We start from the raw sequence: 54,803 nt of genomic DNA on the forward strand, positions 1-54,803 counted from the left end.
GCCAGGGCCCAGCTCCCCACCCGGCCGGCGCTCGCCGAGGGCCCCGGTGGGGGCGCCGGGGGCCGGACCCCCACCCGGCCGGTGCTCGGGGAAAGCCCCGTCAGGGGTCGGGTTCCGGGCGGCCCGGTGTTCGGTGGGGGTGGCCGGGGAGTTGCCGGTCATGGGTTCCTCCTGGTCTGCTCGCTCCTGTTGCGCCGGCTCAGGCGACCGCCGGTGCTGGGGCGAGCCGGTTCAGGACATCCAGGGCGAGATTGCGGGCGAGGGGCACCTTGTAGGCGTTGTCCCGCAGCGGCTCGGCGTGCGCGAGCTCCAGCGCCACGGCTCCCTCGAAGGCGGCGGGGGTCGCCGGGCCGCCCAGCAGTGCCAGCTCGGTGTGCCGGGCCCGCCAGGGCCGGTGGGCGAGCCCGCCGAAGGCGATCGCCGCGTGGTCGACGACACCGTCCGCGACCCGCAGCACGACGGCCACGGAGGCGAGGGCGAAGGCGTACGAGGCACGGTCGCGGGCCTTGCGGTACGCGGACGGCAGGCCGGCGGTGGCCGACGGCAGCAGTACCCCGATGATCAGCTCGCCCGGGCCGATCCAGGTGTCCCGCTCGGGATGCTCCCCCGGCAGCCGGTGGAACTCCGCTGCCGGAAGCCGCCGGATGCCCTCGGTGCCGTACAGCTCGACCTGTGCGTCCAGCACGGCGAGGGCGACGGCCATGTCGGACGGGTTGGTGGCGATGCAGTGCTCCGAGTGCCCGAGGACGGCATGGTCGCGGTGCACGCCCTGCCGGGCGCCGCAGCCGCTGCCGGGCACACGCTTGTTGCAGGGTTTGTCCAGGTCCTGGAAATAGGGGCAGCGGGTGCGCTGGAGCAGATTGCCGCCGGTGGTGGCGGCGTTGCGCAACTGCCCGGAGGCGCCCGAGAGAAGCGCCTGGGAAAGCACCGGGTAGCGGTCGCGGACGCGCGGATCGGCGGCCAGGTCGCTGTTGCGGACGGTGGCGCCGACGCGCAGGGAGCCGTCGGGCAACTCCTCGATGCCGGCCAGCGGCAGCCGGCCGACGTCGATGAGGACGGCGGGCCGCTCCACGCCGAGTTTCATCAGGTCGACCAGGTTGGTGCCGCCGGCCAGATAGCGGGCGCCGGGGTGGGTGGCGTACGCCTCGACGGCCTCCTCGACGCTGCCGGGCCTGAGGTATCCGAAGCCGTTCACCGGATCACGTCCTCCACTGCCTCGACGATGCGTGGGTAGGCGCCGCAGCGGCACAGGTTGCCGCTCAGGCGCTCGCGGATCTCGGGCCGGTCCAGCGGGACGGGCCGGCCGGAGGGGGCCGCGGGGTCGGTGACGTGGGAGGGGTGGCCGGCGGCGGCCTCGGCGAGCATGCCGACGGCGGAGCAGATCTGCCCCGGGGTGCAGTAGCCGCACTGGAAGGCGTCGCGGTCGAGGAAGGCCCGCTGCAGCGGGTGCGGCTCCTCGCCGTCCCCGCCGAGGCCCTCGACGGTGGTGATCTCGCTGCCGTCGAGGGCGACCGCGAGCAGCAGGCAGCTGTTGACGCGACGGCCGTCGGCCAGCACGGTGCAGGCACCGCACTGGCCGTGGTCGCAGCCCTTCTTCGCCCCGGTGAGACCGAGGTCTTCACGGAGCAGGTCCAGCAGGACACGCCGGTGGTCGACGTGCAGTGTGTGGGGCTTCCCGTTGACCCGGAGGGTGATCTCCGACTCGGGAGAGAGCTGGTTTTCGCTGGTCATGGCAGGGTTGGCCTTCCGGACGGGCCCTGGTGTCCGTCCAGTCCGCGTATCCACGCGACGGCGCCTCACACGTCCGGGAGGCCTCTGGAAGTGCTCCACGAACAGGCCGTACATCGACGCCGCTGCCGTGGTCGGCGCACCGGATCCACATGTGGTCGCCGATGACGTTCTTGCTGTTCACGAGGAGGCTGGTGACCTCGGCCAGGGTCTTCGAGCCGGTGGTGCCGGCGTCGAAGAACAGGTCCTCGATCTTGACGCCGTCGACGTCGGCGACGCTCATCGCGGTGATGCCGTTGTCCGGGACGAAGGTGGCGAGCCCGAGGCCGAGGCCGAGGCCGAGGCCGATTGGTTCCCGGGGGCGACGGCCGTCGGTCTGCGGCGTGGGCGAGCGAACACGGATTCTCCTGGTGGGGGGTGGCGGGATCAGCCGGTGTAGGCGGCGAAGACGCGGGTGTAGTCCCAGTCGGACTGGCTCACGCCGGAGCAGCTGTCGGCGGGGCCGCCGGTGCACGGCCGGTCGCGGTTGGCGGACCAGAAGGTGAGCCGGGCGAGGTGGTGCGCCTGGGCGTAGGCCAGGATGGTCCGGAAGTCGTTCACCGTGACGGTCTCGTTGTTGTCGGTGATGCCGTTCATGGACGAGATGCCCATGTCCCGGTAGGCCTGGTCGTCGCTGTAGTGATAGGCGTTCTTCAGCGCGTTCTTCAGGCCCTCGGCGGCCTGCGTGGTGAGGTTGCCCATGTTCTGTCCGGCGCCGCCGAAGTCGAACGGCATGATGGCCCAGGCGTCCACGGTCAGCCCGGAGGACGCGGCCCGGTCGATGAGGCTGGTGTCGGGCCCGCTCTGCCCGGTTCCCTGGGTGATGTACACCTTCAGCCCCGGGTTGTTCGCCTTCACGGTCTTCAGCGCGTCCACGGTCCGCTGCTGCACGGTCGCGCTGCTGTAGGCGTCGGCCTCGATGTCGATGTCGATCGCCTTCAGGCCGTAGGCGTTGATGACCTTCTGGTAGGCCGCCGCCAGTTCGCTCGCGCTGGAGCAGGAGCTCTCCAGCTTGTTGCCGCTGTAGCCGCCGAAGGAGGGGATCACGTCACCGCCGCCTGCCCGCACGGTGTTGATCGTCTGCTGGTCGACCCCGCCGGTCAGCGGACGGCTGCCGTCCCACTGCGGATTGCAGTAGCCGTTGCTGAGCACGAAGGCGAGGGTGAACCACTTCACGCCGGTGGCCTGGATGATGGTGGCCGGGTTGGGCGGGCTGCCCCAGCCGTTGTAGAGGTACGGTGCGACGGCCATGGGCGCGGACGGGGTGCCGTCGCCCCCGCTCGCGGGCGCGTTCCACTTCTGGTTGGCGCCGCCGCTGCAGCTCCAGATCTGTGTCCGGGTGCCGTTGGCGGAGTTGTCGTCGGTGACGTCGAGGCACTTGTTCGCCTGCGGGTTGACGATGTCGTGGGCGGCGGTGACGGTCCACTTCTGGTTCGCGCCGCCGGTACAGCTCCACAGCTGCACCTTGGCGCCGTCGGCGGTCGAATTGCCGGTCACGTCGAGGCACTTGCCGAGGGCACGGATGGTGCCGTCGGTGCCGACCGTCCACTGCTGGGCGTTGGTGCCGTTGCAGTCGTAGAGCTGGACGGGCGTGCCGTCGGCCGAGTTGGCCCCGGCGACGTCGAGACACTTGCCGGCGAGCCCGGTGATGGCACCGGTGGCGGCCTGGGCGGGGGAAGCGGTGAGCAGTCCGGCGGACAGCGCGAGGACACCGAGGGAGACTGCTGCGGGAAGAGGTCTGGCCATGGGAGGGAGCGGGCCTTTCACGTGGGGGGTGCGCGCCAACGCCGGTGAACAGAGAGGACGTTGGGGCGTGCGCAGGCTTTGTTTAAGGCGTGAAGCTAAAGGTCCGGACCAGTGCAGTCAAGTGGTACGGCAGCAACTCGCCACGCGCGCCGGGACGTCGGGCGCCGAACACCGCGGAACCTCCGCAAACCGCCCCCCTCACCCCCTCACCCCCGCACCCCCGCACCCCCGCACCCCCGCACCCCCGCACCCCCGCACCACAGCCCCCTACGCCAACTCAACCGCCTCGTCCAGCGCTTCCGTCGCCTCCGGCGGTGCGGTCAGGGCGTCCTCCCGTGCCGCGAACTGGGTTCTGTACAGCTCCGCGTACCGGCCCCCGACCGCCAGTAGCTCCTCGTGCGTGCCGCGTTCCACGATCCGGCCGGACTCCACGACCAGGATCTGGTCGGCGGCGCGGACCGTGGACAGGCGGTGGGCGATGACCACGGCGGTGCGGCCCTCCAGGGCCTCGGTGAGGGCTTCCTGGACGGCCGCCTCGGAGGTGTTGTCCAGGTGGGCGGTGGCCTCGTCCAGGATGACCACGCGCTGGCGGGCCAGCAGGAGGCGGGCGATGGTCATGCGCTGACGTTCGCCGCCGGAGAGGCGGTAGCCCCGCTCACCGACCACCGTGTCGAGGCCGTCGGGCAGGGACCGTACGACGTCGGCCAGGCGGGCGCGGCCGAGGGCGTCCCAGAGTTCGTCGTCCGTCGCCCCCGGGCGGGCCAGCCACAGGTTGGCGCGGACCGTGTCGTGGAAGAGGTGCCCGTCCTGCGTGACCATGCCGAGAGTGCCGCGCAGCGAGACGGCGGTCAGGTCGCGGACGTCGACCCCGCCGATGCGGACCGCGCCCGCGTCGACGTCGTACAGGCGCGGCAGCAGCTGGGCGATGGTGGACTTGCCGGCGCCGGAGGAGCCGACGAGGGCGACGGTCTGGCCGGGTTCGGCGCGGAAGGAGACGCCGTGCAGGACCTCGGAGCCGCCGCGGGTGTCGAGGGCGGCGACCTCCTCCAGGGAGGCGAGGGAGACCTGGTCGGCCGAGGGATACGAGAAGCGGACGTCGTCGAACTCGACGGCGACCGGGCCCTCGGGGACCTCGCGGGCGTCCGGCTTCTCCTCGATCAGCGGCTTCAGGTCCAGCACCTCGAAGACCCGCTCGAAGCTGACGAGCGCGCTCATCACCTCGACCCGGGCCCCGGCGAGGGCGGTAAGCGGGGCGTACAGGCGGGTCAGCAGCAGCGCGAGGGAGACGACCGCGCCCGCCTGCAGGGTGCCGTGCAGCGCGAACCAGCCGCCGAGGCCGTAAACGAGGGCCAGAGCGAGGGCAGAGACCAAAGTGAGGGAGGTGATGAAGACCGACTGGGCCGTGGCCGTGCGGACGCCGATGTCACGGACCCGGGTGGCGCGGGCCGCGAACTCCGCCGACTCCTCCTCGGGGCGGCCGAACAGCTTGACCAGGGTGGCACCCGGTGCGGAGAAGCGCTCGGTCATCCGGGTGCCCATGGCCGCGTTCAGCGCCGCCGCCTCGCGCTGCATGCGTGCCATCCGGGTGCCCATGCGGCGGGCCGGCAGCACGAACACCGGCAGCAGCGCCAGTGCGAGCAGGGTGATCTGCCAGGACAGGGTGAGCATCACCGCGAGGGTGAGCAGCAGGGTGACCAGGTTGCTGACCACGCCCGACAGGGTGTTGGCGAAGGCCCGCTGGGCGCCGATCACATCGTTGTTGAGACGGCTGACCAGCGCTCCCGTACGAGTCCGTGTGAAGAACGCGACGGGCATGCGCTGCACATGATCGAACACAGCCGTCCTCAGGTCGAGGATGAGTCCCTCCCCGAGCGTCGCCGACAGGCGCCGTCCGAGGACACCGAGCCCCGCCTCCGCCAAGGCGACGAGCGCGATGAGCAGGGAGAGCCGGATCACCGTGGCGGAGTCGTGCCCCGCCACGATCGCGTCGACGACGCGGCCGGCGAGCACCGGGGTGGCCACGGCGAGCAGGGCCGTGGCCACCCCGAGCAGTACGAACCGGACGATGCCCGCGCGGTGCGGGCGGGCGAAGGTGGCGATACGGCGCAGTGTGGCGCGGGCGAACGGACGGCGCTCGGCCTGTGCGCTCATGACACTGTGCAGCTGCATCCATGCGGTGGTCTCCATGCTCATGGGAACGAACGTAGAACCTCAAGCTTCGTTGAGGTCAATGTTCCTGCCTTTTCACCCGCTGTTGGGGCGGCGCGGAGAACCTCTGCTGTTGTGACTGCCGTCCCGCTTCCCCCACCCCCGGGGGGACGACTCCCCCGTCGCGTCCCCGTCCGCCAGGCGGTGTGCCTGGTGCCGCTCGCACTCGTCGCCGTGGTCTCCGTACGCAACCGCTCCCTGCTCGCCGAGGGCTTCGGCCAGCTGCGCACCGCCTCCTGGCCATGGCTGCTCGCGGCGGCCGGGGCCACCTGTCTGACCTGGGTGGCCGCCGCGTTCACCCGGCAGGGCGCGGTGGTGCAGCCGCTGCCGAAGGGGCGGCTGCTGGCCACCCAGTTCGCGGCGGCGTCGGCCAACCATCTGCTGCCCACCGGGCTGGGCGCGGGCGCGGTGAACCTGCGCTTCATGACCGTGTGCGGGGTGCCACTGGCCCGCTCCTCGGCCGCGCTCGCGCTGTATCTGCTGGCCGAGTCCGTGGGCCGGCTCGGTCTGCTGTCCGTGCTGCTGCTGGCCTTCCCGGACGCGCTGCGGCTCGGCCCCCTGCTGCCGGACGGCTCGGCCGTGCCGCTGCTGCTGGGCGCGGCCGGACTGCTGGTGGTCGCGGCGGCCGTCGTGCCCCTCGTACGACCGCTGCGCACCCGCGTGTACGGCTTCCTCCGCGACGCCCTCGGCGAGGCACGGTCGGTGCACACCCGGCCGGCCCGCGCCCTGGCCCTGTGGGGCGGCTCGCTGGCCTTCCCCGCGCTGCAGGCGGCCGGTCTCGCCGCGGTCGGCCAGGCGCTCCGGCTGCCGGTGCCGGTGGCGCACATGGCGCTCGCCTACCTCGCGGCGACCGTCGCGGTGGCGCTGGTACCGACACCGGGCGGCCTGGGTTCGGTCGAGGCGGCCCTGATCGTGGCCCTGGTCGCGGTGGGCGGACCGGCGGCGGTGGCCACGGCGGTGGTGCTGGCCTACCGCATCATCACCGTGTGGGTGCCGCTGCTGCCGGGGGCGCTGACCCTGGGGGCGCTGGTCCGGTTCAAGGTCATCTGAGGCAGAGTGGCCTTCCGACCAGAACAAGGAGGGCTTCCCATGCCGGTCCGCGTGGAGCGCACGGAGTACGTCACCACGGTCGTCCTCTCCCGGCCCGAGGGCCGTAACGCGGTGGACGGTCCCACCGCCGCGGAACTCGCCGACGCCTTCCGGGAGTTCGAGGCGGACGACGGTGCCCGGGTCGCGGTGCTGTGGGGTGAGGGCGGCACGTTCTGCGCGGGGGCGGACCTGAAGGCGATCGGCACCGAGCGCGGCAACCGGGTGGCCGAGGACGGCGACGGCCCGATGGGGCCGACCCGGATGCGGCTGTCGAAGCCGGTGATCGCGGCGGTGGCCGGGCACGCGGTCGCGGGCGGCCTCGAACTCGCCCTCTGGTGCGATCTGCGGGTCGCGGAGGAGGACGCCGTGTTCGGGGTGTTCTGCCGCCGCTGGGGCGTGCCGCTGATCGACGGCGGCACGGTACGGCTGCCCCGGCTGATCGGCACCGGCCGGGCCATGGACATGATCCTCACCGGCCGCCCGGTACCGGCCCGCGAGGCCTACGGGATGGGGCTCGTGAGCCGCGTGGTACCGACGGGACGCGCCCGCGCCGAGGCCGAGGCACTGGCCGCGGCGATCGCCCGCTTCCCGCAGTCCTGCCTGCGCAGCGACCGCGCGTCGGTCCTCGACCAGGAGGGGCTGGACGAGGAGACGGCATTGCGCGGCGAACTCCGGTACGGACTGGGCGTGCTGGCGCAGAGCGCGGAGGGCGCCGCCCGGTTCGCCGCCGGGTCCGGGCGGCACGGGTCGTTCACGGATCTTTGAGGGGCCGCGCAGGGCACGGGCGGTCGGCCCGCTCAGCCCACGCTCACCACTGTCTCGCCGCCCTTCGGGTCGACTCGCTCCGTCCAGCGTGCGGTGAGGGTCAGAGTGCGGTTCGGCAGCGCGGTCCAAAGGCCCGGCCGCTCCCCGTGCAGGAGGCGGCCGTCCTGGTGGACCTGAAGGACCGGGCGGGTCAGCTGGGCGCTGGTGCGCAGGAGGTAACGGGCGGGCGGGGCGGCGGGGGTGATGCGGTTCGGGGCGATCCAGCGCAGCGGAGCCTCGACGGCGAGCGGGACTCCCCGTTCCGGCCAGGGGGCGCCCGCGAGGAAGGCCAGGACGGCACCGGCCACCCGGGCGCCCTCGTCGGCCGCCGTGCCGGCGCGTTCGACGGCGTGCAGGACGTTCCCGGCGGCGAAGACGCCGGGGCGCGAGGTGTGCAGCGCGCCGTCGACGGCGGGGCCTCGGGTGCCGGGGTCCAGGGCCAGGGCGCCGCGGCGGGCGAGTTCGTGGTCGGGGACGAAGTCTCCGGTGAACACGACGGTGTCGCAGGCCAGTGCGGTGGTACGGCCGTCGCGATGGCGTACACGGACCCCGGACAGGCGGCCGTGGCCGAGGAGTTCGGTGACCGTGGTGTGCGTCAGCAGTGGAACGCGGTCGTACAGCCGGGCCGAGCCGGCGCGGGCCCGGCCGGTCTGGGCCCGCGGGTGTTCCGTGACCAGCGCGACGACCTCGGCCCCGGCCGCGCGCACGGTGGCGGCCGCGGCGTACGAGACCTCCTCGGCGCCGACGACGACCGCGCGGGTGCCGATGCACTGCCCGAACAGGTGGACCGCCTGCTGGAGTTCGCCGGTGGTGTAGACACCGGCAGGTCGGGTGCCGGGCACCAGCCGGGCGGTACGCGGGCGTTCCCGGGCGCCGGTGGCCAACACGACGGCCCGCGCCTCGATGATCTCGGGCCCACCGGGACCGACGGCCGTGAACACCGCGGCGGCACGGAATCCGACGGTGCTGACCACCGCACCTCCGGCGGGGCCGCCGGGGGCCTCGAGCATCCCGGCCGCGCCGCGGTCCCGAGCGCCCGGCCCCGGTTCGGATCCCCCGGCGACCGTGGAGTCCGCAGCGCCCAGCCCCGCGCCGCAGGCGCCTGCCGCCCCCGCGTCCGTGGCCTCCACGTTCGCCGACGGCCCGGCCGCCACCCAGTCCAGGACCGTCACCCCGGTCCGGATCACCGCGCCCGCCCGCACGGCGGCCTCTGTCAGCCGCCGGACGTATCCGGGCCCGGTCAGCGGACGCGTCCGCGTGCCGAAGCCGCCGTGTGCGCAGTGCCGTGGTACCCCGCCCGGCTCGGCCTCCCGCTCCAGGACCGCCACGCGCCCAGCCCCGGAGGCGGCCAGCCGTGCGGCGGCCGTGAGTCCGGCGGGGCCGGCACCGACGACGAGAACGTCGACACGGCGTACGTCCGTCATGGCCGCCCCCTCCCGAACGGCTTCCGGCGCCGCACCGGTTCCCCGCCGGCCGGCTTCTCTGCCCCCGACTCGCCCTCGGGACAGCCCCGTTCGAACAGCCCCCGCACCGCCGCCCCGCAGTAGAACCCCTGGCACCGGCCCGCGCGGGCGCGGGTACGGCGGCGCAGGCCCTCCAGGGTGTGGGGCGGGATCGTGCTCGCGAGGGCGTCCCGGATCTCGCCGCGGGAGACTCGCTCGCAGTGGCAGACGAGGGTGCCGTACTCGGGGTCGACGGCGATGAGTTCGGGGCGCTGATAGGGGCGCGGGTAGGCCTCGCCGAGGTTGGGCATGGTCACCGGCTCCGGTTCGCGCACCGGGCCGAGGTCGAGTCCGGTGTCGGCCAGCAGGCCGGTGACATGGGCGGCGATGGCCAGGGACGCGGTCAGTCCGGTGGAGCGGATGCCGCCGACGGTGACGTACGTCTGCTCGGGGTGGGCGGCGATGCGATAGTCCTCCTGCCCGGTGGCCGCGCGCAGTCCGGCGTAGACGGCGGTGACCTCCTCGTCCAGGAGGGCGGGCAGGATCCGCCGGCCCTTGGCCCGCAGCCCGTCCAGGCCGTCGGCGGTGGAGCCGGTGGCCCGCTTGTCGTCCAGGTCCTCGGCGGTGGGGCCGAGCAGCACGTTGCCGTAGACGGTCGGCGCGACCAGGACGCCCTTGCCGAGCGCGGTCGGCACGGGCAGCAGGATGTGCCGGACGAGCGGGCGGGCGAACTTGTCGTACACCAGGAGCTGGCCGCGGCGCGGGGTGACGGTGAAGTCCTCGCGACCGAGCAGCCGGTCGAGGGTGTCGGCGTGCAGTCCGGCGGCGTTCACCAGATAGCGGGCGCGCAGGGTGCCGCGGGAGGTGGTCAGCAGATGCCCCGCGTCCCGGCTCAGGTCGTGCACGGCGGTCTTCAGATGCAGATCCACTCCGGCGCGGACCGCCTGGGTGGCGTACGCCAGGGTCGTCGTCCAGGGGCAGATGATGCTCTCGCCGGGCACGTGCAGGGCGCCGAGCGCTCCGGGGCCGAGGTGGGGCTCGCGGGCGTACAGCTCCTCGGGGCCGAGCCGGCGCGTGTCGTGGTAGCCGTTGCGCTCGGCCTTGGCGGCCAGCCGGGGCAGGGCGGCGAGCTGCTCCTCGTCCCAGGCGACCAGCAGGGCGCCGACGCGTTCGACGGGGATGCCGGCCTCGGCCGCGTAGGCGCCGAGCCGGTGGTAGCCCTCGCGGACCAGCCGGGCCTCCAGGGTTCCGGGGGCCGCGTCGAAACCGGTGTGCAGGATCGCCGTGTTGGCCTTGGAGGTGCCCTGCCCGACGTCGTCCTGGGCCTCCACCAGGGCGACGCCCAGGCTCGGGTGGCGGGCGAGCTCTCGGGCGATGGCGCAGCCGACGACCCCGGCGCCGACGATCGCGACGTCGTACGTGCGTGCGGGCAGCGGGCCTTCCGTGGTGACGGTCATGAGCCGAGCAGGGCCGCGACGGCGGCCCGGAAGCCGGCGCGGCGTTCGGCGGCCTGGTCGGCGGTGATGCGGGGTTCGTACACGGCGGCGGGCTTCCAGTCGGGCAGGGCCTGTTCGACGCCCAGGGTACGGTCCGCGCCGAGCCGGGCGAGGGCGGCCGCACCGAGTGCGGTCGCGTCGGGCAGCGGCGAGACTTCGACCGGGCGTTGCAGCAGGTCGGCCTGGGTCTGCATGAGCAGGGCCGAGCGGGTCAGGCCGCCGTCGACGCGGAGCCTGTGCAGCGGGGCACCGAGGTCGGCGGCGGCCGCGTCGGCGAGTTCGGCGACCTGGGCGGCGATGCCCTCGCACAGGGCGCGCACCAGGTGGCCGGGTCCGGTGTCGAGGCCGAGGCCGGTGAGCGAGCCGCGCAGATCGCCGCGCCACCAGGGGGCGGCGAGTCCGGCGAGAGCGGGGACGAAGGTGACGCCGCCGCTGTCGGGGACGGCGCCGCCGACGGGGTCGAGGTCGGCGGCGCAGGAGATGACCCCGAGGTCGCGGAGCCAGCGGACGGCGGAGGCCGCGGTGTAGACCTGGCCGTCCAGGCAGTAGGCGGTGGTTCCGGCGAGCCGCCAGGCGACGCAGCTGACCAGTCCGGAGGTGCCGCGCCGGGGCCGGTCGCCGGTGTGCGCGAGCAGGAAGGCGCCGGTGCCGTAGGTGCACTTGGCGGAGCCGGGTGCGGTGACGCGTTGGGCGAGCAGGGCGGCCTGCTGGTCGACGATCAGCCCCGTGAGCGGGATCTCGCGGCCGAACGCCGTGGTGGTGCCGACCGGCCCGGCGGTGTCGGTCACCTCGGGCAGGCGCTCGCCCGCCAGGCCGTACATCTCCAGCGCCCTCGGTGACCACTGCGCGCGGTCCAGGTCGAGGAGCTGGGTACGGCCGGCGGTGGCGGCGTCGGTGGCGAAGGCACCGGTGAGGCGGTGGACCAGCCAGGCGTCGGAGGTGGTGACGACGCCCTCGCGAGTGAGGTGGCGGCGGATCCAGGCCATCTTGGGCGCGGCGAAGTACGGGTCGAGCGGCAGCCCCGTCAGCTGCCGCAACTCCTCGGCGTGCTCGGCGAGTTCGGTGCACACGGGCTCGGCGCGCCGGTCCTGCCACACCAGGGCGTCGGTGAGCGGGCGGCCGTCGGCCGGGTCCCAGGCGAGGACGGTCTCGCCCTGGTTGGCCAGGCCCAGCGCCACGACGTCCTCGCCGGCCTCGGCGAGCGCCCGCCGGCCGGCGTCGACCACGGAGTCGTACAGCTCGGCCGGGTCCACCTCGACCAGCCCGCCGGGCAGATACCGGGGGCGGACCTCGGCGAAGGCGGAACCCACGACGCCGCGTTCCGGACAGACCACCAGGGCCTTGGTGCCGGACGTGCCCTGGTCGACGGCGAGCACCGGGCCGGTCATCGCGCCTTACCCCACTCCGCACCGAAGATCACCGCGCCAGCCTGCCGCTGCGGCGAGGCGGCGTCAAGCACCCTCGGGTCTCCAACTGCCCTGAACAAGTGGTTGAGTTGGCAACAATGGCAAGGCGGAACGCGCGCCTCTATAGTGACCGCCGACCAGCGCCTCACCCCTCGATCACCGCCCACAGGAGGGCTGTTGCCACGCCACCCCGCCAGCTCGCCCGCGTGCCAGTGGCCCGGGGCAGACGGCTGATGGCCAGAGAAGGACCCCGTCCCTCCTACGACCCCGCCGGCCCCGACCACGCCCTGCGCGCCGCCCTCCAGGACCTGCGCACCGGCCGCTGGATGGCCATGCGCACGCTGCTCACGGACACCCCGCCCGGCCGGCAGTGGACCCAGCGCACCCAGGTCCTCGCGGCGGCCGCCGCCGGCACCGACGTGGTGCGCGCCTGGCTCACGGAGGAGCCGGACAGCGTCCACGCCGCGGTGATGCAGGCGCGGGTCGGGGTGGAACGGGCCCTGCGCGCCCGGCGCGAGAGGCACCGCCGCACCCACGAGTTGTGGATCGAGGCCTGGGACGCCGCCCAGTCCGCCACCGGGATCGCCCCGCGGGACCCGGTGCCCTGGGTGTGCCTGCTGGCGCTGGCCCAGCTGGATCCGGAGCAGCGCTGGGAGGAGCACCGGGCGCCCGCGCCCGAGCCGATGCTGCCGCCGGGCCCCTGGGGGCTGCTGGCCGAGGCCCACGAACGCGACCCGTACAACCGCGAGGCCCACCATCGGATGCTCCAGTTCCTGTACGCGCGCGGCGGCTCGGGCCGGATCGCGGAGGCCACCGGCTACGCCCAGTGGGCCGCCGCGCAGGCCCCGCCCGGCTCGGCGCTGCATCTGCTGCCGCTGTACGTCCGCGTCGAGCGCTACCGGCGCGACAGCGGGCACGACGCGGCGCTCGACCTGCACTGGGTGGCGGAGGACGCGGCCCGCGAGGCGCGGCGCGCCCTGCACTCCTGGTTCGAGCACACCCCTCGCGCCGATCGCTCGCTGCCCGACCTCAACCACCTCGCCCACGCCCTGTGGGGTTCGCTGCAATTCCCCGACGCGGCAAGGGTGTTCGACGCCATCGGCCCATACTTCACGCCGCCGCCCTGGATGTACCGCACACCCGACCGCGACCGTGCCGTGGAGGTCTTCGTCCAGGCCCGGGACCGTTGCCGGGCGGCCGCGGACGGCTCACGCACGTGAACGGCCCCTGTCCCCGCCCTTCTTGACCCGGAGGTCCCCCGCATGTCCCCCACCCCCGATCCCGCACCCTCCCCCGGCCTGCCCCAGCAGGACGAGGAGCAGCGGCTGCGTGAACTCGGCTACCGGCCCGTGCTGGCCCGCCGCATGGGCGGCTTCGGCAACTTCGCGATCAGCTTCTCGGTGATCTCGATCCTGTCCGGCTGCATGACCCTGTACGGCTTCGGCCTGAACACCGGCGGCCCCGCCGTGATGCTGTGGGGCTGGGCGGGCGTCGGTCTGTTCGTGCTGTGCGTCGGTCTCGCGCTCGCCGAGGTCACCAGCGCCTATCCGACGTCCGGCGCGCTGTACTACATGGCCGACCGGCTCGGCGGCCGGCGCTGGGGCTGGTACACCGGCTGGCTGAATCTGCTCGGTCTGCTCGGTGCGATCGCCGGCATCGACTACGGCGCCGCGCTGTTCACCGGCGCGTTCGCCAACCTGCAGTGGGGCTTCACGCCGACACCCGGCAGGACGATGCTGATCTTCTGCGCCATCCTGCTGCTGCACGCGGTGCTGAACCTGTTCGGTGTCCGTCTGGTCAGCCTGCTGAACTCGGTGAGCGTGTGGTGGCATCTGGCGGGCGTCGCGCTCATCGTGGGCGCGCTCGCGATCGTCCCCGGCCACCACCAGTCGGCGTCCTTCGTGTTCACGAAGTTCGTCAACGAGACCGGCTGGCACAATCCGATCTACGTGGCGGCGATCGGCCTGCTGCTCGCGCAGTACACCTTCTCCGGCTACGACGCCTCCGCGCACCTGTCGGAGGAGACCTCGCAGGCCTCGGTGTCCGCCGCGCGCGGCATCGTACGGTCCATCTGGGCGTCCTGGATCGCGGGCTTCGTGCTGCTCGCGGGTCTGACCTTCGCCATCCAGAACTACGACGCCACGCGCAACACCGCCACGGGTGTGCCGCCCGCGCAGATCCTGCTCGACGGCCTGGGCACGGGTGGCGCGAGCGCGCTGCTCCTGGTGGTGATCGTCGCCCAGCTGTTCTGCGGCAACGCCGAGGTCGCCGCGGCCAGCCGGATGGTGTTCGCGTTCAGCCGCGACGGCGCGCTGCCCGGTTCGCAGTTGTGGCGCAAGGTGAGCGGCCGCACCCAGACGCCGGTCGCCGCCGTGTGGCTGTCCGTCGTCGTGGCGGGTGTCCTCGCCCTGCCGTCCCTGTACTCGACGACGGCGTACAACGCGGTGACCGCCATCAATGTCATCGGCATCACCCCCGCCTACGCCATCCCGGTGCTGCTGCGGCTGCGCGCGGGCGACCGTTTCCGGCCGGGGCCGTGGCATCTGGGCCGCTGGAGCCGGCCGATCGGCTGGATCGCGGTGATCTGGGTGGCCTGTGTGACCGTGCTGTTCTGCCTGCCGCAGGCCTCGCCGGTCACCGTCGACACGATGAACTACGCGTCGGTGGCGCTCGCCGTCGTCCTGGTCCTCGCGACCGTCTGGTGGTACATCGCCCGCCGTTCGTACGGCACGCCCACCGCCGCCGCGTACGGCAGCGACCGCGACCAGGCCGAACTCGCGGAGGGCATCGTCTGAGCCACCCGCGCGGAGAGTGCCGGTCCAGGTACGAACTGGTGTTGCGGATACGGCAGGATGAGCGATCGCGCCGGTCGACGGGGTTCCCCGGCCGGCGCGATCGCACATCCCGCACATCGAGCAGGTGACTACGTGACGAGACTTCGCAACTCCGCAGCACGGGCGTGCCCCGGAGGTGTCCGGTGAACCGCGCGCTGACCCTGGACGACCTCGTCCTCGCCGGCATCTCCCTCGCGGCGGGCCTGTTGCTCGCCTTCATGTCCCGCACCCTGCTGCGCTGGCTCGCCAAACACGCCAAGCGGACCCGCTGGAGCGGCGACGACGTCATCGTGGACGCCCTGCGGTCGGTCGTGCCGTGGGCGGCGATCGCGAGCGGTGGGGCGGCGGCCGCGGCCGTGCTGCCGCTGACCCGGACCGTGCAGCACCACACCAACCAGGCCCTGGAGGTGTGGCTGATCTTCGTGGTGACCCTGTCCGCGGCCCGGGTGATCGCGGGTCTGGTCCGCACGGTCACCCAGTCCCGCTCGGGCGTGGCGGGCTCGGCGACCATCTTCGTCAACATCACCCGGGTCCTGGTCCTCGCCATCGGCTTCCTGGTGGTCCTGCAGACCCTCGGCATCTCCATCGCGCCCCTGCTGACCGCCCTGGGCGTCGGCGGTCTGGCGGTCGCCCTCGCCCTGCAGGACACCCTCGCCAACCTCTTCGCGGGCATCCACATCCTGGCCTCCAAGACGGTCCAGCCGGGCGACTACATCCGGCTAGGCAGCGGCGAGGAGGGGTACGTCGTCGACATCAACTGGCGTCAGACGACGGTCCGCCAGCTCTCCAACAATCTGGTGGTCATCCCCAACGGCCAGCTCGCCAAGGCCAACATGACCAACTACACGCATCCCGAGCAGCGGTTGACGGTGCTGGTGCAGGTCGGGGTGGGCTACGACGCCGACCTGGAGCACGTGGAGCGCGTGACGGCGGAGGTCGTCGCGGAGACCATGCGCGAGGTCGAGGGCGCCGTACCGGAACACGAGCCCGCGGTCCGGTTCCACACCTTCGGCGACTCCCGCATCGGCTTCACGGTGATCCTCGGCGTGGGCGAGTTCAGCGACCAGTACCGCATCAAGCACGAGTTCATCAAGCGCCTGCATCGCCGCTACCGCGCGGAGGGCATCAGCATCCCGGCCCCCACCCGGACGGTGGCGCTGCAGCAGGGCGCGGTGGTGATCCCGCAGCAGCGCAGCGGGGAGGAACTGGCACCGGGGCCCGGCCGGGGCGACTAGGCCGGGTCCAGGGTCCGCGGAATCGTTGGCAACGGCGAACCTTCGGCCTGCTGTGTTGCCGACGTGCGCAGCGGGGCGGCGCAGGGCTGTCGTCGTTTGATGCGCAATCGGCGGCTTCGTGGCGTAGATCATTCACAACGCCTGCCCAGCCCTCTCGCCCGGGCCCTGAAGAGATGCCGTCGAGACCATCCGCTCAGTGGCCGTGCCTGTGGCGGGGTTGAGGGGGTATGCGCTGTAAGGCGGCGGGGTCAGTGTGAGGCGGCTGGATGGACGAGGCGGCGGAAGGCGACGGCAGAGAGTCGCTGGTCGACAGGCCGGTATCGGTGGCTGCGGCGTTCGAGGGCAGTGAGGAGATCGCCGAGGCCCGTGACCTGGCCCGGTCGTTCCTCGTGAACCTGCAGGCCGTTCATGGGCTGCCGGTTTCCGGCCGGGCGATGGGCATGGTCCAGCTGGTGGTCAGCGAGCTGGTGACCAATGCCCGCAAGTACGCCCCTGGCCCCTGCCTGCTGACGCTGGAGATCGAGGAGGGAACCGTCGAGGTCAGTGTCTGGGACAGCAGCACGATGCGGCCGTCGGTGCTGGCAGCGGACCCTGACCGGATCGGTCAGCACGGTTTGGAGATCGTGATGGCGGTGTGCCGGAGCTTCGCCGTCCACCGTGAACCGGTGGGCAAGCGGATCACGGGGGCTGTCGTCCTCGCCGATGATCCCGGCGGAGACCTTGCCGGCCGCCAGGTGCTGTGAGTCGGTCCGCCGGATCCAGGGCTGTGCGTGCCTGACAGACAGGCTGGGGCGCCGGGTGGCGCAGATACCCCCGCTTCGCCGCACTGGCCACCAGGCTGGTCGTGATCGCCAATAGGCCTGCGACTGACCGTGAGTTGCTGATTCCGATTCGTGTGCATGACGGAGAGGCGGCAAGGAATGCGGCTGGGCCGGCTGTACTCCCCGAAGACGCGGTCGGCCCCCGGCTGCCCAGGCTGACTTGACGCTTGATCACATCATCTGCCGACCGGCCGCGGGCAGACGGCCTTCACAATCTCCAGCACCGTCCCGGTCAGGGCGGTCGGGTCATTGCGTCCAGGCGGACGACGACCATGGCAATGTCGTCGGTGGCGCCGCTGGCGAGGTCGAGGCGGGCGAGGAGGGCGTCGGCGAGGTGTTCCGCCCCGAACTCGGTGCAGGTGGCGAGCATGTCGGTCAGGCGGGTCAGGCCGGCGTCGATGTCCTCACCGCGGCGTTCGATCAGGCCGTCGGTGTAGAGGATGAGGGTGTCGCCGGGGGCGTAGGTCTTGTTGGCCTGGGGGCGGGGGACGTGTTCGGGGCGGGCGCCCAGCGGGGGGTCGGTGGCCTGGTCGAGGAGTTCGCAGGTGCCGTCGGGGTGCAGCAGGACGGGCGGGGGGTGGCCGGCGCTGCTGTAGATGAGCAGGTGGCTGTGGCAGTCGACGAGGACCTGGACGGCGGTGGCGGCCAGTGCTCCCTCGACCGAGCGGGCGTACAGGCCCAGGACCTCCAGTGCTTGGGCGGGGCCGTGCACGGTGCGGGTGGCGGCGCTCAGCGCGCTGCGCAGCCTGCCCATGACGGTGGCGGCCATCAGCCCGTGGCCCACCACGTCGCCGACCGCGACGGCGAAGCGGTCCGCGGGCAGGTCGACCGTGTCGTACCAGTCACCGCACACATTCAGCGCTCCGACGGCGGGCAGGTAGCGCACGGCGATGTCCGGGTGCCGGCCAAGGTCCGGAGTGTGGAGCATGGTTTCTTGCAGAGCGACGGCGATGCGCCGTTCACGGGCGTGCGCCTGTTGCAGTTCCTCATTGAGCTGTTGCAGCTGCCGGGCCCGGGCGTACAGCTCGGCTTCCATGGCCGCTTCCCGGCCAGGGCGGACCGACGGCAGGTGTGTCGTGCGGCGGGCGCGGACGACGTCGGTCATGTTCTCGGACCGGTGGAGGATCCAGGCGACCCTGCCGTCGGGGCCGAGGAGGGGCACGTTGATCGCGGTCCACCACCTCTCCTTGAACACCTCGGGGTTGCCGGCGACCGGAATGTCGTACCTCTGCAGCGCCATGTGATCCGTCCGGCCCGAGGACAGCACCCTGTGCAGTGAGGCTTTCAGCGTCTCCATCCCGTCGGCCTCAGGGTCGGCGGGGTTGTCCGGGAAGACGTCGAAGAGGTACTGCCCGACCAGCTCAGTCGGGCTACGTCCGGTCCCCTCGCAGAAGGCCGGGTTGGCAGCGGCGATCACCAGGTCCGTGCCCAGCATCAGGCACGGGCTCGGAAGGACGGCGAACACCGCCATGTAGTCGATCTCCGGTGCCGTCACACGTGTGCCCCAGCGAGTTGCTCCCTCTTCAATCTACGAAAGTCCCAGCCCCCGCGCCCCCCGAGCTCCTCATGGGCAAGCGGGGCTGGCGGCTGCGTACCCCCATCCGGTGCGCACCGTCTGGCTGTGTGGACTCCTGGCCCGGTGGTCTCGGCCCCGCGTGGGAGGCCACCGGCCGCCCCGGCAGCTCCCCTCCTATGGCGTGCACCCCTGCCCTGCGGGACCTCGCCGGTGGGCGAGTGACAGCGTCACGGGAAGAGGCTTGAGGGCCAGGCGGTGCGGGCGGTTGTGGGCGGAGCGGCTGCGCGGCGCACCGCAGCCGGCCACCAAGAGCGACACCGCCCTGCGTCTGGGAGTGCCGGCTGCGGAGGGTGTGCAGGCCGCCATCCGTGGACCCGGCCGCGCGATTTGGCGGGGTCGGCCGTAGCCTTCCGCCATGACTGAGACCCTGACGCCGACTCCCGACGATGCCTTCGAGATGCTGCTGGCAGGCAACCACCGGTTCGTGGCCGGCTCGCCCGAGCATCCCAACCAGGACGCCGCACGCCGCGCCGAGACCGCTCCGGCCCAGAATCCCTTCGCGGTGCTGTTCGGCTGCTCCGATTCGCGGCTGGCCGCCGAGATCATCTTCGACCAGGGGCTCGGGGATCTTTTCGTGGTCCGTAACGCCGGGCATGTCGTCGGTGCGGAGGCGTTGGGAAGTATCGAGTACGGCGTGAGTGTGCTGGACTGCCCGCTGGTCGTGGTGCTGGGCCATGACTCGTGCGGGGCCATCGCGGCTGCCCGCGCCGCCGCCGACGGCGGCCAGGTGCCCGCCGGCTTCGTCCGTGACGTCGTCGAGCGGGTGACCCCGAGTGTGCTGGCGGCCCGTGCCGCCGGACGCGAGCAGCCCGAGGAGATCCTGGCCGAGCACATAAGGCTCACCGTCGATCTGCTGATGGAACGCTCCCGCGTGCTGGCCGAGCGAGTGGCCGCCGGCCGACTTGCCGTGGTGGGTCTGTCCTACCGCTTGGCCGACGGCAGCGCGCTACTGGTCGCCTCCCACGGCCTGAGCAGGGCTGCTGCCCCCACACGGTGAAACCCGCGGCCGGCCACCCTGGGGTTCAGTGCTGCTGGGGGCCGGTGACCGAGGAGGGCCGGGGCCCTGCGGCGCGGCGGAGCCAGGTTGGCGATCGCCAGTCCCAGGCCCTCCTCCGTCGGCAAGGACGCGACGATGAGGTCGCACCCCTGCTGGTCGAGGTCGCGCAGGAACCCGTACAGGCTGCGCGCGTAGGCGGCCGTCGAACCCGGGAGAACCACCACGGCGTGCGCCTTCACCGCAGCATCGGCGAAGGCTGGGGGAAGGAAGACACCCACCTGGTGCCCGAGCTCCTGCGCGAGCTCCGCTTCGGCGATCACCTTCTCCGGCTCGACGAGGACGACTCGCGCGCGCGGCGCGTAGTGCGACGGATGCCGGCCCGGCACCGGGACACGGCTCGTCGAGGGGACCGCGAGCGGGTGCCCGAGCACCGCTTCGAGGGCCTCGAGTGTCACTCCGCCGGGCCGGAGGATGCTCGGGGTCTCGCCCGTGGCGTCGACGATGGTGGACGCGACGCCGACCTCGCAGGGGCCGCCGTCCAGCACGAAGTCGACCGCCTCGCCGAGCTCGGCACGGACGTCGTCCGCGGTGGTGGGGCTGACCTGGCCGAAGCGGTTGGGGGAGGGGGCCGTGACACCGCCGCCGAAGGCGGACAGCAGCGCGAGGGCGACGGGGTGGTCGGGCACGCGCACGGCCACCGTCTCCAAGCCACCCGCCGCTTCGAGGGATGATCAATATCGGCGCCACCTGGCACACCACAGGGCCCCGCCGCAACTCGCGGGATCCGGGCGCAGGTGACGGCTTGGCCATCCCCCCAGGTGCCGGGCGAGAACGGCTCAGTGCGGAAGCGCAGGGGGCCCTGCTGGCCCAGAACACCCCATGTCCGCATCGGGTCGTGTCGAGTTTTGATGCGGACCTCCTGGGGAGTCGGTGCGTGTGGTGTCCTATGGACCAGAGCATCGTGTGTATCTCCCGGCACTGCGCGCCGGCTGGCTCACCCAGACGTTCGTCCACTGGCCCTACTCTCCCGAGCAGGTACAGCGTCTGCTGCCGGACGGGCTGACGGTGGGCACCCGTGATCAGTGGGCGTGGGTGAGCCTCACGCCGTTCGTGATGGCCCGTGTGCGCCCGCCGGGTGTACCTGCTGCTCTGCCCTCCTTCGCGGAGACCAACCTGCGCACATATGTACGCGAACGGCGCGGCAGGGACGGCCTGTGGTTCCTGACCCTCGAGGTGAGTTCCCGGGTCATGCTGGCCGCCCGTGCGATCGGTGCGCCGTACCACCCCCGGCACCTGACGCTGTCGCGGGGCGGTGATGTAGTGACCTACGCCGGGGCGCGGGGGCGTGGCGGGCCGTCGTACCGCGTGGTGGTCCGTCCGGGCGAGCCGGTCCGGCCGAGCCCGCGGGATGTGTGGCTGATGTCGCGGTGGCGGGCCTTCACACGGGGCTGCGGCGTGCTCTGGCAGACGCCCGTCGAGCACGAGCCCTGGCCGCTGCGCGCGGCGCACCTGGAAGACATCCAAGAGACCCTCACCCGGGCGGCCGGGCTGCCGCCGCCCGCACAGGCGCCGCTGGCGCACTTCTCCGACGGCGTCCACAAGGTCCGCTTCGGGGTCTCGCGCCCGGTGCGGCCGACAGTGAGGAGACGGGGATGAACCCGGTGCTCGTGGCGCGGGCCCAGGGGCTGTTCAACCTGGTCGGGGGCGACTGGCCGCTGCTGCACCTGCGCAGCTTCGAGTGCGTCTTCGGACCCAAGTCCGAGGAATGGCTCCAGCGCACGACGGCCGGGCTGCTGGCCACGGCAGGCTGGAGCATGCTGTTCACCCCGGCCGGTGCGGGGCGCCGGGCCCGCCGTACGGGCCTCGGGGCGGCCGGGACCCTCCTGGCCGTCGACCTGGTGTACGTGCCCATCGGCCGGCTCCGTCCGACCTGTCTCCTGGACGCGGCGATGCAGGCCGGATGGCTCCTGGCATGGCGCCGGTGCGGCCGACTCGGGCCGCCCACGGGCGGATGAACCCGACCACCACCGAGGCACCCTGATGCGCCGATCCCCGCGGACTACCCGGTGGCGCTTCGACGGCTGGATCGCCGGGATCGGCACGGCGTCCGGCGCCCGCCTGATCCTCGGCCACTGGCCCCGCCTCCTCCTTCGGGCCGTTCAGCGACGTGATGCTCGAACGGACCGACGGCCACCGCCTGTTGCTGGCACCCACCCGGCAGACGGCGGACTTCATCGCCGGCACCTACGCCTTCGACGAGGTCCGCATCGAACCCGTACGCGTCCACGTCACCGGCGCCGACTGGACGGTCACCGCAGGCCCGCTCCTCGACCTCCGGTTCACAGGCGGCCGGCGCGGCCCCGTGGGGCTGCTCCTGCGGACGGTCCCCGATGTCCTGGCCGCCCGGCCCTTCTGGACGGTGGTGACGGACCCGCTCGCCCGCCTCCTCCTGGGCGTGCGCACCCGTGGCACGGCCGGCGCCGGCCGACGCGAGTGGTACGGCACCCGCGATCTGCGTCTGATCACCGCGGCCACCGTGATCCTCCAGGGCCGCCACCTCGGCGCCCTCACCGCGGTGGAACCGCCCGTACGGTTCGGCTTCGGCTCCACGCCCCGCCCGCCCTGCCTCGTACGCGTCACGACGACGGTGAGTACACCGCGCACACCCGAACCTCTTGCATCCCCGGCTACACGGCAGCCACCCGCACAAGAAGGAGGCTTCTGATGAACGCCCCACCACGGAGCTCACCTCGGCGCCACCCGCCCGCACGCGGCGCCGACATGAAGCTGCTCGGCATCTATCTGAACGACCACCTCGCCGGCGCCACCGCGGGCACCCAGCGGGCCGGCCACCTCGCACGTGTCACCCGTGGTTCCGCGCTCGGCCGCGCGCTCGGGCCTGTCGCCACCGACATCGCCCAGGACCGCACGGCGCTTGTCGGCATCATGCGGGACCTGGGTGTCCCCGTACACCGCTACAAGGTCTCCGCGGGCTGGGTCGCGGAAAAACTGGCACGGCTGAAGGGCAACGGCCGCCTGGTGCGACGCTCTCCGTTGAGCACCGTGCTGGAGCTGGAGGCGCTGCGGCTGGGGGTGGAGGGCAAGGCGGCCGGATGGCAGACCCTGCGCCGGCTCACCGGGACGGACGAACGCCTCGATCCAGCCCTGCTCGACAGGCTGCTGGAGCGAGCCCGACGACAGCAGGACACCGTGGAGGAATGGCGCATCCGCCAAGCCGAAGCGGCACTCCGCACAACGGCTGACTGAGTGACGGCGCACGGGCTGGCTCACGACACCTGACGGCGCTCAGCAGCACAGCCGCAGCGTCGGGAAGCCCGTGTCTTCCGCCGAACCCGGCAGCCAGACGATCACGCCTCCGCAGCGCGAACGGCTGTTCCGCAGCCGAATGAGGGCGGGGCGAGGGCGAGGACTTGTGCGGCTCTCCCCAGGTACGCCTGTCCGCGCGGTGTTGCGGTGAGCGGGCGGGTGCGTTCGATGATGGTGAAGCCGGCCATGCGCTCGATCCGCAGGAGGTGGTGTCTGATTCCTGGGCTGCGGTAGGGCTCAGCTTCAGCCCCGGCACCTCCGGGATGCGCAGTCCGCGGTGGTGGCGCCGGTGATGGATCCCAGTGATCCACTCGCGGATGATCGCCTCAAGCTCGTCGAGGAAGAAGAACGCCTCTTCCTCGACCTTCTCGCCCACGGCTGTGCACGTCCGAGCCCTTGTGGCCCGGCAGCGACTCGCGGATCCTGGCCGGGCCCGCACAGGCCGGCCCGCACGAGCCGGTGCCACTCCGTGCGGTACCGGTCGTGCGGGTCAGGACCCTGTTACGGGCTCTCGGCGGATTCCCTGCCCTGGACCACGCACAGGGCCCAGATGATGAACCCGGACAGCGCGATCATCACGACGGACCACACCGGGTAGTACGGCAGGGACAGGAAGTTGGCGATGATCACCAGCCCGGCGATGCCCACGCCGGCGACGCGTGCCCACATCGACGGTGTGAACAGGCCGAAGCTGACGATCACGGCGATCGCGCCCAGGACCAGATGGATCCAGCCCCAGCTGGTGAGGTTGAACTTGAAGACGTAGTTCGGTGTCGTCACGAAGACGTTGTCCTGGGCGATCGCCATGATGCCCCGGAACACGCCGAGCAGCCCGGCGAGCAGCAGCATGACGCCCGCGAAGGAGGTCAGGCCACCCGCCCACGCCTGCTTGGCGGTGCGGGTATGGGTATGGGCGCGGGGTGTCGTGGTCATAGGGGGCCTCGATTCGTTCGTGTCGTTCTCGTGGGCGCGGGTCAGCCCCCGGAGGAGGCGTGGAGGTTCTCGGAGCGCCGGGCCGGGCCGGTGTCGCTGAGGACCAGTTGCTTGGCCCTGCGGAACTCCTCGTCGGTGATGTCACCGCGGGAGCGCATCTCGGAGAGCTTGGCGAGTTCGTCGGCGCTGCTGGTGCCGGTCCCGCCCTGCGCGGTCTGGCGGACGTAGGACTCGAAGGCCTCCTGCTGGGCGCGCGCCTGCGCCACCTCCCGCTCCCCCATGCCCTTGCCGCGGGCGATCAGATAGACCAGGACGCCCAGGAAGGGCACCACGACCACGAAGAGCGTCCAGGCCGCCTTGGCCCAGCCGCTCATGCCGTCGTCACGGAAGACGTCGACGATGACCCGGAACAGCAGGACGAACCACATGATCCACAGGAAGAACACCAGCATGGACCAGAAGACACCCAGCACCGGATAGTCGTACGCGAGGTAGTTCTGCGCGCTCATGTCTTTCCTCCATCCAGGGCACCGGCTCGCGGGGGTTCGCCGGGCCGGTCTCCGCCGTTCTCACCATGCACACGCTCGCAGCGGCACGTCCTCACCCGAGGCGGGTGATCGTGCGCCCGGGTCAGTCCATCGGGCCGCGAACGCCCGGCAGCGCCCCGCTCCCGCGCACCGCCGCCCGCCACGCGAAGGCGACCGCCAGCTCGACCAGGCCCAGCAGCACCAGCCACAGACCGAGCAGCCGGGTCAGCGCCCGCGCCGACTCGGCGGGCAGCGCCAGCACCGCGATCCCGGCCACGATGCCGAGCAGCGCGGCGCCCAGGACGACACCCCGGTGCGGCAGGTCCCGGGCGGCGATCCCCGTGGAAAGGGTGAGCAGGCCGGACACCAGCCACACGAGCCCGACGACCAGCGCCAGCGCGGTGATGGTCTGCAGCGGATGGCGCAGGCAGAGCACGCCGGCCAGGACGTACAGCACCGCGACCAGCAGTCCGGGCAGCCGGTCTCCGTGGTTCTCCCGCGCGAACGCCGTCACGAACCGGATCGCGCCGCCGAGCAGCAGGTAGAGGCCGATGAGGACGGCGAGGACATGCAGTGTCTCGCCCGGCCAGACGAGGACCAGCACGCCCGCCGCGAACGTCACGATCGCCGACGCCAGGATCCAGGTCCAGGAACGGGCGATCACCGTCATGGCCTGTGCGGCGCCGGTGCCCGTCCCGCCGGGCGGATACGACAGCCCGGCCCGCGGTTCCTGTCCACGCGGTTCGGTCATGGCTCCTCCTCGCGCGCTCGGCGCGGGCCGCGCACCGACTGCCCGCGGGCGGCCCGCGGCCCCGGAGCCGACAGCATTCCCGCGGCGGCCGGTGCGCCGGATCACCCGCCGCGGGTGATCCCTCCGCGCGGACCGGGCGGTGGGGTGGAGCGGACGGGCCCACGGCCGGTGTTCCCCGGTCGCCGCGCGAGCCGGAAGCCCGCGGCGGGAGACAAACGCAGGACCAGGAGGGTGGATCATGACCGCACCGAGTGCCGACACCGTCGCCTCGTCTCCGGCCGACCGGGCGGCCTGGGGCAGGAGGGCGCGCAAGCGCGCGCCGCGCTCGGGCCACGGCGTGTTCGAGGCCGCGCCGGACCGTCCGGACGTGGTCGACGTCCTGGAGCGTCAGTCGGCCACTCGCGTACCGGAGCTGGTGCCGATCCGCTACGGCCGCATGCTCGAATCCCCCTTCCGCTTCTACCGTGGCGCGGCGGCGGTCATGGCGGCCGACCTGGGCCGGCTGCCCGGCACCGGGCTCCAGGTCCAGTTGTGCGGGGACGCCCATCTGCTGAACTTCGGGCTGCTGGCCTCGCCGGAGCGACATCTGGTGTTCGATATCAACGACTTCGACGAGACGTTCCCGGGCCCGTTCGAATGGGACGTCAAGCGGCTGGCGGCCAGTCTCGCCGTCGCGGCGCGGAACAACGGCTTCCCGGAGAGTGAACAGGACGACGCGGTGCGCGCCTGCGTGCGGGCCTACCGGGAACGGATGAGGGAGTTCGCCGGCATGCGCACCCTGGACATCTGGTACGCCCGGGACGACGCCGACCGGATGCGTCACCTGCTGGCCGCCTCGATGGACGCGGAGAGCAGGCGCCGTACGGCCGAGGCGGCCGCCCGCGCCCGTTCCCGGACGCATCTGCGGGCCTTCGCCAAACTCACCCGGCTCACGCCCGAGGGCCGCCGGATCGCCGCGGACCCGCCGCTGCTCACCCCCTTGCGGGAGCTGCGGAGCGCGCCCTCCCCCGGTGAGCAGGACAAGGAGCTCCAGGCGCTGCTGGAGTCGTACGCGCGCACCCTGCCCGCGGACCGGCGGCACCTGCTGCGGCACTACCGGCTGGTGGACATGGCGCGGAAGGTGGTGGGCGTCGGCGGTGTCGGCACCCGGTGCTGGATCCTGCTGCTGCTCGGCCGCGACGACGACGATCCGCTGCTGTTGCAGGCCAAGGAGGCCCAGGAGTCGGTGCTCGCGGCGTACACGGGCGGCGAGCGGTACGACAACCAGGGCCACCGGGTGGTAGCCGGGCAGCGGCTCCTCCAGGCGGCCAGTGACATCTTCCTGGGCTGGACGCACGTAGTGGGCCTCGACGGGTGCGACCGGGACTTCTACGTACGGCAGTTGTGGGACTGGAAGGGCAGCCCCCGGCCGGAGACGTGGGACCCGGATCTGCTGATCCTGTCCGGCCAGGTGTGCGGGGCCGCCTTGGCGCGGGCCCATGCGCGGTCCGGTGATCCCGTCGCCATCGCCGCCTATCTCGGCGCCGGGGACCGCTTCGACCGCGCGCTGACCGGGTTCGCGCAGGCCTACGCCGACCGCACCGAGCGGGACTTCGAGGCGCTGGGCGAGGCGGTGCGCTCGGGCCGGATCGCGGCGGCCAATCTGTGAGGGACGGCCGCTCGGACGGCCGGGGAGCGGCTCTCACTCGGGCAGCTGCCGCATCTCCACGACCCGAAGGCCCAACGACTGGCACCGGTTCAGCAGCCCGTACAGATGCGCCTCGTCGATGACGGGACCGAACAGCACCGTCTGGCCGGACATCGTCACATGATCCAGCTCAGGGAAGGCCTTGGTCAGGGTCTCCGACATGTGTCCATCGACGCGGATCTCGTAGCGCATGGGCCGTTCTCCCGCCGCGGGCCTGCTGCGGTCTCGCCCCCGATCCTGCTCCGCCCGGCGGCACCGGGCCTCACCCGGCACAGGTGATCCGGGGGCCCCCGGGCCTCAGTGCGTCAGGGCGATCTTGAACGTGGTGATCGCCAGGCCGAGCAGCAGATTGACCGCGGCGGTGCCGGCCACCAGCCGCCAGGACGCACCCGCCTGCCGTGCGCCGACCGCGGACCAGCCCACCTGACCGGCCACGGCGACGGCGACCGCCAGCCAGACCGCGCCGTCGACGCCCAGGCCGAGCAGCGGGCTGACGGCGACGGCGACGGCGGGCGGGACGGCCGCCTTGACGATCGGCCACTCCTCCCGGCACACCCGCAGGACGGTCGGCCGGTCCAGCGCCTGTTGTGCCAGACGGGCGCCGAACAGCTGGGCGTGGACGTGCCCCACCCAGAAGACGAGGCCGGTGAGCAGCAGCAGGACGACCAGTTCCACGCGGGGGAACTTCCCCAGTGCGCCGGCGCCGATCACCACCGACGCCGCGAGCATCGATCCGTACACGGCACCCGTGTAGTCGGCATGGGCTCGGCGCTCGGCACGGCGTTCCCGGGCCTCGGTACGGCCGGTGGGGGACATCGCCCTGCCTTCGTGCTCACTGCGCGGCACCGGCCACTCCCGCCGATGCGCCACCCTCCGCCGACTGCGGCCGGCGGGCCGGCGCGGTCGGCAGGTGCGGGGTGACGAGGAGGCTCGCGAGCGTGATGCCTCCGGTGGCGAGGATCGCCGCCTTCAGACCGTCGAGCTGTGCCGAGGCGTACGCGGAGGTGAGGGCGTCGACCTCGGACGGTGGCAGGCCGGCGCGCTGGGCGGCCACGCGCACCTGGGCGGTGGGCACGAAGCTGATCCCGGCCTCCAGCGCGACACCGGTCTGCTGCTTGGCCTGGGCCGACAGCTGGGGGTGGCTCTCCACCCCGGCGGTGAACGCGTGCGCCAGCGCGCCGATGAGCATCGACCCGATGAGCGCGGTGCCCAGCGCCGAACCCAGGTTCTGCGCCGTGAACTGCAGGCCGCCGACCTCGCTGCGCTCCGTCTCACCGGCACTCGACTGGACGACGTTGCCCAGCTGGGAGGCGAGCAGCCCCATGCCGATGCCGAGCACCGCCATGGCGCCGGCGAACTGTGCGTTGTCGATCTTCGGTTCGATGGTGGCGAGCAGCCACACGATGGACACGGCCAGCGTCAGCAGGCCCAGCCGGACGACCCGGCGCGGCCCCATGGTGCGGCCGAGCCGGGCGGCTCCGAGGGAGGTGACGAGCATCGTGACGGACACCGGCAGCAGCCGCAGCCCCGTCTGGAAGGCGTCGAATCCCTGGACCACCTGCAGGTACAGCGGGATGGTGAAGAACAGTCCGAGCAGGATCAGGTTCTGGCTCAGCAGGGTGAGCAGACCGGAGCGCAGGGGCGGCCGGCCGAACAGGGACAGGTGCACCAACGGGTCGGCGCCCGCGGCCTCCCGCCTGCGGTCCCAGCGCACGAACAGGGCGAGTACGGCCACCCCGGCGGCGACGACGAAGAGGGTGGGCGCGAAGCCCAGAACGGTGAAGGGCGGGTTGCGCGGGTGCACCCAGCCCCAGGTGCTGCTCTGCAGCACACCGAGCACGCCGAGCCCCAACCCGCTCGCCGAGAGCACCGCGCCGACCACGTCCAGCCGGGGCGGCGGTACGGTCCGTTCGGCCTCCTTGATCACCCGGTGGCACAGCAGGACGACGAGGACGACCACGACCTCGCCCGCGAAGACGAGCCGCCAGGTCAGATACGTCGTCACCCAGCCGCCCAGCAGCGGGCCGACCGCGATGCCGGCACCCGCCAGTCCCCCGATCACGCCGTAGGCGACGGCCCGTTCCTTGCCGCGGTAGGCCTCGGCGACCAGGGCCGCCATCGCGGGCAGCACCATCGCGGCGCCGAGTCCCTCGATCACCGACCAGCCCAGGGCGAGCATCCACAGGGTGGGCGCGAGGGCGGTGAGTGCCGAACCGGTGCCGTAGACGATCAGGCCGAGCAGGAACAGACGACGGCGGCCGTGGATGTCGCCGAGCCTGCCGCCGATGATCATGAAGGCGGCCATGACCAGCGCGTACAGCGTGATGACGGCCTGGATGGCGGTGACCTCGGTGTGGAAGTCCTCGACCAGTCGGCTGATGGAGACGTTCATGACGGACGTGTCCAGGACCATCAGGAACTGGGCCGTACCCAACACCATCAGAGTGCGCCAGTGTCCCATGGTGTCCACCGCCTCGCCGCGTATCCCGTCACTCTCAGGGGAGCGTGCGGTGCTGTCGCGCGCCTCACCCGTCACGGGCGAGACGCCCGGGTCCCGGTCAGATCAGTCCGTGCTCGCGGGCCCGGCGCACCGCCTCGGCGCGCCCGTTCACACCGAGTTTGCGGTAGGCGCTCTTGAGGTGGGTCTTCACCGTGTTGACCGAGACGTACAGGTCGGCGGCGATCTCCTCGGTGGACATCAGGTCGGCCAGCCTGCCCACGACCTCGCGTTCGCGCCCGCTCAGCTCCTCGACGACCGGGGACGAGGGGTCCACGGCCGTCCCCGGTCCGCCGGGCGAGGCCCGGCCGGACGGGGTGAGCCAGCCCGCGGCCAGGCCCTGCAGCGGCGGTGTCTCCAGCAGGTGCCGGATGCGCGGTCCGGCTTCGAGGAAGGGGCGCCGCAGCCGTTCCCGCCGGGCCTCCCGCAGGGCCTGGGCGAGTAGTGTGCGCGCGGTGGCGACATCGGAATCCTGAGCGGCCTCGGCGCGCACCAGCGCGGCCCGGACGGTCGCTCTCGGGGCGGTGCGGCCCTGCGTCCGCACGCGGTCGAGCAGCTCGATCGCCGCTTCGCGGTCGCCCGCGGCGAACCGGGCCCAGGCCAGCTCCGCCGCGCACACGGGATCGTCGTCGCAGGAGACGTCGTCGAGCATCTTCAGGGCGCTGTCCGGGCGGCCCTCCGCCAACTGGGCGGCGGAGGCGATCAGCGCCGTCTGCGCCGCCGCCCAGGGGGAGGCCACCAGGGCCGGTACGCCGAGGTCGGCCGCCGCCGCGGCGGCCCGTGGCTCACCCCGCGACAGCAGCAGCCGTGCCGTCGCGAGCGCCCGGCCGGCGGCCGTCACCGGATCGGCCGGGGTTCCCGACTCGGCCACCTCGTCCAAGAGGCCCTGGGCCTGGTCCGGTTCGCCGCGATCGACGGCCACGGCCGCCAGCACCAGTCGGCCGAGGCCCGAGCCGCAGGACCGGGGGCGGCCGAGGCCGTACTTCTCCGCTTCGCACAGGGCCGCCCGTGCCTTGCGCTCCGCCGGGCACAGCCGTCCGTTGAGGTAGTCGATCAGCGCCAGCTGTGCGAGGGAGTCCTCGCGTGGCAGCGCCGTGGAGACACCACTGGGGAATCCGGCCACCTCGGACAGCGCGGCGCGCGCCTCCTCGAAGCGCCCGGCCCACAGCCGGGCCGAGCCCAGGTGGGTCAGCAGCAGGGCGGTGAATTCGGGGTGCTTCTCCAGCAGGTGGGCGGGGACCTCGCCGCGCAGTTCCCCGGCCGTCGTCGCGGCCTGCTCGGCCGTGCCGGGCGAGCCGGTCAGCCGGCCCGCCAGGGACTGCAGCAGCGCACAGCTCAGCCGCCCCGCGGGGTCCGTCCGCGCGGCGAGGCGCTCCTCGGCGCGGCGCAGATGGACCAGGCCGCGTGCCACGTCGTACTCGGAAAGTTCGCACGCGGCGCGCACGAGGTCGGCCGCCGCGGTCGTCGCCTCGGGCTCCATCCGGGAGAACAGCTCGGCAAGGTCACTCGCGCGCAGGCCGGTGAAGAGCTGGCCGATCGCCAGGTCGTCGACGAGGGCCTGAGCGGTGAAGTTCCAGTCGCCCGCGGCGGCGCCGTGCGCCAGTGCCTCGGGCAGGGCGCCGGAGTCGCGCAGCCACCGCGCGGCGCACCGGTGGAGTTCGGCCTCCAGCCCTGGCGAGCGGACCCTGAGATGGACCCGGAGGATCTCGCCGAACAGCGGGTGCAGGCGGTACCACGAGTGTCCGAGGTCCTCCACGAACGCGTTCTGGCCGTGCAGTTCGGCGAGGGCCTGTTCGGCGCCGCCGCGCCCGGTCAGCTCCGCCACCAGTGCCGGGGTGAACCGCTCCACGACGCTGACGCGCAGCAGGAGGTCCTGGGTGCGGGCCGGCTGCCGTTTCAGCACTTCTGCCAGCAGGAAGTCGGCGATCGGGCTGCGGCCGGCCTCGAAGTCCTTCAGATACGTCTCGGGGTCCGGGCTCTGCCGGGCGGCCAGGGCGCACAGCCGCAGCCCGGCGGCCCAGCCCCTGGTGCGCTCGACCAGGGCACGGGTGGCCGCCGTGGGAAGCCGCAGCCCGTGCAGGTCCAGGAGCGCGGCGGCCTCGTCGACGGTGAAGGCCAGCTCGGCGTCCCGGATCTCCGTCATGGCCCCGGCCGCCCGGTAGCGGTGCAGCGGCAGCAGCGGCTCGGTGCGCGTGACGAGGACCAGGCGCAGCCCCTGCCCGGCGTGGTGCAGGACGAACTCCAGCTGTTCCGCGGTCCGTGCGGAGGTCACCCGGTCGAACTCGTCCAGCACCAGGACGACGGGCCGCTCCCGCCCGCTCAGTTCGCAGGCGAGACGGGCCAGCAGCTTGTGGTCCACGCGATGGGCCTCGCCGGGGCAGCCGAGGTCGGCGGGGAGCGGTACTCCGGCGGCCCGCAGGGCCTGGAGCACATAGGCCCAGAAGACTCCGCAGCCCTGGTTGCCCGCCTCGTCGGTGAACCAGGCGACCGGTTGTCCGAGCCGGGCGGCCCAGTCCGCGACCAGCAGGGTCTTGCCCGCGCCGGCCGAGCCGTTGACCATCGTCAGGGGAGTCTCGAAGGCCTGGTCGAGGCGTTCGGCGAGCCGCGGGCGGCGCAGGAACGTGACGGGCGTGGCCGGCAGGGCGAACCGGGTCTGCAGAAACGGCTCGCCCAAGGGATCGACGGGTGTGACAGCCGGTCCCCTCGTCTGCTTCTGCCGCCTCGTCACAGGGTCAGCGCCCTGTCGTCGGGCTTGCGGAGCGGGCTCCACCCGATCAGGATCCCAGCTTTCCGGCCCGCCCGCAGATCGCGCAGGGCCGGCCGGCCCTGTGCACGCCTCCCCGCACCGCGCCCGAGGGTCCCGGGACGGGGCCGCTGTCGTCGGTCGGCTGCGGCGCGTGCCGCCGTCAGTGCCGGTCGCCCGCCGGACCCGCCTTGGGGGGGGGGGGGGGGGGGGGGGGGGGGGGGGGGGGGGGAAGGAGTGGGGGGGGGGGGGGGGGGGACCGCGTATGATGCCGCTATCCATATCCTTCCTACCCGCCCGCACCCCCGCTCCCCCCCCTTTACTGGTTTCACTTCAGCCCGGCCCCCCCCCCGCGGCCGCCAGCAGCGTGAGCACCGCGAGGACGGCGAGCAGTACGAGGACCAGCAGCAGGACGGTGAGCACCGTCGGATGGTCCCAGAGCGCGAAGACGAGCGCGACGATCAGCAGGGCGAGCAGCGTGACGGCCCGGCGGTAGGCCAGCGCGTACGCGCCGACGCGCCCGGCGCTGATGTGATGGCCGGCCGCCCAGCGCGCCGCGGAGTCCGCCGTGTGGTCGGAGTAGCCGCGGACGGCCACGGGCAGCCGGCCCGGACCGACGAGATAGGCGCCCAGGGCGATGACGACGCCCAGGACGATGGCCGTACGCAGGCTGACCCGCAGAAAGCGCAGCAGGGTGTCGAAGACGGCGGCCGCCGCGGCCCTCGACTGCACCTGGGGCGGCAGGTGGTCGAGGTAGTAGGCGCGCGCCACGACCAGGCCGACGGCCACCACCAGGCAGGCGAAGGCGGCGCCCAGCGCGGTGCGCGCCAGGGCCCGGCGCCGGTGGCGGGCCAGGAACACCCCGGTGGCGCCGAAGAGGACGACGAGCACCGGGAACCAGTTCCCTACGACGTCCAGGAGGCGGGCGCCCTTGCGGAACTTGACGAGTTCGTCGGAGTGGATCAGCACCAGTTGCTTGTTCACCTGCGGGATCCTGGCGGCGGGTTTCAGGCCGGCGTCGACGAGCTCCTTCTTCACCCGGTCCACGGCGGTGCCCACGTCCAGGGTGACGGTGCCGTCGCTGACCCCGAACGCCCCGCGTCCCTTGCCGGTCAGGGCGTGTACGACGGCGTTGTGGGCGGCGCGGTTGGCGCCCAGCCACACCGTGGCGAAGGCGTGGCTGTGGACGACGCGGGTGGCGATCCTGGTCACGGCCGTGTCGACGGCGGAGTCGATCTGCGGTCCGAGCCGGCTGATCGCGTCGGCGGCGAGCGGCGGCAGGCCCTGGGACTGCAGCCAGTGGGCGATGTCCCCGGCGACCCGTTTGCCGTCGACGTGGGCTCCCACCGCCTCGGTGATCCGGTGGACCGCCGCGTCCTGGACGGCGGGGTCGGTGGCGAGCGGCGCGACCGTGGACACATAGCGGTCGGTGTCGAGCGCGATGTCGTGCACCCAGGTGGCGAGCAGCGCGACGGGTACGAGGATGCAGGTCAGCACGAGGAGCACGGCCGAGGCGGCGCTGCGCCCGACGCGCCCGGCGCCGGAGCCCGAGGGGCGGCCCGCCGGCGGCCCTGCACGGCCCGACGCGGGTGGCACCGGGTAGGCCCGCTGCGGGTCCTGCCCCGGCCTGTCCGCCTCGCCGCCAGGCCCGCCCGGCCGACCCGGCCCGCCTGGCCCGCCCGGCCCGCGCGAGCCGCTGTCCCGCCGCTCCGAGCCAGGATCCGGCCGGCCCGAGCCGCCGTCCCGCCGATCCGAGCCCGGATTCGACCGATCCGAGCCGCTGTCCGGCCGGTGCGCGGTCGGGTCCGGCTCCTGCGCGTCCTCCGGGCGATGCTCGGCGGCATCCCGGCCCTGCGCGTCCCCCGGCCCGGGCGGGTCCGGCTCTGGTGGTTGGGGGGCGGGCGGCTTGGTCACGGGGCCTCCGGCGCAGTGGTGCGGCTGACACCCCCATTGCGTCAGCCTCGTGGCCGCTGCGCGCCCCGGGTGGACCGGACGGGCGACACCGCACCCCCCAGAAACGAGGCCTCACGAGTCCCCCGCCGCACGGTCGCGCCGCGGAGGCGGGCTGCCCAGGCGGTCCGCCAGGAAAGGCTCCTGCGCCAGTACGGCGCCCACGCTGACGGCGACGGCCGCGGCCACGCACACCACGATCAGCCAGGACAGAAGCACGAACACGGACCCCACGGGGCCGTAGTCGGCGAGGGCGCGGTCGAGGGCCCGCGACATGTACACACGCGCGGTCACGGCCAACGCGGTGAGGACGGTCGCCGTGACCAGGGCGCCCGGCAGCAGGGGCTTCCAGCCGACCAGACCGCCGAGCAGCAGATGCTGGGTCCACCACCACAAACCCACCTGGCTGATCCAGGTGAGGGGGATGCCGAGCCAGACCCCGACCCCGAAGCCGTCACGCAGAGGACCCTGGAGCACCAGGACTCCGACCCACAGGCCCAGCCAGGCCAGCCACCGCCAGGGAGCGACCCGGGTTCCGGTGCGCGGGATCTCCCAGGCTCGCTTGCACAGGCGTTGCATCGCCCGGCTGACGGCGGTGGCCGACAGCAACACCATCAGTCCGCCCACCACACCGGTGGTCTGCTTCAGGTCGCCGGAGGTGGGCTGCAGCGCCTGCTCCAGCTCGGCACGCGTCGCGTCCGTCAGCCCGAAGAGCGCTGTCACCGATGCGACCAACTGGTGGCGCACCGCCTCCGGGGCGTACGCCGCGATGACGAACAGCAGGGGGACCGCGGTCAGGAAGCACTGCGCCGCGAGGCGCGTACCGGAGTCGAAGATATTCACGGACACCATCCGGTCCGCGAGATGGGTGACCACGGGGAACCGGCTTTCCGCCCGCCGGTGCACCGATTTCGCCCAGCCGGTCAGCTTCCGAGCACGCTGTGCCGTCGCCATCAGGGTCCCGGGGGGCGACTCTGCGGGCACGCCCGGCCCCCGCCCGCTGACGGCACTCCGACGGTCGGCATGAGATGGCTCCCTTCGCTGGGACCAGCGTGGAGCGCCGAGCGTCCCGCGGCACCCGGGGGTCGTCCGGTGGGCCGCTGCCCGCCGCCCGCCTCATATGCGGCCCCTCGCGCCCCGTGGTGGACTGGAGAGGCAACGGGGGGGTGGCGAGCGTCGGCCGCGGGCCGCCGCCGGGGGGCCACGGGCGGGCGAGCGGAACCGATCCCCTGCGCCTCATGAGGAGAAGTCATGGACAGCGTCGAAGAGATGGGGCCCGTCGACTACCTGGTCATCGAGTTCCCCGGCAACCGAATGACGGGAGAGGCGTTCCCGCTGCTGGTCGAGCTCGTCGACCGCCGGATCATCCGGATCATCGACCTCGCCTTCGTGCGGAAGGAGACCGACGGCTCGGTCGTCGCACTGGAGTTGCAGGACCTCGGCGACGAAACGGATCTGACGGTCTTCGAGGGAGCCTCCGCCCGCGTGCTCGACCAGAGCGACCTCGACGAGGCGGCCAACGCGCTGGAGCCGGGCAACTCGGCCGCGGTGCTGATCTACGAGAACCTGTGGGCCGCTCCCCTGGCCGGCGCGCTCAGGCGCAGCGGGGCGCAGCTCGTCGCGAGCGGGCGCATTCCGGTGCAGGCCCTGCTGGCGGCGTTGGACGCCACGGAGGAGACGGTGCCGCCCGGCGGCTCCGCGGCCGCCTGAAGCGGAGTGTCCCGCGTCCCGCCGCATCGACCCTTGGGAGATGACCGAACATGCCCGGACTGCTTCGCGGCGTCGCCCGCACGGCCGTCGTCGCCGGTACCGCCACCGCCGTGTCCAACCGTGTCTCACGCCGGCAGGCCGGCCGGTGGGCGCAGCAGGACTATGAACGGCAGCAACAGTACGAGCAGCAGTACGCGCAACCGCAGTACACACAGCCGCAGTACGAGCAGCCGCAGCAGGCTGCGCCGCCCGCTCCCGCCGCACCGGCCGCCGCAGCCCCCGACGAGATGACCGCGAAGATCGATCAGCTCAAGCAGCTGGCGGACCTGAAGGCCCAGGGGGTCCTGACGGACGAGGAGTTCGCGAGCCAGAAACGCCTGCTCCTGGGCTGAGCCGCGTCCCCCGACGTACGCTCGTAGCGGCATGACCACCTCGCCCGACCCCCGTTCCCTGGACCAGCGCCTCGACGCCCTCGCCCGGCAGCCGTTCCGGGCCGGGTTCCGTCTGCGCGGCCGGGACCGGGCGACCGCCGGGCTCAAGGGCCCGGCGACGATCCGGTGGCACGCCTACGACCTGATCGCCAGGCGGCTCGCGCCCGCCGAGCCGTACAAGGACGGCAAGCAGACGCCGTACCGCGGCCACCCGGTCTTCGTCGCCCAGCACGCCTCCCCTGTAACAGGGCTTCTTGATCGATTTCGCGATGACGACGTTGTCAGTCCGCTGTGCGGACTCCATGCGGTGTTCCGGGCGCCGATCCGTCCGAAAATCGGCGCCCGGAAGTTGGCTCAGCCCACGCCGGCGTTCAGGAAGATGCCGCCGTCCACGACGAGCGTCTGACCGGTGATCCAGTCGGACTGCCCGGAGGTGAGGAAGGCGGCGGCTCCGCCGATGTCGGAGGGCACGCCGAGCCGGCCGAGGGGGTAGGCGGCGGCCGCCTCCTCCTCGCGGTTCTCGTACAGCGCCTGCGCGAACCTGGTCTTGACCACCGCCGGGGCGATCGCGTTGACCCGCACCCTGGGTGCGAACTCGTGCGCCAGCTGCTGGGTCAGATTGATCATCGCGGCCTTGCTGACGCCGTAGGCGCCGATGAACGGCGAGGGCGCGAGGCCCGCGACCGAGGCTATGTTGACGATCGCGCCGCCGTTGTCCTTCTGCCAGGCGTGCCAGGTCTTCTGGGCGAAGCCGAGCGCGGAGATCACGTTGGTCTCGAAGACCTTGCGGGCCACGCCCAGGTCGAGGTCGGCGATCGGACCGAAGACGGGGTTGGTGCCCGCGTTGTTGACCAGGAAGTCCAGGCGGCCGAAGGCCTCCATGGTGCGCTCGACGGCCTCGGCCTGGTGGGCCAGGTCGTGCGCCTTGCCGGCGACGCCGATGACCCGGTCGGAGCCGAGCTTGTCGACGGCCTCCTTCAGCGCGTCCTCGTTGCGGCCGGTGATGCACACGCGGTCGCCACGGGCGACGAGCGCCTCGGCGACGCCGTAGCCGATGCCGCGGCTGGCGCCCGTGACGAGGGCGACCTTGCCCGAGAGCTCGGGGAGTTCAGCGGAAGTCATGTACCCGATTCCCTTAGTTGAGCGGTCCGCCGGCGACGTACAGCACCTGGCCGGAGACGAAGCCGGCCGCCTCGCCGGTGAAGAAGGCGATGGCGTTGGCGATGTCCTCGGGCTCGCCGACGCGCTGCACCGGGATCTGGGTGGCGGCGGCCTTCTTGAAGTCGTCGAAGCCCATGCCGACGCGGTCGGCGGTGGCCTTGGTCATCTCGGTGGCGATGAAGCCGGGGGCGACGGCGTTGGCGGTGATGCCGAACTTGCCCAGCTCGATGGCGAGGGTCTTGGTGAAGCCCTGGAGGCCGGCCTTGGCGGCGGAGTAGTTGACCTGGCCGCGGTTGCCGAGCGCCGAGGAGGAGGAGAGGTTGACGATCCGGCCGAAGCCCGCGTCGACCATGTGCTTCTGGAGGGCCTTGGTCATCAGGAACGAGCCGCGCAGATGGACGTTCATGACGGTGTCCCAGTCGGAGACGCTCATCTTGAACAGCAGGTTGTCGCGCAGCACGCCCGCGTTGTTGACCAGGATCGTGGGGGCGCCCAGCTCCTCGACGATCCGGGCGACGGCCGCCTCGACCTGCGCCTCGTCGGACACGTCGGCGCCGACCGCGATCGCCTTGCCGCCGGCCGCGGTGATCTTCTCGACTGTGTCCTTGCAGGCGGCCTCGTCGAGGTCGATCACGGCGACCGCGCGACCCTCGGCGGCCAGTCGTACGGCGGTGGCGGCGCCGATGCCGCGCGCCGCGCCGGTGACTACCGCGACCCGCTGTTCAGTGGTGGACATTGCTGCTTCTCCTCGCCCTTGAGAGAACCTGTCGGGGCCCTCGGAACCGAGCCCCTCATGCGGTGAGCGACCGCTTAGTACCTTCAGCACACGTGACGCTAGAAGCCCTGGCACCCGGTGTCAACGGGACACCGGGTGCGTGTGATCCATTACCTCACCAAGAGGTCCAGCAACCGCTCCGTCTCGGCGGCCGGGTCGGTGGTCAGGCCGGTATGCACGGGACCGGGCTGGACGATGGTCGAGCGGGGCGCGATCAGCCAGCGGAAGCGGCGCCCGGCGTCGTCCCCGGCGGCCTGCCCGGCCTCCTCGCCGCCCGCGCAGTGGCGCTCGATCGCACCGAGCGCCGCCCGGATCCCGGCCACGTCCGCCTCCGGGTCCAGGGCGAGCAGCCGGCCCTCGTCCAGATGGGTACGGGCGCCGACGTATCCGCGCGCGCGGCTGTAGACGACGACGCCCGCGTTGATGCACTCGCCGCGCTCCACGCGCGGTACGACCCTGAGCAGCGCGTACTCGAACACGTCCCGGTCGCCGCCCTGGCCCGCCCGGGTGATGTGCCGCTCGGTGACATGACCGGCCATGTGGATGTGGGTCTGGCTCACTTGGTCCCCTCGATGCCGGTGATGCGCTCGGCGATGACGGCCGCCCGCGCGAGCAGCGGCCGGGCGTAGGCCCGGCGCAGGTCGTCCGGGGTGTCGAAGCCGGGCTCGTCGGTGAGCCAGGCGTCCGGGATCTCGGCGGTGACCTCGGCGAGCAGGTCCTCGGTGACCCGGGGTGCCAGGGCCGCCGCGGCGGCGGCGACGTCCGGGGCGAAGCGGGCGAGGGCGTGGTCGGCGGCGTCGTAGGGGCGGGCCGCGGAGGTCTCGGCGGAGGGCCAGTTGTGGTGCCAGATCATGGTCGCGCCGTGGTCGATGAGCCACAGCTCGCCGCGGTGCACCAGGAGGTTCGGATTGCGCCAGGACCGGTCCACGTTGTTGATCAGCGCGTCGAACCAGACGATCCGGCCCGCCTCCTCGGGGCTCACCGGGAAGGCAAGCGGGTCGTAGCCGAGGGCGCCGGAGAGGAAGTCCATGCCGAGGTTGCTGCCGCCGCTGGACCTGAGCAGGTCCTGCACCTGCTGTTCGGGTTCGCCGAGGCCCAGGACCGGGTCCAGCTGGACGGTGACCAGGCGGGGCATCCGGAATCCGAGGCGGCGGGCGAGTTCGCCGCACACCACCTCGGCGACCAGTGTCTTGCGGCCCTGTCCGGCACCGGTGAACTTCAGGACGTAGGTCCCGAAGTCGTCGGCCTCGACGAGCCCCGGCAGCGAGCCTCCCTCACGCAGCGGCGTGACGTAGCGGGTCGCGGTGACTTCCTTGAGCATCGCCCCAGGTTACTGGTGGCGGCCGACAGCGAGCCCACAGCCGGCGCTTACGGCCGTCTCATGCCCGGACGGCAAGGATCTGGCTGCCCGTCTGAACGGGCGGCGCCCGGGCGCCGTACCCCTGGACGGATCACGAGAAGCTCCGCGGAAGGGAATCCCACATGACCAGCGCCTCGTCCCAGCCCCTCGCCGGACCGGCCCGCCGCACGGTGGTGGCGGCGGCCGGAGCGGCGGGGCTCGCCGCCGCGCTGACCGCCTGCGGTTCCGGCGACAACAGCTCGTCCGACACGGCCAACACCGGGTCCGGTTCCTCCGGCACGACCGGCTCCACGGGAGCGTCGCAGAACGGCGGCGGCTCCGCCGGGGGCGCCGCGCTCGCCAAGACCTCCGACATCCCCCAGGGTGGCGGGAAGGTCTTCAAGGACCAGGGCGTGGTGGTCACACAGCCGGCGGCGGGCACGTTCAAGGCGTTCTCGTCCAAGTGCACCCATCAGGGGTGCGCGGTCGGCAGCGTGGCGAACGGCGTGATCGTCTGTCCGTGCCACAACAGCCACTTCTCCGCCGAGGACGGAAGTGTGAAGCAGGGCCCCGCCACCCAGCCGCTGCCCGCGGCGAAGATCACCGTCTCCGGTGACGAGATCAAGCTGGCCTGAGCCGGCTCAGGCGCGTGGGCGCGGCCGTTTCAGACAGCCGAGCACTTCGTCGGTGGTCGAGACCGTGGCGACCAGCGCGAGGGTGTGCCGGATCATCGCGGGGGTGTACTCGGCAGGCACCCCCGCGACGGCGTCGGCCGGGACGACGGCGGTGTAGCCCAGGTTGACCGCGTCGAACACCGCGTTGGGTATCGCCACATTGGCGGAGACACCGGTGACGATCAGGGTGCGGCAGCCGAGGTTGCGCAGCAGGGCGTCGACGTCGGTGCCGTGGATCGGGGACAGGCCGTGCAGCCGTCTTACGACGAGGTCCTCCTCGGCGACCTCGATCGGGGGCGCGACCCGCACCGCCGTACTGCCGCTCAGCTGCTGCACGGGAAGCCGCTCGGCGGCCCGGAACAGCCGGGCGTTGCGGCTCGCGCCCCGGCCGTCCGGGCGGCGCTCGGCGATCGCGTGGACCACCTGGACACCGGTCTCGTGGGCGGCGGCGACCAGCCGGGCCACATTGCGCAGCGCACCGGAGGAGCGGGCCTCGCGGGCGAGTTCGGGCAGCGCGCTGTCCGGGCCGACGACCCCCTGCTGGCACTCCACGGTGAGCAGGACGGTGCTCACGGGGTCGAGGAGTTCGCTGAGCTGTTCGTACGACGGCATGGCGCGCCCCCTTGAAGCGATCCCGTTGAAACCGGCCTGTTCTCTTTTCTGACGTGATGTCAGAGGATCACCAGGACACCATAGTTCTCTGGCACGACGTGGGAGAAGAGGGGGCCGCATGACCGTCACTGAGCAGCGCCGGGGCCGGAAGATCATGATGACGCCCGGCGAGCTGGACGAGTTCCTCACCAGTCAGCGCACCTGCCGGGTCGCGACCGTCTCGGCGGACGGCGCGCCGCATGTGAGCGCGCTCTGGTTCGCCTGGGACGGCACCTCGCTGTGGCTGTACTCGGTGGTGCGCAGCAGGCGCTGGGCCCAGCTGCGCCGCGATCCGCGGGTGGCCGTCGTGGTCGACTCGGGCGAGGAGTACGACCAGTTGCGCGGCGTCGAGCTGTCCGGCCGGGTGGAGTTCGTGGGAGAGGTGCCACGCACCGGGGAGCTGTGCGCCGAACTCGACACGCCCGAGACGCTGTTCGCACGGAAGAACTTCGGGCTGGACGAGATGCCGCACGACGGCCGCCACGCCTGGGCCCGGCTGACCCCGGAGAAGATCGTCTCCTGGGACTTCCGCAAGCTGGGGTCGCCGTAGGACTCAGCCGACCTTCTGTGCGGCCGCGCGCAGGGCCTCCACCGCCGCCCGGATCGAGGGGCGGCGGTCGGCGTCCGCTCGCCAGACCACGTACACGTGCCGGCGCACCCGCTGCTTGAGCGGCACGAGGACCACGCCCTCCGGGACGGGATGCCGGCCCAGCAGCGGCGCGATGCACACACCCAGTCCGGCGGCGACCAGGCCGAGCTGGGTGTGGGTCTCGCCCGCGCGGTGGCCGACGATCGGCTCGACGCCCTTGGACCGCAGGGTGAACATCAGCCACTCGTGGCAGAACTCGCCCTCGCCCCAGGTGATCCACTCGTCCTCGGCGAACTCGGTGAGGTCCACCTCGTCCCGGTCGGCGAGCCGGTGCCCGGCCGGCATGGCGACCTCGGCCGGGTCGTCCAGCAGGGGTGCCTTGACCAGGCCGTCGGGCACGGGCATCGGCTTGTTGTACCAGTCCAGGACCACCGCGAGATCGAGATCGCCCCGCACGACGGCCGCGATGCCCTGCTCCGGCTCCAGCTCGCTGGAGCGCACGCGCAGCCCGGGATGCCGGGCCCGCAGCGCGCCGAGCGCGACCGGGAAGAGCCCGCGAGCGGCGGTCGGGAACGCGGACAGCCTCAACTCGCCGACGACCTGCCCGCGATGCGCCTCCAGGTCGGACTCGGCGAGCTCGACCTGCGACAGGATGCGTGCCGCGTGCTCCGAGAGCAGTCGGCCGGCGTCGGTGAGCCGCACCCCCCGGCCGTTCTTGGCGAGCAGCTGCTGGCCGATCTCGCGCTCCAGCTTGCCCAGCTGCTGGGAGACGGCGGACGTGGTGACGTGCAGCGCGTCCGCGGCCGCGCTCACCGAGCCGTGCCGGGCGAGGGCGTCCAGGGTGCGCAGGCGCTCCAGGTTCAACATGTAAGGGATTCTAAGAGGTACCAGGTGGGAAATGTCGATTGTGCTACGAGGTTGCCACCAGCATCCTTGGGGCCATGAGTACGGCCACCGCACCCACGACCCAGTCCCCCGCCCCCGCCCGTCCCCGCGCCCGCCTCGACTGGCGACTCCGCTTCGGCGCGCTGTCCCTGATCTGGGGCTTCAGCTTCCTGTTGATCAAGGTCGGCACAGAGGACTACGCGCCCTTCCAGGTCACCCTCGGGCGTCTGGTGTTCGGTACGGCGGTGCTGGCGGCGGCGATGGCCGTCAAGCGGGAGAAGCTGCCGCGCGGGGCCCGGCTGTGGGGCCGTATGGCGGTCGCCGCGTTCTTCCTGAACGCGCTCCCGTTCTCGCTCTTCGCCTACTCCGAGCTGACGATCCCGTCCACGCTGGCCGGCATCTGCAACGCCACGTCGCCCCTGTGGGGCATGGCTCTGTCGCTGGTCGCCCTCTCCGAGGACCGGCCGACCCGGGTCCGCGTGGCCGGGCTCGGGCTGGGGTTCCTCGGGGTGCTGACGGTCCTGGGCGCGTGGCAGGGCTTCCATGGGCTCGACGCGACGGGTACGGCCATGGCCCTGCTGGCCTCGCTGAGCTACCCGGTGGGCTGGATCTACGTCCGGCGGACGCTCGCGGGTACGGGCAACTCCCATCTGTCCATGACGGGCGCGCAGTTGCTGCTTGCGACGCTTCAGCTGGCGGTCGTCACCCCGCTGTTCGCCGGGTTTCCCACGCATGTCTCGCCGGTACCGCTGCTCGCGATCGCCGCGCTGGGCGCGCTGGGCACGGGGCTGGCGGTGCTGATCCAGTACGGCCTGGTCGCCGAGGTCGGCCCGACGACCGCGCAGATGGTCACGTACTTCATCCCGGTCATCGCCACGGCGGCCGGTGTGGCGATTCTCGGGGAGTCGCTGCGGTGGACCACCCCGGTGGGAGCGGTGATCGTTCTTGCGGGGGCCGCGCTCACTCAGGTGCGGCGCAAGAACGCCTGATGGGGAGGCGCGGGACTGTATCGATGTGCGGCTCCGCCTCAGCCATAGACGCGCGCCGGTGATGGTCGTACCGCTGCTGCCACCGCGTCCGCCAGGAGGCCGATGTCCTCCTCGGTGAGGGTCGAGATCGTGATGCGGATCGCCGGGCCGCTGTTCAGGCGGAAGCGGGCCCCCGGTGCCACCGCCCAGCCCGCCTGCAGCAGGCGGGCCACCGCGCCGGTCTCGTCGGGGACCGGTACCCACACGTTCATGCCACTGCGACCGTGGGCGGCGACTCCGCGTTCCGCCAGCGCGTCGACCAGCGCGTCCCGCCGGGCGGCGTATGCCTTCGCCACCGCCGACCGGTCCACCGCGCCCTCGGACCACAGGCGGGCCACGGCCCGCTGCAGCAGCAGGCTCACCCAGCCCGGGCCGAGGCGCTGGCGGCCGCGTACCCGGTCCACGGTGACCGGGTCGCCGGCGACGACGGCCACCCGCAGGTCGGGGCCGTAGGCCTTGGAGGCGGAGCGAACGACGGCCCAGTGGTGAGTGACGCCCGCGAGCGGATGCAGCGGGAGGTCGACGATGCCGTGGCCGTGGTCGTCCTCGATCAGCAGGGTTCCCGGGTGCTCGCGCAGCACCGCGCGCAGGGCACGCGCGCGTGGGGCGGTCACCGAGGCACCGGTCGGGTTCTGCGCGCGGTCGGTGACGATCAGCGCGCGGGCCCCGGACTCCAGGGCCCGGCGCAGGTCTTCGGGGCGCGGCCCGTCGTCGTCCATGCCGACCGGGACGGTGCGCAGGCCCAGCGCCGGGACCAGGTCGAGGACGCTGCCCCAGCCGGGGTCCTCGACGGCGACCGCGTCGCCCGCTCTGAGGTGCGCGGCGAGGACGCGCTCGATGGCGTCGAGGGAGCCGGAGGTCACGGTCAGCGGGCCGTCCGGGACGCCGTCGGCGTCGAGTTCGGCGCGGGCCGTCCGGACGAGTTCCGGGTCCATCGGGTCGTCGCCGTAGAGGACGGGCCGCCGGTCGCCCTCCTGTGCCGCCGCGGCGAGGGCCGGGGCGAGACGGGGCAGCAGGGCCGGGTCGGGGTTGCCGGCCGCCAGGTCGCGGCCCCCGGCGGGGACCTCCACCCGCAGTTCCTCGCGGCCGGTGGTGGCCGGCTTGGGCCGGACCCGGCTGCCCCGGCGGCCTGCCGTCTCGATCACCCCGCGCTCGCGCAGGGTGCGGTAGGCGGCCGCCACGGTGTTCGGGTTCACCCCGAGCCGGGTCGCCAACTCCCGCATGGGAGGAAGCGGTTGACCCGGCCCCAGCTCACCGGCGCCGACCGCGCGCTCGACGCTGGCCGCGATCTCGGCTGCGCCGCGCCCGTCGATGGGATACTCTCCTAGCACAAAGAACAGTATGCACTAGTGCAATACAGGAACGCAAGATCGCCAGATCGCCGTTGCTCGCCCATGGAGGAACCGTCATGCAGGGGACGACCGAGGAAGCCCGGGCCGCCGCCTACACCCCGACCGAGCGCACCGTGCCCACGCGCTCCGCGGACCGTGCGTCGTACGACAGGGAACTGGTGCACGCGATACTCGACGAGGGGTACGTCTGCCACCTCGGCTTCGTCCGCGACGGTGCCCCGGTGGTGCTGCCGACCCTGTACGGCCGGGTCGGCGAGCGGCTGTACGTGCACGGATCCACCGGTTCCCGCCCGTTGCGGATGACCGGCGAGACCGACCCGGGGCTGCCGGTGTGCCTGACGGTCACCCATGTGGACGGGCTGGTGCTGGCCCGGTCCGCGTTCCACCACTCCATCAACTACCGCTCCGTGGTGGTGCACGGCGTCGCGCACCAGGTCACCGACCCCAACGAGCGGCGGCTGGCCCTGGACGCGCTGGTGGACCACGTCGTGCCGGGCCGCGCCGCCGACTCCCGGCCCGCGAACAAGAAGGAACTGGCCGCCACCGCGGTGATCCGGCTCGACCTGGACGAGGTCTCGGCCAAGGTCCGCACCGGCGGCGCGAACGACGAGCCGGAGGACCTCGTCCTGCCGCACTGGGCCGGCGTCGTCCCGCTGCAGAAGGGCTACGCCGCGCCGGTCCCCAACGCCGACCTGACACCGGGCGTCGACCTGCCGGCCTACCTGAAGGCGCTGTAGGAAACGGACAGGGCGCCGCACCGGAACCGCCGCCCGACCGCCGCCCCCGCGGCCTCACCCACCGCGAGGCCCGCGCCCGCGCCGAGCAGGAGCAGGGTGCCGAGCGCGAGGAGGACGGGGCCCGCGCCGAGCGTGGCCGGCCCGCTTCGGCGGGGCGCGCGGACGTCGTCTGCGGGCGAGCACCGTACGGCCCTGCGCGCACCCGCGCGGGGCCGGTGGTCCCGGAGACGCGCCTCAGGCAGCCGTACCGCGGGCCGACAGCTCCCTTTCGGCACCGCCCGCGGCCACCGGCTCGGCGGAGCCCTTCGCGGGGGTCGAGGACTGGGCGATGAACGCGCCGACCAGGACGACCGCGCCACCGGCGACCTGGGGCGCCGACAGGTGTTCGCCGAGCAGCACCCAGGCGAGCACGGTCGCGATGACCGCCTCCAGGCAGGCGACGACGCCGGCGACCTGCGGGGACAGCCGGCGCACGGACAGCACGCCCGTGACGTACGCGACGACGGTGGCGATCAGCACGATCCAGCCCAGCAGCGCGAGGGCCGGTACGGCGGTGCCGTTCATGTCGGCGGAGCCGGTCAGCACCGACCAGCGCATGCTCCACGGGCGGGCGACGACCGTCAGCACGAAGGCGCCGACGAGCAGGCCGTAGGCGATGACGCCGAGCGGGTCGGGTGCCTCGTCGCCCGCGTCGCCGCCGTGGTCGGCCAGGACGAAGTAGCCGACCTGGCAGCAGGCGGCGCCGAGCGCGAGCAGCAGGCCCAGCGCGTCGAAGCTCAGCCCCGACCAGACCTCCACCACACAGGCGAGACCGCCGGCCGCGAGGACCACGCCGAGCGCGGCGGCGCGCGTCACGGGCCGCCGCTGCACGAACCGGACCCAGCCGAGCACCAGCGCGGGGGCCAGGTACTCGACGAGCAGCGCCACGCCCACCGGAATACGGGACAGCGCGGCGAAGTAGCAGGCCTGGACGCCGGCGACGGCGAGCAGTCCGAACCCGGCGAGCAGGGCGGGACGGCGGCGCAGCAGCGCGCGGTGCCGTACGGCGACGGGCAGCATGACGACGGCGGCGCCGGCCACGCGCAGCCAGACCACGTGGAGCGGGTCGAGTCCCGCCTCGATCAGCGGCTTGGCGGCCACTCCCGACCCGCCGAAGGCCAGTGCCGAGGCGAGCGCGAGACCGAGCCCGACGCCCTTGCCGCGGCTGCCCTGACTGCTCTCTGACGTATGCACGGGCACATGATGACAGGCGACGACAGGAGCGTCATCCCCGTTGACACCTGTCTCAGGGGCTGGACGTCCGCCGGTGTCAGTGAATCGGGCCGCCGTCGCCGGCGTACTCGTCCGACCCGGGTTCGGCCGGGGTGTTCAGCTCGCGGATGCCGGCACGTCCGAGGACCTCGACGGCCCGCGCGCCCGGGTCCGCGGTGAGCGCGGCAAGGAGGTCGATGCCGGTGACGCGGGGCTCGCCGCGCAGCCGGGCCCGCTCGCGGGCGGCGGCGAGGGCGGCGGCGGCCGTGGGCGACCAGCCGGCGGCGTCCCTCGGCTCGCGGGCGCGGGGCACGACCGCGGCGGGGACGACGGCGAGCGCGCCGGAGTCCTCGACGCTGCCCTGCCAGCGCAGCCCGTAGCCGATGCTGCGCTGCACGAGGTAGCCGAGCAGCCGGGCGAGGTGCTGCGGGCCGCCGACCGCGGCGCGCACCTCGGGATCGTGCTCCAGGAGGGAGTGCAGCAGATGGGCGGTGTCGGTCTGGCGGTCCCCGTCCCGGACGGCCCTCCGGCGCGCACCGGCGATCACCGCTGCCAGCTCGGCGCCGAGCACGGCATCGTCGTCCGGGTGCGCCGCCTCGTCATGGGCGGTCCAGTGGGCTGTACGGGGTTGCACAACCCCTACCCCATCAGCCTCAACGGGCCGGGTCATCCACGAGCGGAACCATCTTCGCGTCCCACACAGAGTGGACCTGGGCGTTCGGGATCTCATCCTTACGGAGGAGATTCACTTACGGAACCGGCGCTCGGAATTCCTGACGGTTCATCAGTATTGAATGTTCGCACCCCTGCGGCTACGTTCCGCGACACCTTAGCCCGCTACGCCCGATCCGAAGGGGTGGTCCCATGGCCGAAGTCAGCGCGGAGGCACGCATCCAGGCACCGGCCGAGAAGGTGTGGGCCCAGCTCACCGACTGGTCGTCGTACGGGGAGTGGAACGCCACCCACACCAGCTTCCCCAACGGGGGCCCGCAGAGCCTGGCCGTGGGCGGGACCTTCCAGGAGAACATGAAGCTGATGGGCTTCCCGGCCGAGGTCGACTGGACCATCGAGGAGCTGGAGCCGGCCCGGGTGTTCGCCATCCGGGGCAAGGGCCCGATGGCGGTGACGGTCGCCACCCGCTACACCCTCACGCCCGACGGCGACGCCACGTCCGTCCGGATCGACGGCGAGTTCACCGGCGCGGCGGTGTCGCTGATGGCGGGCAAGCTGAAGGACTCGGCGACGGCCGCGCTGAACGAGTCGCTGCGCAAGCTGGCCGGCCTGGTCGCCTGAGTCCGGGCGCGCGAAGGCGCCCCGCGCGGTGTCGCACGGGGCGCCCGGTCCGTCGTACGAGCCTCAGTGCTCGTCGGCGAGGATCAGGTACAGCTTCTTGCGGGCGTCGTTGATGACGGCCAGCGCCTTTTCGCGCTGTTCCTTGCTGCCGGTCTTCCAGACCTGGCTGAAGGCCTCCATCAGACCGAAGCCGGCCTGGCGGATCTCACCGAGGGCCTCCCAGTCGACCCCGCGGGAGGCCTCCTCCCAGGGGGCGTCCGGGCCCTCGTCGGCGGCGGCGCGCCCGTCCTCGGTGAGCGCGAACAGCTTCTTGCCGCCCCCGCTCTCGCTGGCGATCAGGCCCTCGTCCTCCAGCAGCTGGAGCGTGGGGTAGACCGAGCCGGGGCTGGGCTTCCACGCGCCGCCGCTGCGTTCGGCGATCTCCTGGATCATCTCGTAGCCGTGCATGGGACGGTCCTTGAGCAGGGCCAGGATCGAGGCCCGCACATCACCGCGCCGCGCCCGCCCCCTTGGTCCACCGCGCCCTCGGGGCCCCCAGGGGCCTGCCCCGAAACCGGGGCCGCCGGGGCCGAACCCCGGGCCGCCCGGGCCGAAGGGCCCGAAGGCGGCCCGCCGCCGGTCGAATCCACCCATGCCCCGCGGGCCGGGGCCCTCGTGCCGATGTCCGTGCTCGTATCCATGGGTGCGCATCGCGATCACTCCATTCCATCGATGATCTGTCACGTATGCATCTCGTATCGTTCGCGATGCCTCAACGATATATCGGAACCGATCGCATGACAAGCCCCTCAGCGTGCACCGCGTCCGCGTCTGCAACCAAGGTCGGCGAGCTGAGCGTGACTGGCATTGACCGAGCCCGGATGAGAGGAACCCGCATGGATGACGACGCTCTCCTGGCAGAGCAGAGGGCCTACTACAGGGCCGCCGCGGCCGAATACGACCGGCAATACGCGGAGTACGAAGCCCTGCAGCAATTGCTGGCCGTCGTCGATGACCTGCCGATCGCCGGGGATGTGCTGGAGCTGGCCTGCGGAACGGGCCAGTGGACCCCGAGGCTTGCCGCACGGGCACGTTCGGTGACGGCCGTCGACGCGGCAACCGAAGTGCTGGCCCTCGCTCGGGCGCGCACCGCATCCCCCACCGTCCAGTTCATCGAGGCCGACCTGTTCGAGTGGCAGCCGCCGCGACGCTACGACACCGTGTTCTTCGCCTTCTGGCTCTCCCATGTCCCCCCGACGCGGTTGCCCGGCTTCTGGAACACCGTCTCGGCCGCACTCGCGCCGGGCGGCAAAGCGATCTTCATCGACGACGGCCCAGCCGCAGCCGCATACGAGGAAGTCCTCGCGAACCAGCCGATCCCAGCAGCGCTGCGTCGGCTCCACGACGGCAGCCAGTACCGCATCGTGAAGGTGTTCCACGATGCCCAGACCCTCACGGACGACCTCACCGCGCTGGGGTGGTCAGTCAACATCCAGACCAAAGCCGGGAACTTCATCGGCATTGCAGAACCGCCGACCACCGCTGGCTGAGGAGACACGGGGCTGCTCGGCGTCCATGCGTCGCACCCTCGACGGCATCGAGCGCGCTCGTTCGGAGTCGCCCAACTCGCCCCCTGGACAAGGCCGCGGGCCGCGATCGTGCGCAAGACATGCCAGGGTTCGTGAATTGGCCTTGGGCGGCCGGCCGTCGCGCCATTAGCGTCGGCGTCATGCGCATTCGAATCGTGGACGCCTTCACCGACCGCCCCTTCGCCGGCAACCCGGCCGGAGTCCTGCTCCTGGACGACGTCTTCCCGGACGACGACTGGCTCCAGAACGTCGCCATGGAGGTCAACCACGCCGAGACGGCGTTCGCCCACCGGCTGCCCGAGGGCGGCGAGGCGGACTGGGCGCTGCGCTGGTTCACGCCCGTCGCCGAGGTCGCCATGTGCGGGCACGCCACGCTCGCCACCGCCCACGTCCTGCACACCACCGGCGCCCACGAGGGCCCGGCGCGGTTCGCCACCCGCAGCGGCGTGCTCATCGCCACGCCCGCCCAGGACGGCTCCATCACCCTCGACTTCCCGACGGCCCCGCTCACCCCGGCCGAGATCCCGGCCGGGGTCGCCGAGGCCCTCGGCGCACAGCCGCTCGCCGCCTTCGACACCGGCCCGAACGTCGGCGACCTGCTGCTGGAGCTGGCCGACGAGAAGACGGTCCTCGGCCTCGCACCGGACCACAAGTCCCTCGGCGCCTACTCCGCGCGCGGCATCATCGCCACGGCCCGCGCCGACGACCCGTCCCGGGGCTACGACTTCGTCTCCCGCTGCTTCTTCCCGAACGTCGGCATCGACGAGGACCCGGTCACCGGCAGCGCCCACACCGCGCTCGCCCCGCACTGGTCCGCGCGCCTGGGTCGCGAGGACCTCACCGGGCTGCAGGCCTCCCGCCGCACCGGGCTGGTGCGCACCGGCCTGCGCGGCGAGCGCACCCTGCTCACCGGCCGCGCGGTCACGGTGATCGAGGGCGAACTGCACGCGTGACCCCGGCGCTCAGGCCGTCGGCAGCCAGCCCACCCTGCCCGCGAGCAGGGCATAGCCGACGAACGCGCCGATGTCGAGCAGGGAGTGGGCGACGACCAGCGGACCGACCCGTCCCCAGCGGCGGTACAGGTACACGAACACCACGCCCATGACCATGTTGCCGATGAAGCCGCCGACGCCCTGGTAGAGGTGGTACGAGCCGCGCAGGACCGCGCTGGCGACCAGCGCGGTCCCGGGGGTCCAGCCCAACTGGCCCAGCCTGCGCAGCAGATAGCCGACGACGATGACCTCTTCGAGGACCGCGTTCTGCACGGCGGACAGGATCAGTACCGGGAACTTCCACCAGACGTTCGGCAGCGCCTCGGGCACGACCGTGAGGTTGAAGCCGAGGCCGCGGGCGGCCAGGTAGAAGGCGATCCCGGTGCTGCCGATCACGGCCGCGATCGCGGCACCACGGCCCAGGTCGGGCCAGGGCCGGGTGCGGTCGAAGCCGAGGGTGCGCAGGCTGCCGCCCTCGCGGATGAGCAGATGGGCGACCAGGGCGACGGGGACCAGCGCGCTGGCGATGCCGAACAGCTGCCAGGCCAGGTCGAGCCAGGGTCGGCCGGGCGCGGCCGAGGCGTTGAGGGTGGCCGCCTGGTCCTTCAGGCCGCCCGGCTTGGTGACCGCGCCGATGAAGCTGATCAGGGCGGAGACCCCGCTCGCGCCCAGCGACAGCGCCAGGACGAGCAGCGTCTCGTCCCGCAGGATGCGCCGCGGGTCGCGCTCCCGCGCCCCGGCACCGGCCACCGAGTCAGCCTCCACCTGCACCCCTGCCTCCATCCGGCTCATGGGCCCCTGGCCCACCTCTGCCTGGCAAGGATCGCAGAAGGAGATAAGCACCGCGTAGCGGCCGAGGATCTTGGCAGCTTCGCCGTCCGCCCGCTGGTCAGCCGAGAGGCACCGCCTCCGGCAGCCCCACCGGCCACATGTGCACCGGCTCCCCCACATGCATCAGCTCGGCGTAGCGCCGCGTCGTGGCGGCCAGCGCGGCCTCGCGGGTCAGGCCCTGTTCCAGGAGCCGGTGGAACGTGGCCGCCTGCCAGGACGCCCCGTTCACCCGGCGCCGGCAGCGCTCCTCGATGACGCCCAGGTAGAGGTCCCGGTCGGCCGGTTCCACGCCCCACGCGTCCAGCCCGGCCGAGGCCAGCGGCAGCAGCTCGTCGCGGACCAGGGTGACCGCGTCGACCTCGCCCGTGCCGCCGTAGCGTCCCCGCCGGGGCCACACGAACCGCGCGTCGATGCCGTACCGGCACGCGGCGTCGAAGTTGGCCTGCGCTGCGGCGAAGGGCAGCCGGGTCCACACCGGGCGGGACTCCTCGGCGAGGGCGCGGACCAGGCCGTAGTAGAAGGCCGCGTTGGCGATCACGTCGGTGATGGTCGGCCCGGCCGGCAGCACCCGGTTCTCCACCCTGAGGTGCGGAACGCCGTCGGCGATGCCGTACACCGGCCGGTTCCAGCGGTAGATCGTGCCGTTGTGCAGCACCAGCTCGGCCAGTCGGGGCGTGCCACCCGCCTCCACGACCTCCAGTGGCTCCTCGTCGTCGCAGATGGGCAGCAGCGCCGGGAAGTAGCGCAGGTTCTCCTCGAACAGGTCGTAGGCGGAGCTGATCCACCGCTCGCCGAACCAGGTGCGCGGCCGTACGCCCTGGGCCTGGAGCTCCGGCGGGCGGGTGTCGGTGGACTGCAGGAACAGCGGGGGCCGGGACTCACGCCACAGCTCGTGACCGAACAGGAACGGAGAGTTGGCCCCGACGGCGATCTGCGCGGCGCACGCCACCTGCGCCGCGTTCCACACGTCCGCGAACCGGGCCGGAGTGACCTGCAGATGCAGCTGTACGGAGGTGCACGCGGCCTCGGGGACGATCGACTTCGAGGTGCACACGAGGTGTTCCACGCCCTCGATGTCGAGCCGGAAGTCCTCGCCGCGCGCGGCCACGATCTGGTCGTTGAGCATGGTGTAGCGGTCCGCCTCGGAGAGGTTGGAGGAGACCAGGTCGTCGCGGTCGAGCGTGGGCAGGATGCCGATCATGACGATGCCGGCGTCCACCTCGCCCGCCTTGCGGTCGGCGTAGGCGAGCGAGGTGCGCAGTTCCTCGGCGAGCCGGTCGAATACGCGTCCGCCCAAACGGTGTGGGGCTATGTTGACTTCCAGATTGAACATGGCGAGTTCTGTTTGGAAATCCCGGCTCGCGATGCGCTCCAGCACCTGCCCGTTCAACATTTTCGGCATACCGTCCGGCCCGGCGAGATTCAATTCGATCTCGACTCCCATGAGGTTCTTGGGACGATCGAATCGCTTCTCCCGCAACAGTCGCTCCAGTCCCACGAGGCACTTCTGGAGCTTTTCGCGGTAGCGCTGGCGATCGGACAGGTCGAACTGCCCCGCCACGACCTTCTCCCCCATCGAAGTGTCCCTCCTCGGATGGGCGGGCCGGCGGTCCGGCCGCCGGGCTCCCGGGTACGGGGGATGATGCCCCGTGGAAAGCGATCGATAACGCCCCGCGCGAGCCGGGCAGCCGCTACTCTGTCGGAATGTTCCCCGCGGCACATTCACGGGGCATGCGTCAGCCTGCACTTCGGGTTCCCCCGGCACCTCGTGAAAAACGCCGACGACATTCGGCCGACCGTTACCGGTGCGTATTACGAGGTCAGCAGCGGCGGGACGGTTCGGAAACCGGGAGGAGTCCCGCAAATCGTCGGCGCATTACCGCCTTGCGCGACTTCCCGAAATGAGCTAGACGAAACAACGGCCGAACATGCGTCATATAAACTCCGCCCACAAGGCAGAAGGTTGACGCCTCGGTCCTGGTTCCCGCCGTGTTCAGGCCGTCCCGAAGACGGGCGGCAGGCCGAGCCGCACCCATGTTCACCGACCCGGGCCTCCACCCTTCCGGCCTTCCCGTGAGCAGACAGCGCCGTCCGCCCCACCCCTCCTCGCGCCGCCGCGCCTGTCGAACGAGAGAGGCGACCCACATGCCGCTGCACGTGCCCCCTGCCCCCGCGCCTGCCCTGCGTTCCGTCCTCACCGCCCTCGGTTCCCCCACCGCGGTGCGTGAGGCCCGCACCCCCTCCCTGCGAGCCGCGCAGGGGCCGACGACCCCCGAACTCCCGCTGCCCGTGCACGTACTGGACCGCATCACCGCACCGGGCCTGTCCGCGACCCGGCTGGCCGGCTGGCGTTTCCTGATCCGCTGCGGCGACCGGGCGGTGGCCGCGGCGGACACCATGCTGACCCCGGACGGCTGGGCCTTCTCGCACTTCTTCGAGGGCCCCTACGTCCCCTCCACCGAGCGCGCCCTGCAGCAGGCGGAGGCGCTGCAACAGCCGTACCAGGCCCGGCTGCTCTCCGTGCCCGGCCTGTACATGCTCACCCTGTGGCTGCACGGCGACCTCACCGCCGACGGAGCCGAGGGACACCCGGCCGGCACCGATCTGCTCGTCCCACTGGCGCCGGCGCCGCCCGGCATACCGGCGCACCGCCTGTTCCGGGTGACCGAGTTGCTTCCGGTGCTGACCCATCGTGCGACTCCGCTGCCGCTGCTCGGCCCGCCCGTGCTGGGCTCGCCCGCCTGACCGGCCGCCCACGTACCCCGCTTGCCCGCAAGGGAAGCGGGGTACGTTCATGTCAGGGGTCTGGCCTGCAGGGACTAGCCCGATCCGGCCACTGCGAACCACCCGAAGTGACAGTGCACTTGGACTGAACCGTCCGCGCGGGTGACGCGTCATGACCTGTGAGAAGCGGTGCTGCGAAATCCCTGCGGAATGACGCCGAGAAGGCAACACTGGGTTCCGACCGACTTATCACCACGGGGGACGGCCATGACCACGACAGAGCGAGAGATCCCACCCATGTGCCAGCACCAGCCGCCGTGTCCGCCAGCCGAGTCCGCCGACCGGGAGTCCGCCCGTCTCGTGGCGCACCACCCGGAGCAGGGATGGAGTCTGCTGTGCAACGGCGTCCTGCTCTTCGAGGACACCGGTGAGCTGCTGCCCGACGGCCGGATCATCGCTCCGCACCGCCCGCTGGGTGCGGAGCATGTGATGACCGCCGCCTGAGCGGAGCGCGGGCGAACGACCCGAGGGGCCGGCCGCACCCATCCGGTGCGCACCGGCCCCGATGTGCGTCCAGGGCCGGCTACGGTCCGTAGCCGGGCGCTGTCGGAGCGCGTCCCGCAGCGCCTGGTACGCCGGTAGTCGTCCCCGGCCCGGCACACGCTCGGGTCGGGGTGGAAGCCGGGTAGGACTGGGTTGTCATAGGTTCGCACGGTTCGCCCCCAACTGGTGCTCGAAAGTTTCGACTGCGGCACCGAGTCTTCGCGAGCGGGCGTGCCGGCCGCCGTGGAAAAGACACCTCCGCCCCACTGGTCGAATCGCCGGTACGGGAGTGGGATGGAAGGAAGCAAGGGCCTTGCAGGGCGGGCACGTCCGCGCTCGAGACGCCCCGGCGTCGCCCGCGAGGAACGGTGGAGTGATGTCCGGTTACGACGCCTCGACGACGGCTCGGGTGGTGGTCGGTGTGAGCGGCTCC

The 54,803-nt window shown here is 72.6% G+C and carries 53 protein-coding genes and 3 pseudogenes (1 of these 56 running past the window's edge); 25 read left to right on the plus strand and 31 right to left on the minus strand.

The window, feature by feature from the left end; translation table 11 throughout:
- Positions 1–199: 199 nt before the first annotated feature.
- The 5 genes and pseudogenes from ACZ5NH_RS34510 to ACZ5NH_RS34530 form a co-directional block, all read right to left on the minus strand.
- Positions 200–1,195 carry an FAD binding domain-containing protein gene (locus ACZ5NH_RS34510; protein WP_468780940.1) on the minus strand — a complete coding sequence of 332 codons (996 nt, stop codon included), beginning with the start codon at positions 1,193–1,195 and terminating at the stop codon, positions 200–202.
- Entirely contained in the window at positions 1,192–1,731 is a 540-nt protein-coding gene (locus tag ACZ5NH_RS34515; protein WP_388627186.1) for a (2Fe-2S)-binding protein, read from the minus strand. The genes ACZ5NH_RS34510 and ACZ5NH_RS34515 overlap by 4 nt, the downstream gene beginning before the upstream one ends.
- Before the next feature lie 81 nt (positions 1,732–1,812).
- Positions 1,813–2,059, minus strand: a pseudogene (locus ACZ5NH_RS34520) (coagulation factor 5/8 type domain-containing protein); the annotation flags it as partial.
- A 95-nt stretch (positions 2,060–2,154) separates the two neighbouring features.
- Positions 2,155–3,513 carry a lectin gene (locus ACZ5NH_RS34525; protein WP_468780941.1) on the minus strand — a complete coding sequence of 453 codons (1,359 nt, stop codon included), beginning with the start codon at positions 3,511–3,513 and terminating at the stop codon, positions 2,155–2,157.
- Between the two features lie 267 nt (positions 3,514–3,780).
- Positions 3,781–5,706: an ABC transporter ATP-binding protein gene (locus tag ACZ5NH_RS34530; protein WP_468780943.1), complete on the minus strand. Its 1,926-nt coding sequence runs from the start codon at positions 5,704–5,706 to the stop codon at positions 3,781–3,783.
- 90 nt (positions 5,707–5,796) lie between these two features.
- Between ACZ5NH_RS34530 and ACZ5NH_RS34535 the strand changes: the two genes are divergently transcribed.
- Together ACZ5NH_RS34535 and ACZ5NH_RS34540 are read left to right on the plus strand one after the other, a co-directional pair.
- Entirely contained in the window at positions 5,797–6,771 is a 975-nt protein-coding gene (locus tag ACZ5NH_RS34535; RefSeq protein ID WP_468780945.1) for a lysylphosphatidylglycerol synthase transmembrane domain-containing protein, read from the plus strand.
- A 39-nt stretch (positions 6,772–6,810) separates the two neighbouring features.
- Positions 6,811–7,575: a crotonase/enoyl-CoA hydratase family protein gene (locus tag ACZ5NH_RS34540; protein ID WP_468780947.1), complete on the plus strand. Its 765-nt coding sequence runs from the start codon at positions 6,811–6,813 to the stop codon at positions 7,573–7,575.
- Positions 7,576–7,607: 32 nt separating this feature from the next.
- Here the strand turns inward: ACZ5NH_RS34540 and ACZ5NH_RS34545 are convergent, their stop codons facing one another.
- From ACZ5NH_RS34545 to ACZ5NH_RS34555, 3 genes are read right to left on the minus strand one after another with little or no spacing between them, the layout of a single operon-like run.
- Positions 7,608–9,038 carry an NAD(P)/FAD-dependent oxidoreductase gene (locus tag ACZ5NH_RS34545; protein ID WP_468780949.1) on the minus strand — a complete coding sequence of 477 codons (1,431 nt, stop codon included), beginning with the start codon at positions 9,036–9,038 and terminating at the stop codon, positions 7,608–7,610.
- A complete protein-coding gene (locus ACZ5NH_RS34550) occupies positions 9,035–10,513 on the minus strand; it encodes an FAD-dependent oxidoreductase (protein ID WP_468780951.1) in 1,479 nt (492 codons plus the stop codon). Before ACZ5NH_RS34550 ends, ACZ5NH_RS34545 begins: the two co-directional genes overlap by 4 nt.
- Positions 10,510–11,940, minus strand: a complete 1,431-nt coding sequence (locus ACZ5NH_RS34555; protein WP_468780953.1) for an FGGY family carbohydrate kinase — start codon at positions 11,938–11,940, stop codon at positions 10,510–10,512. The genes ACZ5NH_RS34550 and ACZ5NH_RS34555 overlap by 4 nt, the downstream gene beginning before the upstream one ends.
- Positions 11,941–12,191: 251 nt before the next feature.
- Between ACZ5NH_RS34555 and ACZ5NH_RS34560 the strand changes: the two genes are divergently transcribed.
- From ACZ5NH_RS34560 to ACZ5NH_RS34575, 4 genes are all read left to right on the plus strand, one after another.
- Entirely contained in the window at positions 12,192–13,178 is a 987-nt protein-coding gene (locus ACZ5NH_RS34560) for a hypothetical protein (RefSeq protein WP_468780955.1), read from the plus strand.
- 42 nt (positions 13,179–13,220) lie between these two features.
- The gene (locus tag ACZ5NH_RS34565; protein ID WP_468780957.1) at positions 13,221–14,753 is read left to right on the plus strand and encodes an amino acid permease; all 1,533 of its coding nucleotides are present in this window, start codon (positions 13,221–13,223) and stop codon (positions 14,751–14,753) included.
- A gap of 182 nt (positions 14,754–14,935) precedes the next feature.
- A complete protein-coding gene (locus ACZ5NH_RS34570) occupies positions 14,936–16,027 on the plus strand; it encodes a mechanosensitive ion channel family protein (RefSeq protein ID WP_451557524.1) in 1,092 nt (363 codons plus the stop codon).
- Between the two features lie 266 nt (positions 16,028–16,293).
- A complete protein-coding gene (locus tag ACZ5NH_RS34575) occupies positions 16,294–16,770 on the plus strand; it encodes an ATP-binding protein (protein ID WP_468780959.1) in 477 nt (158 codons plus the stop codon).
- A gap of 310 nt (positions 16,771–17,080) precedes the next feature.
- Here ACZ5NH_RS34575 and ACZ5NH_RS34580 read toward each other — a convergent pair whose 3' ends face one another.
- Positions 17,081–18,319, minus strand: coding sequence for a SpoIIE family protein phosphatase (locus tag ACZ5NH_RS34580; RefSeq protein WP_468781041.1), 1,239 nt, complete (start codon positions 18,317–18,319; stop codon positions 17,081–17,083).
- Between the two features lie 460 nt (positions 18,320–18,779).
- Here ACZ5NH_RS34580 and ACZ5NH_RS34585 point away from each other — a divergent pair, with 460 nt between their 5' ends.
- Positions 18,780–19,421 carry a carbonic anhydrase gene (locus tag ACZ5NH_RS34585; RefSeq protein ID WP_468780961.1) on the plus strand — a complete coding sequence of 214 codons (642 nt, stop codon included), beginning with the start codon at positions 18,780–18,782 and terminating at the stop codon, positions 19,419–19,421.
- A 25-nt stretch (positions 19,422–19,446) separates the two neighbouring features.
- Here ACZ5NH_RS34585 and ACZ5NH_RS34590 read toward each other — a convergent pair.
- Positions 19,447–20,146: pseudogene (locus tag ACZ5NH_RS34590) on the minus strand (L-threonylcarbamoyladenylate synthase); the annotation flags it as partial.
- A gap of 238 nt (positions 20,147–20,384) precedes the next feature.
- On the opposite strand from ACZ5NH_RS34590, the gene ACZ5NH_RS34595 reads away from it, so the two are divergent.
- The 4 genes and pseudogenes from ACZ5NH_RS34595 (at position 20,385) to ACZ5NH_RS34610 (ending at position 22,688) form a co-directional block, all read left to right on the plus strand.
- Positions 20,385–21,077, plus strand: a complete 693-nt coding sequence (locus tag ACZ5NH_RS34595; RefSeq protein WP_468780963.1) for a YqjF family protein — start codon at positions 20,385–20,387, stop codon at positions 21,075–21,077.
- Positions 21,074–21,436: a hypothetical protein gene (locus ACZ5NH_RS34600; protein ID WP_468780965.1), complete on the plus strand. Its 363-nt coding sequence runs from the start codon at positions 21,074–21,076 to the stop codon at positions 21,434–21,436. Before ACZ5NH_RS34595 ends, ACZ5NH_RS34600 begins: the two co-directional genes overlap by 4 nt.
- 25 nt (positions 21,437–21,461) lie before the next feature.
- A pseudogene (locus ACZ5NH_RS34605) lies at positions 21,462–22,146 on the plus strand (hypothetical protein).
- Positions 22,146–22,688 carry a hypothetical protein gene (locus ACZ5NH_RS34610; RefSeq protein WP_468780967.1) on the plus strand — a complete coding sequence of 181 codons (543 nt, stop codon included), beginning with the start codon at positions 22,146–22,148 and terminating at the stop codon, positions 22,686–22,688. Before ACZ5NH_RS34605 ends, ACZ5NH_RS34610 begins: the two are co-directional and overlap by 1 nt.
- Before the next feature lie 561 nt (positions 22,689–23,249).
- On the opposite strand, the gene ACZ5NH_RS34615 is transcribed toward ACZ5NH_RS34610, so the two are convergent.
- The 3 genes from ACZ5NH_RS34615 to ACZ5NH_RS34625 all read right to left on the minus strand — a co-directional run bounded on the left by ACZ5NH_RS34615 (position 23,250) and on the right by ACZ5NH_RS34625 (position 24,959).
- Positions 23,250–23,681: a DUF7144 family membrane protein gene (locus tag ACZ5NH_RS34615; protein WP_468780969.1), complete on the minus strand. Its 432-nt coding sequence runs from the start codon at positions 23,679–23,681 to the stop codon at positions 23,250–23,252.
- A 41-nt stretch (positions 23,682–23,722) separates the two neighbouring features.
- On the minus strand, positions 23,723–24,190 hold the full coding sequence (locus tag ACZ5NH_RS34620) for an SHOCT domain-containing protein (protein ID WP_388626707.1): 468 nt from the start codon (positions 24,188–24,190) through the stop codon (positions 23,723–23,725).
- Between the two features lie 121 nt (positions 24,191–24,311).
- Complete coding sequence (locus tag ACZ5NH_RS34625) at positions 24,312–24,959, minus strand: HdeD family acid-resistance protein (protein ID WP_468780971.1); 648 nt, start codon at positions 24,957–24,959, stop codon at positions 24,312–24,314.
- A 238-nt stretch (positions 24,960–25,197) separates the two neighbouring features.
- On the opposite strand from ACZ5NH_RS34625, the gene ACZ5NH_RS34630 reads away from it, so the two are divergent.
- Positions 25,198–26,607, plus strand: coding sequence for a DUF2252 domain-containing protein (locus tag ACZ5NH_RS34630; RefSeq protein ID WP_468780973.1), 1,410 nt, complete (start codon positions 25,198–25,200; stop codon positions 26,605–26,607).
- A 33-nt stretch (positions 26,608–26,640) separates the two neighbouring features.
- Here ACZ5NH_RS34630 and ACZ5NH_RS34635 read toward each other — a convergent pair whose 3' ends face one another.
- The 6 genes from ACZ5NH_RS34635 to ACZ5NH_RS34660 form a co-directional block, all read right to left on the minus strand.
- The gene (locus ACZ5NH_RS34635; RefSeq protein ID WP_388626712.1) at positions 26,641–26,838 is read right to left on the minus strand and encodes a hypothetical protein; all 198 of its coding nucleotides are present in this window, start codon (positions 26,836–26,838) and stop codon (positions 26,641–26,643) included.
- A 105-nt stretch (positions 26,839–26,943) separates the two neighbouring features.
- Positions 26,944–27,462, minus strand: a complete 519-nt coding sequence (locus ACZ5NH_RS34640) for a hypothetical protein (RefSeq protein WP_468781043.1) — start codon at positions 27,460–27,462, stop codon at positions 26,944–26,946.
- 16 nt (positions 27,463–27,478) lie between these two features.
- Positions 27,479–29,107, minus strand: a complete 1,629-nt coding sequence (locus ACZ5NH_RS34645; protein WP_468780975.1) for an MFS transporter — start codon at positions 29,105–29,107, stop codon at positions 27,479–27,481.
- Positions 29,108–29,204: 97 nt separating this feature from the next.
- Complete coding sequence (locus tag ACZ5NH_RS34650) at positions 29,205–31,817, minus strand: winged helix-turn-helix domain-containing protein (protein ID WP_468780977.1); 2,613 nt, start codon at positions 31,815–31,817, stop codon at positions 29,205–29,207.
- A 402-nt stretch (positions 31,818–32,219) separates the two neighbouring features.
- Entirely contained in the window at positions 32,220–33,383 is a 1,164-nt protein-coding gene (locus ACZ5NH_RS34655) for a hypothetical protein (protein ID WP_468780979.1), read from the minus strand.
- A gap of 528 nt (positions 33,384–33,911) precedes the next feature.
- Positions 33,912–34,790 (minus strand): YhjD/YihY/BrkB family envelope integrity protein, encoded by an 879-nt coding sequence (locus tag ACZ5NH_RS34660; protein ID WP_468780981.1) that lies wholly within the window; start codon positions 34,788–34,790, stop codon positions 33,912–33,914.
- 297 nt (positions 34,791–35,087) lie between these two features.
- Here ACZ5NH_RS34660 and ACZ5NH_RS34665 point away from each other — a divergent pair, with 297 nt between their 5' ends.
- Genes ACZ5NH_RS34665 through ACZ5NH_RS34675 form a run of 3 tightly spaced genes read left to right on the plus strand, consistent with a single transcriptional unit; the run spans position 35,088 to position 36,383 of the window.
- Positions 35,088–35,546 (plus strand): DUF6325 family protein, encoded by a 459-nt coding sequence (locus tag ACZ5NH_RS34665; protein WP_468780983.1) that lies wholly within the window; start codon positions 35,088–35,090, stop codon positions 35,544–35,546.
- 50 nt (positions 35,547–35,596) lie between these two features.
- Entirely contained in the window at positions 35,597–35,938 is a 342-nt protein-coding gene (locus tag ACZ5NH_RS34670) for an SHOCT domain-containing protein (RefSeq protein ID WP_388626721.1), read from the plus strand.
- 31 nt (positions 35,939–35,969) lie between these two features.
- Entirely contained in the window at positions 35,970–36,383 is a 414-nt protein-coding gene (locus ACZ5NH_RS34675; protein ID WP_468780985.1) for a DUF4186 family protein, read from the plus strand.
- Here ACZ5NH_RS34675 and ACZ5NH_RS34680 read toward each other — a convergent pair.
- The 4 genes from ACZ5NH_RS34680 to ACZ5NH_RS34695 all read right to left on the minus strand — a co-directional run bounded on the left by ACZ5NH_RS34680 (position 36,332) and on the right by ACZ5NH_RS34695 (position 39,234).
- Positions 36,332–37,099 (minus strand): SDR family oxidoreductase, encoded by a 768-nt coding sequence (locus tag ACZ5NH_RS34680; RefSeq protein WP_388632478.1) that lies wholly within the window; start codon positions 37,097–37,099, stop codon positions 36,332–36,334. The two genes, ACZ5NH_RS34675 and ACZ5NH_RS34680, sit on opposite strands and share 52 nt — an antisense overlap.
- A gap of 13 nt (positions 37,100–37,112) precedes the next feature.
- Positions 37,113–37,874 (minus strand): 3-oxoacyl-ACP reductase FabG, encoded by a 762-nt coding sequence (gene fabG, locus ACZ5NH_RS34685; RefSeq protein ID WP_468780987.1) that lies wholly within the window; start codon positions 37,872–37,874, stop codon positions 37,113–37,115.
- Positions 37,875–38,023: 149 nt separating this feature from the next.
- Positions 38,024–38,473: a DUF3037 domain-containing protein gene (locus ACZ5NH_RS34690; protein WP_468780989.1), complete on the minus strand. Its 450-nt coding sequence runs from the start codon at positions 38,471–38,473 to the stop codon at positions 38,024–38,026.
- Positions 38,470–39,234, minus strand: a complete 765-nt coding sequence (locus ACZ5NH_RS34695) for a HipA family kinase (RefSeq protein WP_451553296.1) — start codon at positions 39,232–39,234, stop codon at positions 38,470–38,472. The genes ACZ5NH_RS34690 and ACZ5NH_RS34695 overlap by 4 nt, the downstream gene beginning before the upstream one ends.
- Before the next feature lie 161 nt (positions 39,235–39,395).
- On the opposite strand from ACZ5NH_RS34695, the gene ACZ5NH_RS34700 reads away from it, so the two are divergent.
- Entirely contained in the window at positions 39,396–39,887 is a 492-nt protein-coding gene (locus tag ACZ5NH_RS34700; RefSeq protein ID WP_468780992.1) for a Rieske (2Fe-2S) protein, read from the plus strand.
- Between the two features lie 6 nt (positions 39,888–39,893).
- Here ACZ5NH_RS34700 and ACZ5NH_RS34705 read toward each other — a convergent pair whose 3' ends face one another.
- Positions 39,894–40,538, minus strand: a complete 645-nt coding sequence (locus ACZ5NH_RS34705) for a cysteine hydrolase family protein (RefSeq protein WP_468780994.1) — start codon at positions 40,536–40,538, stop codon at positions 39,894–39,896.
- Positions 40,539–40,656: 118 nt separating this feature from the next.
- Here ACZ5NH_RS34705 and ACZ5NH_RS34710 point away from each other — a divergent pair, with 118 nt between their 5' ends.
- Positions 40,657–41,127 carry a pyridoxamine 5'-phosphate oxidase family protein gene (locus ACZ5NH_RS34710; RefSeq protein WP_450985495.1) on the plus strand — a complete coding sequence of 157 codons (471 nt, stop codon included), beginning with the start codon at positions 40,657–40,659 and terminating at the stop codon, positions 41,125–41,127.
- Positions 41,128–41,130: 3 nt separating this feature from the next.
- Here the strand turns inward: ACZ5NH_RS34710 and ACZ5NH_RS34715 are convergent, their stop codons facing one another.
- Positions 41,131–42,033, minus strand: coding sequence for a LysR family transcriptional regulator (locus ACZ5NH_RS34715; RefSeq protein WP_388632461.1), 903 nt, complete (start codon positions 42,031–42,033; stop codon positions 41,131–41,133).
- Between the two features lie 74 nt (positions 42,034–42,107).
- On the opposite strand from ACZ5NH_RS34715, the gene ACZ5NH_RS34720 reads away from it, so the two are divergent.
- Entirely contained in the window at positions 42,108–43,040 is a 933-nt protein-coding gene (locus tag ACZ5NH_RS34720; protein WP_388632459.1) for a DMT family transporter, read from the plus strand.
- Between the two features lie 38 nt (positions 43,041–43,078).
- On the opposite strand, the gene ACZ5NH_RS34725 is transcribed toward ACZ5NH_RS34720, so the two are convergent.
- On the minus strand, positions 43,079–44,410 hold the full coding sequence (locus ACZ5NH_RS34725) for an aminotransferase class I/II-fold pyridoxal phosphate-dependent enzyme (protein ID WP_468780997.1): 1,332 nt from the start codon (positions 44,408–44,410) through the stop codon (positions 43,079–43,081).
- A 77-nt stretch (positions 44,411–44,487) separates the two neighbouring features.
- Here ACZ5NH_RS34725 and ACZ5NH_RS34730 point away from each other — a divergent pair, with 77 nt between their 5' ends.
- Positions 44,488–45,168 (plus strand): pyridoxamine 5'-phosphate oxidase family protein, encoded by a 681-nt coding sequence (locus ACZ5NH_RS34730; protein ID WP_468780999.1) that lies wholly within the window; start codon positions 44,488–44,490, stop codon positions 45,166–45,168.
- Between the two features lie 234 nt (positions 45,169–45,402).
- Here ACZ5NH_RS34730 and ACZ5NH_RS34735 read toward each other — a convergent pair whose 3' ends face one another.
- Positions 45,403–46,407: an EamA family transporter gene (locus tag ACZ5NH_RS34735; RefSeq protein ID WP_388632450.1), complete on the minus strand. Its 1,005-nt coding sequence runs from the start codon at positions 46,405–46,407 to the stop codon at positions 45,403–45,405.
- Between the two features lie 70 nt (positions 46,408–46,477).
- Complete coding sequence (locus ACZ5NH_RS34740) at positions 46,478–47,053, minus strand: hypothetical protein (RefSeq protein WP_468781002.1); 576 nt, start codon at positions 47,051–47,053, stop codon at positions 46,478–46,480.
- Positions 47,054–47,283: 230 nt separating this feature from the next.
- Here ACZ5NH_RS34740 and ACZ5NH_RS34745 point away from each other — a divergent pair, with 230 nt between their 5' ends.
- The gene (locus tag ACZ5NH_RS34745) at positions 47,284–47,712 is read left to right on the plus strand and encodes a type II toxin-antitoxin system Rv0910 family toxin (RefSeq protein ID WP_388632444.1); all 429 of its coding nucleotides are present in this window, start codon (positions 47,284–47,286) and stop codon (positions 47,710–47,712) included.
- Positions 47,713–47,775: 63 nt separating this feature from the next.
- Here ACZ5NH_RS34745 and ACZ5NH_RS34750 read toward each other — a convergent pair whose 3' ends face one another.
- Complete coding sequence (locus ACZ5NH_RS34750) at positions 47,776–48,402, minus strand: PadR family transcriptional regulator (protein ID WP_388632441.1); 627 nt, start codon at positions 48,400–48,402, stop codon at positions 47,776–47,778.
- A gap of 185 nt (positions 48,403–48,587) precedes the next feature.
- On the opposite strand from ACZ5NH_RS34750, the gene ACZ5NH_RS34755 reads away from it, so the two are divergent.
- Together ACZ5NH_RS34755 and ACZ5NH_RS34760 are read left to right on the plus strand one after the other, a co-directional pair.
- Positions 48,588–49,241 carry a class I SAM-dependent methyltransferase gene (locus ACZ5NH_RS34755; RefSeq protein WP_468781004.1) on the plus strand — a complete coding sequence of 218 codons (654 nt, stop codon included), beginning with the start codon at positions 48,588–48,590 and terminating at the stop codon, positions 49,239–49,241.
- Positions 49,242–49,420: 179 nt separating this feature from the next.
- A complete protein-coding gene (locus ACZ5NH_RS34760; RefSeq protein WP_468781006.1) occupies positions 49,421–50,233 on the plus strand; it encodes a PhzF family phenazine biosynthesis protein in 813 nt (270 codons plus the stop codon).
- A gap of 9 nt (positions 50,234–50,242) precedes the next feature.
- On the opposite strand, the gene ACZ5NH_RS34765 is transcribed toward ACZ5NH_RS34760, so the two are convergent.
- Together ACZ5NH_RS34765 and ACZ5NH_RS34770 are read right to left on the minus strand one after the other, a co-directional pair.
- Complete coding sequence (locus ACZ5NH_RS34765) at positions 50,243–51,055, minus strand: CPBP family intramembrane glutamic endopeptidase (protein WP_468781045.1); 813 nt, start codon at positions 51,053–51,055, stop codon at positions 50,243–50,245.
- A 106-nt stretch (positions 51,056–51,161) separates the two neighbouring features.
- Positions 51,162–52,679 (minus strand): glutamate-cysteine ligase family protein, encoded by a 1,518-nt coding sequence (locus ACZ5NH_RS34770; protein WP_468781008.1) that lies wholly within the window; start codon positions 52,677–52,679, stop codon positions 51,162–51,164.
- A 569-nt stretch (positions 52,680–53,248) separates the two neighbouring features.
- On the opposite strand from ACZ5NH_RS34770, the gene ACZ5NH_RS34775 reads away from it, so the two are divergent.
- The 3 genes from ACZ5NH_RS34775 to ACZ5NH_RS34785 form a co-directional block, all read left to right on the plus strand.
- Positions 53,249–53,848 (plus strand): hypothetical protein, encoded by a 600-nt coding sequence (locus ACZ5NH_RS34775; protein ID WP_450985486.1) that lies wholly within the window; start codon positions 53,249–53,251, stop codon positions 53,846–53,848.
- 276 nt (positions 53,849–54,124) lie between these two features.
- The gene (locus ACZ5NH_RS34780) at positions 54,125–54,331 is read left to right on the plus strand and encodes a DUF5999 family protein (protein ID WP_067045924.1); all 207 of its coding nucleotides are present in this window, start codon (positions 54,125–54,127) and stop codon (positions 54,329–54,331) included.
- 415 nt (positions 54,332–54,746) lie between these two features.
- Positions 54,747–54,803 carry the 5' portion of a universal stress protein gene (locus ACZ5NH_RS34785; RefSeq protein WP_450985482.1) on the plus strand. It continues 474 nt past the right edge of the window, so the window shows 57 of its 531 coding nt (coding positions 1–57); it begins with the start codon at positions 54,747–54,749; its stop codon lies beyond the right edge, outside the window.

This window comes from Streptomyces sp. NPDC031426, assembly GCF_055581585.1.

Coding starts and splice junctions, on each gene's coding strand:
- ACZ5NH_RS34780 (WP_067045924.1), top strand. CDS start 54,125: ATGTGCCAGCACCAGCCGCCGTGTCCGCCAGCCGAGTCCGCCGACCGG.
- ACZ5NH_RS34680 (WP_388632478.1), bottom strand. CDS start 37,099: ATGACTTCCGCTGAACTCCCCGAGCTCTCGGGCAAGGTCGCCCTCGTC.
- ACZ5NH_RS34700 (WP_468780992.1), top strand. CDS start 39,396: ATGACCAGCGCCTCGTCCCAGCCCCTCGCCGGACCGGCCCGCCGCACG.
- ACZ5NH_RS34710 (WP_450985495.1), top strand. CDS start 40,657: ATGACCGTCACTGAGCAGCGCCGGGGCCGGAAGATCATGATGACGCCC.
- ACZ5NH_RS34665 (WP_468780983.1), top strand. CDS start 35,088: ATGGACAGCGTCGAAGAGATGGGGCCCGTCGACTACCTGGTCATCGAG.
- ACZ5NH_RS34715 (WP_388632461.1), bottom strand. CDS start 42,033: ATGTTGAACCTGGAGCGCCTGCGCACCCTGGACGCCCTCGCCCGGCAC.
- ACZ5NH_RS34620 (WP_388626707.1), bottom strand. CDS start 24,190: ATGAGCGCGCAGAACTACCTCGCGTACGACTATCCGGTGCTGGGTGTC.
- ACZ5NH_RS34760 (WP_468781006.1), top strand. CDS start 49,421: ATGCGCATTCGAATCGTGGACGCCTTCACCGACCGCCCCTTCGCCGGC.
- ACZ5NH_RS34765 (WP_468781045.1), bottom strand. CDS start 51,055: ATGGAGGCAGGGGTGCAGGTGGAGGCTGACTCGGTGGCCGGTGCCGGG.
- ACZ5NH_RS34560 (WP_468780955.1), top strand. CDS start 12,192: ATGGCCAGAGAAGGACCCCGTCCCTCCTACGACCCCGCCGGCCCCGAC.
- ACZ5NH_RS34515 (WP_388627186.1), bottom strand. CDS start 1,731: ATGACCAGCGAAAACCAGCTCTCTCCCGAGTCGGAGATCACCCTCCGG.
- ACZ5NH_RS34530 (WP_468780943.1), bottom strand. CDS start 5,706: ATGAGCATGGAGACCACCGCATGGATGCAGCTGCACAGTGTCATGAGC.
- ACZ5NH_RS34770 (WP_468781008.1), bottom strand. CDS start 52,679: ATGGGGGAGAAGGTCGTGGCGGGGCAGTTCGACCTGTCCGATCGCCAG.
- fabG (WP_468780987.1), bottom strand. CDS start 37,874: ATGTCCACCACTGAACAGCGGGTCGCGGTAGTCACCGGCGCGGCGCGC.
- ACZ5NH_RS34575 (WP_468780959.1), top strand. CDS start 16,294: ATGGACGAGGCGGCGGAAGGCGACGGCAGAGAGTCGCTGGTCGACAGG.
- ACZ5NH_RS34635 (WP_388626712.1), bottom strand. CDS start 26,838: ATGCGCTACGAGATCCGCGTCGATGGACACATGTCGGAGACCCTGACC.
- ACZ5NH_RS34670 (WP_388626721.1), top strand. CDS start 35,597: ATGCCCGGACTGCTTCGCGGCGTCGCCCGCACGGCCGTCGTCGCCGGT.
- ACZ5NH_RS34625 (WP_468780971.1), bottom strand. CDS start 24,959: ATGACCGAACCGCGTGGACAGGAACCGCGGGCCGGGCTGTCGTATCCG.
- ACZ5NH_RS34600 (WP_468780965.1), top strand. CDS start 21,074: ATGAACCCGGTGCTCGTGGCGCGGGCCCAGGGGCTGTTCAACCTGGTC.
- ACZ5NH_RS34660 (WP_468780981.1), bottom strand. CDS start 34,790: ATGGCGACGGCACAGCGTGCTCGGAAGCTGACCGGCTGGGCGAAATCG.
- ACZ5NH_RS34555 (WP_468780953.1), bottom strand. CDS start 11,940: ATGACCGGCCCGGTGCTCGCCGTCGACCAGGGCACGTCCGGCACCAAG.
- ACZ5NH_RS34775 (WP_450985486.1), top strand. CDS start 53,249: ATGCCGCTGCACGTGCCCCCTGCCCCCGCGCCTGCCCTGCGTTCCGTC.
- ACZ5NH_RS34630 (WP_468780973.1), top strand. CDS start 25,198: ATGACCGCACCGAGTGCCGACACCGTCGCCTCGTCTCCGGCCGACCGG.
- ACZ5NH_RS34730 (WP_468780999.1), top strand. CDS start 44,488: ATGCAGGGGACGACCGAGGAAGCCCGGGCCGCCGCCTACACCCCGACC.
- ACZ5NH_RS34580 (WP_468781041.1), bottom strand. CDS start 18,319: ATGGCGGTGTTCGCCGTCCTTCCGAGCCCGTGCCTGATGCTGGGCACG.
- ACZ5NH_RS34550 (WP_468780951.1), bottom strand. CDS start 10,513: ATGACCGTCACCACGGAAGGCCCGCTGCCCGCACGCACGTACGACGTC.
- ACZ5NH_RS34585 (WP_468780961.1), top strand. CDS start 18,780: ATGACTGAGACCCTGACGCCGACTCCCGACGATGCCTTCGAGATGCTG.
- ACZ5NH_RS34755 (WP_468781004.1), top strand. CDS start 48,588: ATGGATGACGACGCTCTCCTGGCAGAGCAGAGGGCCTACTACAGGGCC.
- ACZ5NH_RS34610 (WP_468780967.1), top strand. CDS start 22,146: ATGAACGCCCCACCACGGAGCTCACCTCGGCGCCACCCGCCCGCACGC.
- ACZ5NH_RS34615 (WP_468780969.1), bottom strand. CDS start 23,681: ATGACCACGACACCCCGCGCCCATACCCATACCCGCACCGCCAAGCAG.
- ACZ5NH_RS34540 (WP_468780947.1), top strand. CDS start 6,811: ATGCCGGTCCGCGTGGAGCGCACGGAGTACGTCACCACGGTCGTCCTC.
- ACZ5NH_RS34545 (WP_468780949.1), bottom strand. CDS start 9,038: ATGACGGACGTACGCCGTGTCGACGTTCTCGTCGTCGGTGCCGGCCCC.
- ACZ5NH_RS34750 (WP_388632441.1), bottom strand. CDS start 48,402: ATGCGCACCCATGGATACGAGCACGGACATCGGCACGAGGGCCCCGGC.
- ACZ5NH_RS34565 (WP_468780957.1), top strand. CDS start 13,221: ATGTCCCCCACCCCCGATCCCGCACCCTCCCCCGGCCTGCCCCAGCAG.
- ACZ5NH_RS34695 (WP_451553296.1), bottom strand. CDS start 39,234: ATGCTCAAGGAAGTCACCGCGACCCGCTACGTCACGCCGCTGCGTGAG.
- ACZ5NH_RS34745 (WP_388632444.1), top strand. CDS start 47,284: ATGGCCGAAGTCAGCGCGGAGGCACGCATCCAGGCACCGGCCGAGAAG.
- ACZ5NH_RS34645 (WP_468780975.1), bottom strand. CDS start 29,107: ATGGGACACTGGCGCACTCTGATGGTGTTGGGTACGGCCCAGTTCCTG.
- ACZ5NH_RS34675 (WP_468780985.1), top strand. CDS start 35,970: ATGACCACCTCGCCCGACCCCCGTTCCCTGGACCAGCGCCTCGACGCC.
- ACZ5NH_RS34705 (WP_468780994.1), bottom strand. CDS start 40,538: ATGCCGTCGTACGAACAGCTCAGCGAACTCCTCGACCCCGTGAGCACC.
- ACZ5NH_RS34525 (WP_468780941.1), bottom strand. CDS start 3,513: ATGGCCAGACCTCTTCCCGCAGCAGTCTCCCTCGGTGTCCTCGCGCTG.
- ACZ5NH_RS34640 (WP_468781043.1), bottom strand. CDS start 27,462: ATGTCCCCCACCGGCCGTACCGAGGCCCGGGAACGCCGTGCCGAGCGC.
- ACZ5NH_RS34720 (WP_388632459.1), top strand. CDS start 42,108: ATGAGTACGGCCACCGCACCCACGACCCAGTCCCCCGCCCCCGCCCGT.